This window comes from Mahella sp. (assembly GCF_020054945.1).
GTDB lineage: Bacteria > Bacillota > Clostridia > Mahellales > Mahellaceae > Mahella.
The window spans coordinates 1-40528 of sequence record NZ_JAIHAU010000040.1 but is presented as its reverse complement, the minus strand read 5'-3'; the positions used below and the strand labels follow the sequence as shown (position 1 = coordinate 40528).

General features: G+C 44.3%; 34 protein-coding genes, 1 tRNA gene, 1 rRNA gene, 3 pseudogenes and 1 other annotated feature. Of the genes and pseudogenes, 36 read left to right on the top strand and 3 right to left on the bottom strand.

Going from position 1 to position 40528, the window contains the following annotated elements; translation table 11 throughout:
- The 30 genes and pseudogenes from rrf to JG770_RS08140 form a co-directional block, all read left to right on the top strand.
- Positions 1–83 (top strand): 5S ribosomal RNA (gene rrf, locus JG770_RS08285); the annotation flags it as partial.
- 126 nt (positions 84–209) lie between these two features.
- On the top strand, positions 210–1904 hold the full coding sequence (gene argS / locus JG770_RS08280) for an arginine--tRNA ligase (protein WP_291957624.1): 1695 nt from the start codon (positions 210–212) through the stop codon (positions 1902–1904).
- A gap of 137 nt (positions 1905–2041) precedes the next feature.
- Positions 2042–3955: a threonine--tRNA ligase gene (gene thrS / locus JG770_RS08275; protein ID WP_363320979.1), complete on the top strand. Its 1914-nt coding sequence runs from the start codon at positions 2042–2044 to the stop codon at positions 3953–3955.
- A gap of 26 nt (positions 3956–3981) precedes the next feature.
- Positions 3982–4094, top strand: a sequence feature (ribosomal protein L20 leader region).
- 96 nt (positions 4095–4190) lie between these two features.
- Positions 4191–4694: a translation initiation factor IF-3 gene (infC, locus tag JG770_RS08270; RefSeq protein WP_363320980.1), complete on the top strand. Its 504-nt coding sequence runs from the start codon at positions 4191–4193 to the stop codon at positions 4692–4694.
- Positions 4695–4716: 22 nt separating this feature from the next.
- Complete coding sequence (gene rpmI / locus JG770_RS08265) at positions 4717–4914, top strand: 50S ribosomal protein L35 (RefSeq protein ID WP_291957620.1); 198 nt, start codon at positions 4717–4719, stop codon at positions 4912–4914.
- Between the two features lie 37 nt (positions 4915–4951).
- Entirely contained in the window at positions 4952–5311 is a 360-nt protein-coding gene (gene rplT / locus JG770_RS08260) for a 50S ribosomal protein L20 (protein WP_291957618.1), read from the top strand.
- Between the two features lie 88 nt (positions 5312–5399).
- Positions 5400–5474, top strand: a tRNA-Glu gene (locus JG770_RS08255).
- A 175-nt stretch (positions 5475–5649) separates the two neighbouring features.
- Positions 5650–8049, top strand: coding sequence for a stage II sporulation protein E (gene spoIIE, locus JG770_RS08250; protein WP_291957617.1), 2400 nt, complete (start codon positions 5650–5652; stop codon positions 8047–8049).
- A gap of 72 nt (positions 8050–8121) precedes the next feature.
- The gene (locus tag JG770_RS08245) at positions 8122–8805 is read left to right on the top strand and encodes a VWA domain-containing protein (protein WP_291957614.1); all 684 of its coding nucleotides are present in this window, start codon (positions 8122–8124) and stop codon (positions 8803–8805) included.
- 1 nt (position 8806) lies between these two features.
- Complete coding sequence (locus JG770_RS08240) at positions 8807–9682, top strand: hypothetical protein (protein ID WP_291957632.1); 876 nt, start codon at positions 8807–8809, stop codon at positions 9680–9682.
- 91 nt (positions 9683–9773) lie between these two features.
- Positions 9774–11147, top strand: a complete 1374-nt coding sequence (gene tilS / locus JG770_RS08235; RefSeq protein ID WP_291957610.1) for a tRNA lysidine(34) synthetase TilS — start codon at positions 9774–9776, stop codon at positions 11145–11147.
- A gap of 11 nt (positions 11148–11158) precedes the next feature.
- The gene (gene hpt / locus JG770_RS08230; protein ID WP_291957608.1) at positions 11159–11695 is read left to right on the top strand and encodes a hypoxanthine phosphoribosyltransferase; all 537 of its coding nucleotides are present in this window, start codon (positions 11159–11161) and stop codon (positions 11693–11695) included.
- Positions 11696–11762: 67 nt separating this feature from the next.
- Positions 11763–13571 (top strand): ATP-dependent zinc metalloprotease FtsH, encoded by a 1809-nt coding sequence (gene ftsH / locus JG770_RS08225; RefSeq protein ID WP_291957605.1) that lies wholly within the window; start codon positions 11763–11765, stop codon positions 13569–13571.
- A gap of 62 nt (positions 13572–13633) precedes the next feature.
- Entirely contained in the window at positions 13634–14077 is a 444-nt protein-coding gene (locus JG770_RS08220; RefSeq protein WP_363320978.1) for a thioesterase family protein, read from the top strand.
- 5 nt (positions 14078–14082) lie between these two features.
- Positions 14083–14475 (top strand): hypothetical protein, encoded by a 393-nt coding sequence (locus JG770_RS08215; RefSeq protein ID WP_291957600.1) that lies wholly within the window; start codon positions 14083–14085, stop codon positions 14473–14475.
- A complete protein-coding gene (locus tag JG770_RS08210; protein WP_363320977.1) occupies positions 14465–14824 on the top strand; it encodes a metalloregulator ArsR/SmtB family transcription factor in 360 nt (119 codons plus the stop codon). Before JG770_RS08215 ends, JG770_RS08210 begins: the two co-directional genes overlap by 11 nt.
- 59 nt (positions 14825–14883) lie before the next feature.
- Positions 14884–15561, top strand: coding sequence for a TVP38/TMEM64 family protein (locus tag JG770_RS08205; RefSeq protein WP_291957595.1), 678 nt, complete (start codon positions 14884–14886; stop codon positions 15559–15561).
- 5 nt (positions 15562–15566) lie between these two features.
- A complete protein-coding gene (locus tag JG770_RS08200) occupies positions 15567–16334 on the top strand; it encodes a TVP38/TMEM64 family protein (protein ID WP_291957592.1) in 768 nt (255 codons plus the stop codon).
- Positions 16335–16581: 247 nt separating this feature from the next.
- Positions 16582–16896 (top strand): hypothetical protein, encoded by a 315-nt coding sequence (locus tag JG770_RS08195; RefSeq protein ID WP_291957590.1) that lies wholly within the window; start codon positions 16582–16584, stop codon positions 16894–16896.
- 2 nt (positions 16897–16898) lie between these two features.
- Positions 16899–18881, top strand: coding sequence for a V-type ATP synthase subunit I (locus JG770_RS08190; RefSeq protein ID WP_291957587.1), 1983 nt, complete (start codon positions 16899–16901; stop codon positions 18879–18881).
- 4 nt (positions 18882–18885) lie between these two features.
- On the top strand, positions 18886–19359 hold the full coding sequence (locus JG770_RS08185; protein WP_291957582.1) for a V-type ATP synthase subunit K: 474 nt from the start codon (positions 18886–18888) through the stop codon (positions 19357–19359).
- A 5-nt stretch (positions 19360–19364) separates the two neighbouring features.
- Complete coding sequence (locus JG770_RS08180) at positions 19365–19973, top strand: V-type ATP synthase subunit E (protein WP_291957579.1); 609 nt, start codon at positions 19365–19367, stop codon at positions 19971–19973.
- A complete protein-coding gene (locus tag JG770_RS08175; protein ID WP_291957577.1) occupies positions 19974–20963 on the top strand; it encodes a V-type ATP synthase subunit C in 990 nt (329 codons plus the stop codon).
- 1 nt (position 20964) lies between these two features.
- Positions 20965–21288 carry a V-type ATP synthase subunit F gene (locus JG770_RS08170; RefSeq protein ID WP_013780265.1) on the top strand — a complete coding sequence of 108 codons (324 nt, stop codon included), beginning with the start codon at positions 20965–20967 and terminating at the stop codon, positions 21286–21288.
- 4 nt (positions 21289–21292) lie between these two features.
- A pseudogene (locus JG770_RS10660) lies at positions 21293–21851 on the top strand (V-type ATP synthase subunit A); the annotation flags it as partial.
- A 51-nt stretch (positions 21852–21902) separates the two neighbouring features.
- Positions 21903–24281: pseudogene (locus JG770_RS08160) on the top strand (V-type ATP synthase subunit A); the annotation flags it as partial.
- 51 nt (positions 24282–24332) lie between these two features.
- Positions 24333–25727, top strand: coding sequence for a V-type ATP synthase subunit B (locus tag JG770_RS08155; RefSeq protein ID WP_291957629.1), 1395 nt, complete (start codon positions 24333–24335; stop codon positions 25725–25727).
- A gap of 12 nt (positions 25728–25739) precedes the next feature.
- Positions 25740–26372 (top strand): V-type ATP synthase subunit D, encoded by a 633-nt coding sequence (locus tag JG770_RS08150; protein ID WP_291957628.1) that lies wholly within the window; start codon positions 25740–25742, stop codon positions 26370–26372.
- 87 nt (positions 26373–26459) lie between these two features.
- Complete coding sequence (locus JG770_RS08145; RefSeq protein ID WP_291957567.1) at positions 26460–29099, top strand: GH116 family glycosyl-hydrolase; 2640 nt, start codon at positions 26460–26462, stop codon at positions 29097–29099.
- A 52-nt stretch (positions 29100–29151) separates the two neighbouring features.
- Positions 29152–31332 carry a GH92 family glycosyl hydrolase gene (locus JG770_RS08140; RefSeq protein WP_363320976.1) on the top strand — a complete coding sequence of 727 codons (2181 nt, stop codon included), beginning with the start codon at positions 29152–29154 and terminating at the stop codon, positions 31330–31332.
- A gap of 51 nt (positions 31333–31383) precedes the next feature.
- Here JG770_RS08140 and JG770_RS08135 read toward each other — a convergent pair whose 3' ends face one another.
- On the bottom strand, positions 31384–32205 hold the full coding sequence (locus tag JG770_RS08135; protein ID WP_291957562.1) for a metallophosphoesterase: 822 nt from the start codon (positions 32203–32205) through the stop codon (positions 31384–31386).
- A 653-nt stretch (positions 32206–32858) separates the two neighbouring features.
- Here JG770_RS08135 and JG770_RS08130 point away from each other — a divergent pair.
- The 5 genes from JG770_RS08130 to JG770_RS08110 all read left to right on the top strand — a co-directional run bounded on the left by JG770_RS08130 (position 32859) and on the right by JG770_RS08110 (position 36581).
- Positions 32859–32990 (top strand): hypothetical protein, encoded by a 132-nt coding sequence (locus JG770_RS08130; RefSeq protein WP_291957559.1) that lies wholly within the window; start codon positions 32859–32861, stop codon positions 32988–32990.
- A 105-nt stretch (positions 32991–33095) separates the two neighbouring features.
- Entirely contained in the window at positions 33096–34211 is a 1116-nt protein-coding gene (locus JG770_RS08125; RefSeq protein ID WP_291957556.1) for an ABC transporter permease, read from the top strand.
- 16 nt (positions 34212–34227) lie between these two features.
- A complete protein-coding gene (locus tag JG770_RS08120; protein ID WP_291957554.1) occupies positions 34228–35499 on the top strand; it encodes an ABC transporter permease in 1272 nt (423 codons plus the stop codon).
- A gap of 1 nt (position 35500) precedes the next feature.
- Positions 35501–36178 carry an ABC transporter ATP-binding protein gene (locus JG770_RS08115; RefSeq protein WP_291957550.1) on the top strand — a complete coding sequence of 226 codons (678 nt, stop codon included), beginning with the start codon at positions 35501–35503 and terminating at the stop codon, positions 36176–36178.
- Positions 36171–36581, top strand: coding sequence for a hypothetical protein (locus tag JG770_RS08110; protein ID WP_291957547.1), 411 nt, complete (start codon positions 36171–36173; stop codon positions 36579–36581). The genes JG770_RS08115 and JG770_RS08110 overlap by 8 nt, the downstream gene beginning before the upstream one ends.
- 37 nt (positions 36582–36618) lie before the next feature.
- On the opposite strand, the gene JG770_RS08105 is transcribed toward JG770_RS08110, so the two are convergent.
- Positions 36619–37458, bottom strand: coding sequence for a 2-oxoacid:ferredoxin oxidoreductase subunit beta (locus JG770_RS08105; protein ID WP_291957544.1), 840 nt, complete (start codon positions 37456–37458; stop codon positions 36619–36621).
- Positions 37451–38985 (bottom strand): annotated as a pseudogene (locus JG770_RS08100) (2-oxoacid:acceptor oxidoreductase subunit alpha). Before JG770_RS08100 ends, JG770_RS08105 begins: the two are co-directional and overlap by 8 nt.
- Positions 38986–39142: 157 nt before the next feature.
- Here JG770_RS08100 and JG770_RS08090 point away from each other — a divergent pair.
- Positions 39143–40528, top strand: a 1386-nt coding sequence (locus JG770_RS08090; protein ID WP_291957535.1) for a glycoside hydrolase family 3 protein, incomplete at its 3' end; no start/stop codon positions are given.

Genomic DNA, 40528 nt, shown 5'->3' with positions numbered 1-40528 from the left:
CCATTCCGAACACAGAAGTTAAGCCCTTCAGCGCCGATGGTACTAAGCGGGAAACCGCTTGGGAGAGTAGGCCGTTGCCCGGTCTTTTTTTATTTTTCTATGACTGCATATGCTTGTCTATCGCGTAGGCAAATGTTATAATAAATCGGTGAGTACGACATATAGATATATGATGCTAGGAGGAGAGAGCCGTTTGACGGCGTAACATAATGATTTTTGATATACAACTGGCTGAAGAATTAAGCGCTATTACGCATTTACCTGCTCAAGAGATAAGCGATATGTTGGAGATACCGCCGGATAGGCAGTTGGGCGACCGAGCCTTTCCGTGCTTTAAATTAGCTAAAACCATGCGAAAGAATCCTCAGTTCATTGCACAGGAAATCGCTGATAATATAAAAAAACCGAATTTTATTGAACGGATAGAAACCAAGGGTGCTTATGTCAATTTCTTTTTTAACAGGGCTGTATTAGCCCAAACAGTATTAGAAGATATTTTAAATAAAGGTGAGCATTATGGTTCATCCGATAAGGGGAACGGAAGTGTCGTATGCATTGATTTTTCGGCTCCCAATATAGCCAAGCCCTTTCATATAGGTCATCTGCGTTCTACCGTTATAGGGAATTCGCTCTATAAAATATATGAATTTTTGGGCTATAAATGCATAGGCATAAACCATCTTGGGGATTGGGGCACTCAATTCGGCAAGCTTATAACAGCCTATAAACACTGGGGAATAAAAGATGATCTGGAGAAAGAGCCTATAAAAGCCTTATTAGATATATACGTAAGATTTCATGATGAAGCCGAAAAAGATCCCTCACTGGAAGACGAGGCGCGGCTGTGGTTCAAACGTATGGAGGACGGTGATGAGGAGGCTCTCAGCTTATGGCGCTGGTTTAAGGATTTGAGCTTGCGCGAATTCAATAAGATATATGACATGCTCGGCGTTAAATTTGATTATTATACCGGTGAAAGCTTTTATAACGATAAAATGGACAGGGTGGTGGAATTGCTCCAAGAGAAGGGCTTGTTGACAGAAAGCCAGGGAGCACTTGTTGTGGATTTAAGCCAATATGATATGCCGCCGTGCATGATAAAGAAAACCGATGGTACTACGCTTTATGCCACGAGGGATATAACAGCGGCCATATATCGCAAAGAGACATTTGACTTCGATAAATGCCTGTATGTGGTGGCCTATCAACAGGACCTGCATTTCAGGCAATGGTTTAAGGTTATAGAGCTTATGGGTTTTGATTGGTATGACAAGCTGTTTCACGTTCCTTTCGGGATGGTGAGCATGGAAGAAGGCACGCTCTCTACGCGCAAAGGACGCGTTGTTTTCCTCGAAGATGTGTTGCAAAAGGCTGTGGATAGAACACTTGATATAATAAAAGAGAAAAATCCGGGTTTGGAGAACAAAGAGGATGTAGCAAAACAGGTTGGCATCGGGGCGGTTGTATTCCATGACCTCATAAATAACCGTATAAAGGACATAGTATTCTCATGGGATCAAGTGCTCAATTTCGACGGAGAAACCGGTCCGTATGTGCAATATGCTCATGCGCGGGCTATGAGTATATTGGCAAAGGCGACGCAGACAATAAACGGTGAAGTAGTAGGCGATCTACTTACCGAAGATGAGGCGCTGGAGTTGATAGATCTGTTGGCTCGCTTTCCGGAAGCCATAGAAGCCGCATGTCAGGCTAATGAGCCGTCTATTGTGGCACGACATACGATAGATATAGCGCAGGCTTTCAATAAATTCTATAAAAACCATATGGTTATAGTAGACGATGATGAGCTGCAAAAGGCAAGGCTTACGCTGGTATATGCTACAGCTCAGGTTATACGCATTGGCTTGAGCCTGCTCGGCATACAAGCGCCGGCTAAAATGTGATTGACAGGCCGGCGTTAGGGCATAATGAGAGGATACATATGTATCCATAAGGGTGGAACCACGGGAATAAGCTCTCGTCCCTGCTTGAGGGATGAGGGCTTTTTTGATAAAGTTTTTGCATGTAGGGAGGAATTTGTTTGATAAAGATAAAGCTAAAAGATGGGTCGATTAAAGAATATAGCGAAGGTATTACGCCGGCTCAAATAGCGGCCGATATAAGCGCGGGGCTTGCGAGAGAGGCATTGGCCGCACTTGTGAACGGGCAGGTAATGGATTTGAACATGCCGATTTACGAAGATGCCGACTTGGCATTGTTGACCTTCGATGATGAAGGCGGTAAAAAAGCCTATTGGCATACTACATCCCATATAATGGCGCAGGCTGTATTGAGGCTTTTCCCTGAGGCAAAACTGGCGATAGGACCAGCCATAGACAACGGCTTTTATTATGATTTCGATATCGATAAGCCTTTTACACCTGAGGATTTAATCAGTATAGAAGAAGAAATGCGAAAGATAATAAAAGAGGATTTGTTGCTGGAGCGTTTTGAATTACCGCGGGACCAAGCTATAAAATTTATGCGGGAAAGAAACCAGCCATACAAGGTAGAACTTATAGAGGCTCTGCCCGAGAACGCCGTAATATCATTCTATAAGCAAGGGGAGTTTGTGGATCTCTGCGCTGGACCCCATATACCGTCTACCGGTAAAGTCAAGGCGGTGAAGCTGCTCAGCGTTGCAGGGGCATATTGGCGAGGAGATGAGCATAATAAGATGCTGCAGCGCATATATGGTATCTCATTTCCTAAGAAAAGCATGCTGGATGAATATCTGGCTCGCATAGAAGAAGCCAAGCAACGCGACCATAGAAAATTGGGGCAGGAACTGGATCTTTTCAGCCTTCATGAGGAAGGGCCGGGTTTTCCGTTTTTCCATCCAAAAGGCATGATCATACGCAATATGTTAGAAGATTTCTGGCGCAAAGAGCATAGGAAACACGGCTATGAGGAGATAAAAACGCCCATAATATTGAATAAAGAGCTGTGGGTACAGTCGGGCCATTGGGACCATTATAAAGATAATATGTATTTTACCAAAATAGACGACCAGGATTACGCCATAAAACCTATGAATTGTCCGGGCAGCATGATAATTTATAAGCGAACCATGCACAGCTATAAAGAGCTTCCCATACGCTTGTGCGAATTAGGCCTTGTGCATCGCCACGAAAAATCCGGTGTGCTGCATGGGCTTATGCGCGTGCGCTGCTTTACCCAGGATGACGCTCATATATTCATGTTGCCGTCGCAGGTAACCGATGAGATAATAGGTGTTATAGACCTGATAGATTATTTCTATAATCTGTTTGGTTTTAAGTATCATGTAGAGTTGTCTACGCGCCCGGAAGATTCCATGGGCACCGACGAACAATGGGAGATGGCCACTGAGGCGCTTAAAGTGGCGTTGGAAAAGAAGGGCTTGGATTATAAGGTGAATGAAGGCGATGGCGCGTTTTACGGGCCTAAGATAGATTTTCACCTGGAAGATAGTATAGGAAGAACATGGCAATGCGGTACTATACAGCTTGATTTCCAGATGCCTGAGCGCTTTGACTTGACATATATAGGTGAGGATAGCGAAAAGCACCGTCCGGTTATGCTGCACCGCGTTATATTTGGAAGCATAGAACGGTTCATTGCTATATTGACTGAACATTATGCCGGCGCTTTCCCAACATGGCTGGCACCCGTTCAGGTAAAAATTTTACCAATAACGGATCGTTCACTCGAATATGCACGCAGTTTACAAATGCGATTGGAAGAACTGGATATACGCACCGAGCTCGATAACCGCAATGAGAAAATAGGCTATAAGATAAGAGCGGCCCAGATAGAGAAAGTGCCATATATGCTGGTTATAGGCGATAAAGAGGTGGAAAACGCCGCGGTGTCGGTGCGCTCTCGCACCAAGGGCGATATGGGGAACATGAGCGTGGATGATTTCGAAAACCTCATAGAAGCTGAAATAAAATCGAAAAAAGCCATTGACTGATGTATGGTTTATATGATAAGATAATTGACGTAAAGAAGAAGCTATCCACTTCTCACCTTTCGGCTGGCGCTAAAAGGTTATTTATAGAATGTAAGCGTTATATAAAGTGGGTAGTATATACCCGCTTTTATTTTTGCTTATTATTAAGTAAGCGTATAGCGCCGGCATAGATGTATTGGGTAAGTAAGGGAGGCTCCTAAATTTTCGGAGGTGAAGCATTATTTTTAAAGATTTGATGGTAAATGAGGAGATACGGGAAAAAGAGGTCCGTGTAGTCGATGTGGACGGTAAACAGTTAGGCATTATGCCGCTTCGGCAGGCGCTGGAATTGGCGCAGAGAAAGCAGTTGGATCTCGTAAATGTGGCTCCTCAGGCTACTCCACCTGTATGCAGGATAATGGACTATGGTAAGTATAGGTATGAAGCCATCAAACAAGAAAAGGAAGCTAAGAGGAATCAAAGGATAATAGACATCAAGGAAATCAGGCTTTCCACTACTATAGAGGAACACGATATAGATGTGAAGATAAAGAATGCTATAAAGTTCCTTAAAAACGGCGATAAGGTAAAGGTGACAGTGAGGTTCAGAGGCAGGCAGATAACTCATCCGGCTATAGCCGCTGAAATATTGAAAAATTTTGCCGAGAAAGTAGCTGAAGTGGGGATAATAGAAAAAGCCCCGCAGATGGATGGAAGGAATATGCTGATGATACTGACGCCAAAAGCTGATGTGAAGTGATTTTTGAAAGGAGGATTTGTATATGCCTAAAATGAAGACGCACAGGGGCGCTGCCAAACGCTTTCGCGTTACGGCCAGCGGTAAGATCAAGAGGGGTAAGGCTTATAGAAGCCATATACTGACAAAAAAGACCACCAAGCGTAAAAGAAATCTACGCAAGACAGGCTATATGAGCGATGCTGATCAGAAGAATACGAAAGAGCTTTTGCCATATAAATAGAACGAATTTTAATCAGCGAAAGGAGGATACGTTATAAATGGCTAGAGTAAAATCGGGTGTAACCACCCACAGAAAGCATAAAAAAATATTAAAATTGGCTAAAGGTTACTGGGGCGGGAAAAGCAAGCAGTATAAAGCAGCTAATGAAGCTGTTATGAAAGCACTGGCATATGCTTATGTCGGCCGTAAACTGCGCAAGCGCGATTTCCGCAGGCTCTGGATAGCGCGTATAAATGCCGCATCTCGCATGAACGGCTTATCCTATAGTAAACTTATAAACGGCCTTAAGAAAGCCGGAGTAGAGATAAATAGAAAAATGCTGGCTGAAATGGCCGTAAACGACAGCAAGGCGTTTAGCCAATTAGTAGAAGTGGCCAAACAGCAAATGGGTGCATAAAAATTTTTTGGTTTAAACCTTGTATTTTTGTAGCCCATATTGTATAATATCCATTGTCGGCTCGGTGATGAAGAATGCCGACAATAATGGCCCCGTGGTCTAGCGGTTAGGACACCACCCTTTCACGGTGGTAACATGGGTTCGAGTCCCGTCGGGGTCACCATAAAGTACTGACAAAGCGGTCTTTGACCGCTATTTTTTTGTCCTTTCATATTCGATTAACGCATATTATGATAAAAACTTCTATTATTCAACGCCAAGTAATGACAAACAATACAGTCTATGATCTGTTATAATATCCTTTGTCTTGAAAATAGGTTATATGGATGGTGGTATTTATGATAGGCAAAGGACAAGCAGCTTTGTATAAACGCGATTTGTATAAAAGCCGTGATATAAGGAAAGCGACTTTTAATATATCATGGCATGAAACCATTATATTATTTGCGACGTTCTTTATAGGCAGGGTATCCATCATAGAATATTTAATGCCTTTTAGCATAGCCTTTCTGGCTGTAGTATTTGCGTTTTACAGGCGCGATGTTATATTTGGGATAGCTGCCGCCACCGGAATACTGACAGCCCGCTTTGACGTAGATTCTTTTAAGTACATATTGGCCATAGCTCTGTTGTATATGGCGTTCCATCTTTATGTCGAAAATGAGCGTTCAAAGTTGGACGAGCATTCGACCACATGGCGTACCGCCGTATCGGCTTTGATATGCGTGCTCATATCGCATATTGTATTCGATGTTTTTAAGGGCATCACATTATACAATATGTTTCTGGCGCTAAGCGATGCCCTTATAACCTTTATATTTATCTTCATATTTAAAAATGTGCAGAACGTACTCTTTATGCCTGCTCGCCGACGCATACTCTCATCTGAAGAGATAATAACTCTGGGAATTATTATAGCGTTAGTAGTAGAAGGTTTTTTCGATATAAGATTATGGGATATATCGCTGAAAAATGTGATAAGCCTGTTCACGGTCATGGCTTTGGGGTATATATGGGGTACAGGCGTAGGCTCTTCGTTGGGCATTACTGTCGGCATTATAATGTCGCTTTCGGGTTCTATACCGAGCTATGCCATAGCCGATCTGGGATTTTGCGGTATGTTGGCCGGCGTATTCAACCATCTGGGGCGGTGGGGTTCTATAGCTGGTTTTATAATAGGCAATGCCATATTGACCTATTATATGAACGGCTCTTCAGCTGTTATAATGCCGTTTGAAGATATCATCATAGCCGGTGTTATATTGATAGCACTTCCACGTAGGGCTATAGAGTTCTTGAAGGAATATACGGGTTTCTACAGGCTGGAGGCACAAAAGGATTATATAAGCAAGATAAAGGAGTTTTTAAACAGGCGGCTGATGGGTTTTGCCAAAATGTTCGATGAATTGGCTCGCACTTTTGACACAAACAAACAAGATATCGACGACTTGCGCCAGCAAAATGTATCAGATATACTAAATATGACGACCGGCAAAATATGTCGGTATTGCTCTTCCTATAAACAATGCTGGGAACAACAACCCTATGATACATATCAAAATATGCTCACATTGATGAAAATAGCCGAAGACAAAGGCAAAATAAAAAAGAGCAGCATATTAATGGATTTGCGCAGAAAATGTCCTCATGTAAGCGAAATAAAACGAGCAATGGAACAAATGTATGCCAACAACGGTTTTGATTATAAATGCCAGCAGGTTATGGAGCAAAGCCGAAAGCTGGTGTCAGAGCAACTGGCTGGCATGTCCGAGGTTATAGCCGAGCTGGCGTCTGATATAGATATTTATATGAACTTTGACAGCGCTATAGAGGATGCGATCATGGTAGCACTGGATCAAAAAGGTATAAGGGTGAGCAACGCGGTGGTTACGCAAAACAGGGACAGCAAACTTGAGATAGAGTTGACGTGCAGACAATGCGATGATAATCTTTCATGTGCACATCGTGTAAGCGGCATTGTATCTACAACGCTGAATAAAGATTTTATGGTCAGAAGCAGTACTTATATCGGTAGTGACCGGACTGAGTGCGTCATACGTCTGGTGGAAGCCGAACGCTTTAATATTGTCACCGGAGTGGCCCATAGAGTAAGACATGGGGCAGCGATATGCGGGGATAATTACACCTTTATGCCTTTCAAAAACGGCAAATATATCATGGCTGTAAGCGATGGCATGGGTACAGGACAAAAGGCGGCGGCTGAAAGCCTGACTGCTATATCCTTACTGGAACAGATGCTGGAGGTCGGATTTGAGAAAAATCTCATCATAAAGACCATAAATTCTGTATTAATGCTGCGCGATCCCGGCGAGATGTTTGCGACCATGGACATATGTTTGCTGGATATGATAGAGGGAGCAGCGGAGTTTATAAAGATAGGGGCATGTCCATCGTTTATAAAAAGCAACGATAAAGTAGAGATAGTTCGCTCTACGTCACTGCCCATAGGTATAGTGGCTGATGTGGAATTTGATAGCATAAAACGCAAATTCAGAAGCGGTGATTTTATAATAATGATTACCGACGGCGTATTGGATGCAAATAAAGAAGTAGAGGATAAGGAGAGATGGCTGGCCGACCTTATAGAAAATATTGTGACTCCCAATCCTCAAGAAATGGCAGAGCGCATATTATATAACGTGTTGGAAGAAGCGGAACAGGACTTTCCTGAGGACGATATGACAGTATTGGTTTCACGATTATGGGAAAGTAAATAATCTTTCATCTCGGTTGAATAGATATAGCATCTATGGTAAAAAATACTATATATGCTATTGGAGGTGAAAGATATGGAAATGAAGCAAATTCTGCTCATCACCGATGGGCGATCCAATGTCGGAGGGGACCCGGCCAGAGCGGCGGCCTATGCCGCTCAAAACGGTATAACCGTAAATGCCGTAGGTATTATAGATGGCGATAACGATGTGCTATCGAGCGACGAGATAAAAGCAATAGCTTTAGCGGGGAATGGCACATGGCAGATGGTACCGCTTGATATGCTGTCGGCCACCATGTGCACAGTAACTTACAGATCAATGCATAATACGCTGGAGAATATCGTGAACGCTCAAGTCAAAAAAATAGTGGGATCGGATATGTTGGATATAGAGCCGGCTATGAGACTGCCTTTGGTACGATATGTTGATACCCTTGCCGATGAAACGCTGTTAAGATGCGTTATACTGGTGGATTGCAGCAATAGTATGGCAGTCAAGCTCAAAACAGCTCGTGCTGCCATACTCGATTTACTGGCTTCGTTTAAGGCAAGAAGAGCCGGCAGCAATCTGGCGGTTATCGCATTTCCCGGGCAAAGTGGCAGCCATTATCAGATGATTTGTCCTTTTACTGACGATGTGGAATTGTTGAAGGGGTACTTAAATGAATTAAAGCACCGAGGAAACACGCCTACCGCTCATGCCATCAATGCAGCTATATCCTATATATTGAACGATGAGCAGCCGCTTTTTGTTTGAAATGGAAGATATACATTTAGGTTCTGATATATGTGGACGCTGGCACAATCGATGTTATGAGGTGCTCAAGCTATTGGGGCGCGGAGGTACGGGCAGCGTCTTTTTGGCGCGGCGCGTAGATGACGGCAAAAAAGTGGCTTTGAAAATCTCCTGCGAGGGAGAGGATTTGATATACGAATATCATTCGCTGACCGATATGGCATGCTTATCTATGGTACCTGAGGTGATAGAGTTGGATGAGTGGCATGGCTACACATTTCTTGTGCTCGAATATATAGAAGGATATGACCTAAGCCATTATATACGAGCAGGCAAATGCTCATATGCTGTAGCCGTGCACTTAGGGTGTATATTAGCTTTTTTGATGAGCAAGGTGTGGCAGAAAGGATACTGCCTGACCGATATAAAGCCGGAAAATGTGATGGTGGATACAGCTAACCGAAGGATTATATCGATAGATTGGAGCAGCCTCACCGAAGCCGGCGCCACTGTGAAAGAATTCACTCCGACTTATGATATAGCGAGTTGGGGCGTCGGCCAGCGTATGGCTGATCAAAGATATATGGTATTTGCAATATCGATGGTCATGATGGTGCTAATAATGGGTAAATCGTACAGCCCTGTAAATGTATCTATAGATGAGGTTTTAGCGGATATAAGACGTGCCAAATGTCCGATTGGAGTAAAAAATATCCTGATTGCGGGCTTAAAGGGGGGATACGATACATTGCAACAATTTTATAATGCAATGAATGCGCTCGATATGTATGATCAACCATCCGGAAATGACCGAATAGATGAAATAATAAATATTGCACTGGCAGCGGCCGCATTGTTCGCTTTTTTGTCTATTGCAAATTGGCTGACATTGATTTAAAATATCATTTGATATAATTAGTGAGGATTTTTATATATTGCAGGACAATGATGTTTTATCGTCGGTTCAAAATAGGGTGATGTCCTATATAATGAAATATAAAATGATACAGCCAGGCCAAAAAATAGTGGTGGGTGTATCGGGCGGTCCGGATTCGTCGGCCTTGCTGCATATATTGATGAGTCTGTCCGACAAACTAGATGCAGAGCTTATAGTGGCGCATGTGGAGCATGGCATGAGGGCTCGGCAATCGCTAGAAGACGCGCAATATGTCGTTTCGATGGCACAGCGCATGGGGTTGCCGGTATATGTAAAACATTGCGATGTACCGTCGTATGCAAAAGAGCATGGTTTATCGCAAGAGCAGGCAGGTCGTATCATAAGATATGACTTTTTCAGACAAATATGCAGGTATAGAGGCTGCAACAGCATAGCGGTTGCACATAATAAAGACGACAATGCCGAGACGATACTTTTGCATATATTGAGGGGTAGCGGCTTGGATGGTTTGGTAGGCATAAGGCCGGTGCGCGGTGATATAATCCGCCCCCTTCTGGATGTATCCCGGGCCGATATAGAGGCATATTGCGCCGCCGCAGGCATGATTCCTCGCCGCGATTATACAAATGACGATACGAGTTATATGCGCAATCGTATACGACTGAAACTCATACCGTTTTTAGGCCAAAATTTCAACCCCAATATAGTAGACTCTTTGGTGCGCATGTCTCATATATTAAGCGATGACAATGAATTTTTAAGTATGTGTGTCGATGAGTCCTTTAAAAGGTCGGTTCATATGGACGATGATATAGCTGTATTGCATATACATGATTTTGAAGCCCTCCATAAAGCTTTGCAGCGCCGATTGTTAAGATATATTATATCCAAGCTTAAAGGCGATGCTGACAGCATAGAATATCTGCATATAGAGCAACTCATGGCATATATCGAGCAGGGCTGCGTCGGTCAGAAACTGACCTTGCCCGCTGATATTATGGTCGAGCGCGGAAATGATAAGGTGTATATATACCTGAAATGCGCTGTTCGGGTTATGTCGGAACCTTTTTGCCATACTATATCGGTTCCCGGCGATACTTATGTAAAAAATGGTCAAGTTATTCTATCAAGTTCTATTATTGACAAAAGCGATATTACAGATTACAATTCTAATGTATCTGTTGCATATATGGATGCGGATAAAGTGCATTTTCCAATATATATACGTAATAGAAGACCGGGCGATCGCTTTATGCCTATAGGCGGCAATGGCCATAAGAAGCTCAAAGAATACTTTATCGATGAAAAGATACCGAGGATATACAGGGACAGCATCCCTCTTATAGCATCGGATCATGAGATATTGTGGGTTATAGGCCACAGATTAAGCGATACATGCAAGGTTAACGATTCCACACGGAGAATTTTGAGGCTGACATATAAAACTACAGGTGATAACGAATAGCGGAGGTATGCATGGAGGAGATATTAGAGCGTGTTTTGCTGGATGAAGAACAGATTAAAAAGCGCATCAGAGAATTGGGACGTGATATAACTGAGGACTACAAGAATAAGGACCTCTTGATGATAGGAGTATTAAAAGGAGCTATAGTGTTTTTCAGCGATCTTATAAGGGCTATAGACCTTCCTTTGACCACTGATTTCATAGCGGTATCGAGTTATGGAAGTTCGACGAAATCATCGGGCATAGTGAGAATATTAAAAGATTTGGACGAGTCTGTGGAGGGCAAGGATATTCTCATAGTAGAGGATATAATAGATACGGGGTTGACGCTCCATTATCTTGTGGATAATATAATCACTCGTAATCCTAGCAGTGTGAAAATATGCTGCTTGCTTGATAAACCGGATAAGCGGCTCACCGAGGTGGATGTAGATTATATTGGATTTACCATACCCGATGAATTCGTGGTAGGATATGGTTTGGACTACAATGAGCGCTATCGGAATTTACCGAATATAAGCGTGTTGCGATTGGAGCAGGGGTATTGATTTTAACCGGTATTGATGTTAAAATATTAAGATACAAAGATGTAAATCCGGGAAGGAGGATTTTATATTGCAACGTTTTTTAAGAGGACCTGGTATTTATATATTAATATTAGCTATTATAATTATAATGGCGCAATTATGGGGTATGCCAACCGAGGTCCCATTGGAAATAGAATATTCCACATTAGTGACTGATATAAATAGCGGTAAGATAACTAGCATTAACATTACCGGCAATGAAGTAACCGGCCGTTATGATACGACAGGCAGACAATTCAAGGCTTATATACCGCCGATGCTTATGACGGCATTCGGAGACTTTGTGGATTCAAAGGCACAGCAGGGGCTTATAAATCTTACTACAGCGCCTGAGCCGCAACCGTCCATATGGCTTAGTTTGTTGCCTTTTATCATCATGATAGTTATTATGCTGGTATTCTGGTTCATATTTGCCCAACAGGCTCAAGGCGGTGGCAATAGGGTTATGTCTTTCGGTAAAAGCAGGGCCAAAATGCAGACCGATGACAAAAAACGGGTGACTTTCAACGATGTTGCAGGCGCAGATGAAGAAAAGCAGGAATTGAAAGAAGTGGTCGAGTTCCTGAAAAATCCTAGAAAGTTCCTCGAATTGGGCGCCAGAATACCTAAGGGCGTATTGCTTATAGGACCGCCAGGAACGGGCAAAACTTTACTGGCAAAGGCGGTGGCCGGCGAAGCCGGCGTACCATTCTTCAGCATCAGCGGCTCAGATTTTGTCGAGATGTTTGTTGGCGTAGGTGCTTCAAGGGTGCGCGATTTATTCGAGCAAGCCAAAAAAAACTCGCCATGTATAGTGTTTATAGATGAGATAGATGCCGTAGGACGCCATAGGGGTGCAGGATTGGGCGGCGGCCACGATGAGAGGGAACAGACATTAAATCAGTTGCTTGTCGAAATGGATGGCTTCAGCGATAATGAGGGCGTAATAGTGATGGCGGCTACAAATCGCCCCGATATATTGGATCCGGCTCTTTTGCGTCCGGGCCGTTTTGACCGTCATATAGTAGTTGGCGCACCCGATGTAAAAGGCCGCGAGGAGATCATGAAGGTTCACTCAAAAGGCAAACCGCTGGCGCCTGATGTGGATTTGGCAGTATTGGCCAAACGTACGCCGGGTTTCACGGGAGCAGATATAGAGAATATGCTCAACGAAGCTGCTATATTAGCTGCTAGAAATGGTAAAAAAACTATAACAATGCAGGAATTAGAAGAAGCTATAACACGTGTTATAGCCGGGCCGGAAAAGCGCAGCCGCATAGTTAGCGAGAATGATAAAAAGCTGGTGGCCTATCATGAAGCAGGTCACGCCGTAGTAGCCAAACTGTTGCCTAATGCCGATCCGGTACATGAGGTTTCTATAATACCGCGCGGTGTGGCCGGAGGCTATACTATGACGCTTCCTAGTGAGGATCAGTATTATGTATCCAAGGAAAAACTGTTGGATAGTATAACTGAGTTGTTGGGCGGACGCGCTGCAGAGAGCCTGGTTATGAACGATATAAGTACAGGAGCTTCCAATGATATAGAAAAAGCCACGAGCTTGGCCAGAAAGATGATAACCGAATATGGCATGAGCGATGTCATAGGTCCCATAACGCTGGGCACCAAGGAAGAAGAGATATTCTTGGGAAGGGACTTGGGCAGCTATCGTAATTACAGTGAAAAGGTAGCGGCGCTCGTCGACGGGGAGATAAAGCATATAGTTGAGGAATCCTATAAAAAGGCCGAGAACCTGTTGCGCAACAATATCAATAAATTGCATAAAGTAGCGCAGGCTTTGATGGAAAAAGAAAAACTTGGAGAGCAAGAGTTCAACGAGGTTTTCGCCAGTGCATAATGCGGTATATGGATAGAGGGTGAAATAACCCTCTATTTTTTTTATCTTTTATGTTATAATATATGGAGTTAATATACAAATGGAGGACTTATGCTGAATTGGATCAAGAATTTCATCTTAAGATCGGTCTTTGCGCTGCGGTAGAGACCATCGTGGCGAAAAAGGATACCGCTATAAATTTTGGCAGCGGGGCCATAAGCGTTTTCGCCACGCCGAGCATGATAGCTCTTATGGAAAAAGCTGCTCTATCGGCAGTGGATCTTCATCTTCCGAAAGGATATGCCACGGTAGGGACGCGCATAGAGGTAGAACATATTGCTGCTACACCTGTGGGCATGAAGGTCAGAGCCGATGCCGAGTTAATAGAGATAAATGGGCGTGCCTTAACGTTTAAGGTACGCGCTTTTGACGAGAATGATATGATAGGCCAGGGTGTTCATCAAAGGTATATAGTAAATATAGAGCGTTTCCTTAACAAAGCGAATGCTAAACTTGAGAAAGAGTGATAAATATGGTTTCATTGACAAAGTCGATTGATTTGGCTCAAGCAAAGGAATTATTAAAAGGCGTAGGGGTTAAAAGCCCGTTGGCCATCGATATTATGGCTAAAAAAATGATTCACTTGATGATAACACTGAATGACGTCCCCCCTATAGCAGCCAATATAATAAAACAGGAAATGCTAGCGGTAGGAGGAGATGCAGCCGTTTCTCATGGTGCGCTCGACCTTTCGGTGGATAAGACCGACGTGCTTATAATGGGGACGTATGATCAAATATTAAAGGCGTTGCCTCAAATGAAACTTCAGCCATTTGGACTGAAGCATATATGTGTCGAGATAGAAAAAGCATTGGCGGCAGATGGCTTGCCCCCGAATAAGGAGGATGGTACAGTTGATAGATAATACGGGCGATTGTGAAGAAGTATGCGTGCACCATGATATAGTAGATCCGGTAAAAGCCAATATGCTTTCGGATGAGGAGGCAATCGGACTGGCCGAAATATTCAAGGCATTGGGCGATGTTACGCGCGTAAAGATACTCTATCTTTTGGCAAACGCCGAGCTTTGCGTTTGCGATATAGCCGATGCGCTTAATATGACGCAGTCGGCTATATCGCATCAGTTACGGGTTCTGCGGGATTTGCGTCTTGTTAAATTTCGCAAAGATGGAAAATCGGTATTCTATTCATTGGATGACGAACATATACTGCAGTTGTTTAGTCAGGGTCTGGAGCATATAGAACATCAATAAAGGATACAGTTCAAACATGTTGTTACATAAGTAACAAATAGAGTAAAGGGGGGTGCTTTATGCGCGCTATATGGAAAGATATAAAATTATATGTTTTAATAGCTGTCGTAGCGCTGGCAGCATTTATAATTTATAAATATTCTTTGTTAAGCTATTTGAGCGAAGAAAATATGGAGAGAATAGTCCAAGCAGCCGGACCGTGGGGGCCGTTGGTGTTTATAGGTATAAATGTATTAAGGCCGCTTTTGTTGCTGCCTGTGGGCTTGTTTTCGGTATTGGCCGGCGTTATGTTCGGTACCGTTTACGGCACCATATATACGTCGATAGGTGTGATTATAGGTTCTGTATTGGCTTTTTATATAGCTAAATATTTTGGACGTGATTTTATTGTGCGCCATTTCGGCGATAAATTGAATAATTTTGATCGGATAAGCAGCGATCATGGTTTTATTATAATTATGTTGCTTCGCATAACCCCTATTTTGCCTGTTGATGCTATAAGTTATGGAGCAGGTTTATCGAAAATAAGCGTTTGGGATTTTATATTGGGCACGGTCATAGGTATACTGCCGGGCACTTTTGTTTACGTATATATGGGAGCCGTCTTAAGGGCATTAAGTATTGAAAAAATAATAATTGCCATAATATTATTTGTAGCGGCTATGCTCATACCATTGATATGGAAGGATAAGATAAAGTATCTGATATCAGGCAATAGCGACAAGAAAGGCATGTAATATCTATGATGGAAAGACTGCTAAAGAAAGAAAATATAGGTATCATTGTACTGGCGGGGCTGATTTTGTCGGGCGTATACCTAGCTAACAAATATCATGTGAGCCAATACATAGATCCGAACAAACTCAGCGGCACGCTGCAAACCTTTGGCACATGGGGGCCGTTGGTTTTTATGGCTTTATGTGCGTTGAGGCCGTTATCGCTTTTGCCGGTCGGCTTATTTTCTTTTGCCGGCGGTTTTATATTCGGCTTTGTATATGGTACTATATATACTTATATAGGTATCATGGCAGGAACGTTTATAGCCTTTGGATTAGCTAGATATTTCGGTAGCGGTTTTGTCAATAAACTGCTGGAGCGTGCTCTAAAAGGCAAGGCTGCCGATGTTTTTGCGCAAGTGAGAGAGGAGAAGGCTTTCAGCACCGTTTTCCTGTTGAGGGTGGTGCCGATATTGCCCGTGGACGCTGTGAGTTATGGTTCGGGATTAACTAATATAAAGTTCAGGGATTATGCATTGGCCACAATGCTCAGTATGATTCATGGAACGGCAGCTTACGTATATATGGGCGATATGGCACGGCATATAACGGTAAACAGCGTGGCCATATCGATTTTGCTGTATATAATTGTGACTGTAGTACCTATCGTCTGTGAAGCTGGACCACTACGCAATCAAAGATTGCTGTGGTCCTACGCTTCAAAAGCCCGCTCAGCATATATGTCAAGCCTTATATCACGTAATGATTGTGTACTTACAATTCATTTCGCTTGAGCAAGCTAACGCCGGCAATTCGCGTCCATGCCCGACCTACGCTTGCTCTGGGCTACACTCATTGAGTACACCTACGCAATATTTCAAGGAGTTCTCCGGCTTTATATCATTTGCATCACTCTATATCACTCGTTTTAGTCCCAAAGCACGAATTGCAGTTTTACATATCGAGGGTTGACGGCAGCTTTGTTATAGTATAAACTAAGATATTGTAAGGAATTTATCATAAAAACGGGATGGTGATATAGTGGCGTTGCAGGTCATAGATGATATAAAACAGGCCGAGGCTGAGGCCGAGGCTATAGAGCAGGAGGCCACCGAGCATGCGCGCGATATAATAAGACAGGCCCGGCAGCAGGCTGATGCTTTAATAGATGAGTCAGAAAAAGAAAGCCACAGCCGAGCGCTTGAGATGCTAGAAAGGGCAAAAGCCGAGGCAGAGGCGGAAATACAACCCGAACTGCAAGCAAATGAGCAGCGTTGTAACCAGCTTAAGGAGCAGGCTTTAAGCCGTATGGATACAGCGGTGGAGCTGATATTGGACAGGCTCGGAGGTACATAATAATGGCTATCGTCAAGATGAAGAAGCTCGCTCTGGCAGGGTTGATAAGCGATGAGCAGGCCGTCGTGCAGACGCTGCATCGCATGTCGCTGGTGGAGATAACCGATGTAAAAGAACAGCTTTCGGATGAGCAGCAGAGCATTATAGATATGCAGCAAGTGCAGGATAAGCTGGAGCAATTGGATAACGATATATCCAGGATGAAATATACGTTGGATTTTTTGGAACGTTTCGTGCCCGATAAAAAGGGTATGTTTACCGGTAAGCCTCTGGTTAAAGCCGATGATTATAAAACAGCGGCACAAAAGCTAGATGAGCTCATCAAGATTTACGAAACATGCCGCGATTTCGATGAAGAATTAACTTCGATAAAGGGTCAACGCATGCGCATAAACAATGCTATAAGCCAAATGAGCCCATGGGTAGCATTGGATACACCTTTAAGCGAGGTAAGGGACACGCGTTTCGTGCGCCTTGTGTTGGGTACCATGCCCGTTGTGCTGTTGGACGGATTCAAGAAGGCTGTAGAAGAAGACGGCATAGGCTGTTATATACATAATATTTCTCAGGATCGTAATACAGCATACCTTTTCATGGCATTCCATAAAAATGACCAAGAGATTTTGGAGCCAATACTTAGACAATATGAATGGAATGATGCCGATTTGGCCGAATACTCACTGAAACCTGCGCAGCATATAGAACAATGTCAGCATGAGCTGGAGAAACTAGAACGCTCGGAAAATGAAATTATAAGACAGTCGGTGGAATTGACGAAGTATAGGCTGGATCTTAAATTGGCAAATGATTATCTTATGATACAAAAGCAGCGCGTCGAAGTGCTGTCTGACTTTGCTGCCACCAGACAAACGTTTATATTGACAGGCTGGGTACCTGCAGAGAGGACGGATGAGCTGCAAGGTAGGGTTTCGTCCATCACCGATGCTTATTGGCTGGATTTTGAAGACCCTGTCGAGGGAGAACCCTTTCCCGTAGCGTTTAAAAACAATAAACTGTTAAGGCCGTTTGAAATGCTCACTGAAATGTACAGTATGCCGGCACCCTATTCCATCGATCCCACACCGGCAGTGGCGCCCTTTTACTTCATTTTTTTCGGCATTATGGTTGGCGATGCCGCTTATGGCATATTGATATCTGTAGCCTTTTTTGCGGCCATGCACTTTATGCGCACCAAGGGCATGGGGCAAAAGCTCATAATGCTGTTGGCTTTATGTGGCATATCGACGGCATTTTGGGGAGCTATGTTCGGGAGCTGGTTCGGCGATCTCTTTCATATAAAGCCACTGTGGTTTAATCCTATGGAGCAACCCATGCTTATGATGGTAGTAAGCCTGATATTCGGTGTGGTCCATATATTGGTGGGCATAGGCTTAAAAGCCTATATGAGTGTAAAAGATGGTCATGTAGCCGATGCTATATTCGATCAGGTGTCATGGATGATGGTGCTGGGAGGGGCGTCGGTGTGGCTGGCGCCACTGTTGTCGAATATGCTGTTGTCGACGCCAGCACCGCAACTGGAAGGCGCGGCGCAGATCGGGCTTTATGTGGCTGTTGCGGGCGTGGTCATACTTTTGGTTACTCAGGGCAGATCTCAAAAAAATATCTTTATGAAGGTTTTTTCAGGTGTTGGCAGCCTTTATAATATAACAGGCTTCTTAAGCGATATATTATCATATTCGCGCTTATTCGCCCTGGGCTTGGCTTCGGGCATGATAGCAACGGTTATAAATATATTGGCCGGTTTGGTGGGCATGAGCGGTATAAACCTTATCATTTCAATACCAATCTTGATAATAGGCCATTTGTTTAATCTGGCCATAAACGGCTTGGGAGCATATGTTCATTCCAGCCGACTTCAATACATAGAGTTTTTTGGCAAGTTCTTTGAAAGCGGAGGTAAGGCCTTCAGGCCTTTCCATATAGAAACAAAATATACAGACATTGAGAACGAGGAGGCTGTTTAATCTTATGGAGTTAGGACAATTTTTTGCATTTGCTGGTATAGCGGTAGCCACGCTGTTGGCTGGCATAGGATCGGCTATGGGGACCAGCTTGGCTGGGCAGGCTGCAGCAGGCGTGGTTACTGAGGACCCGGATAAATTCGGTCAGACATTGGTACTGCAAGCGTTGCCGGGTACGCAGGGTATATATGGATTGATAATAGGTGTCATAATGATGTCCCAGCTAGGCGTATTCGGAGCCAATATACCGGATCTTACTGTGCAACAGGGGCTTATGTATTTGGCTGCGGGTTGCCCTGTCGGCATAGTGGGCTTGATATCTGGTATATACCAGGGAAGGGCCGCTGTGGCCAGCATAGGCATCATAGCCAAGCAACCGGGCCAGTTGGGCAAAGCCATAATATTTCCGGCTATAGTGGAAACCTATGCTATACTGTCGCTTATCGTTTCGTTACTGATGACGCTGGGTATAAGGGTCTGATAAAAATGGCCGGTATAGATAGTATAATTCGTCGCATAGAGGATGATGCCAGGGATAAGGCTGAACAAATACTCAATGATGCTCGCATCGAGGCCGATGATATAGCCGATGCAGCCCGTAAGAAGGCGCATGATATTGAGAGCAGCATATTGAGCAAAGCCGAGTCCGATGCCGCTGAAGTAAAACGGCGCATGCATATGGCCGCCCAGTTGCGCATGCGCAAAGACATACTGGCGGCCAAACAGGAAATGATAGATAAAGCCTTTGAGCAGGCGCTCCAGCGTATCGAAGCCATGGATGCCGAACATTACAACCAATACATAAAGCGTTGGATATTATCGTCAGATATAGACGGCGACGAAGAGATCATCATATCTGCTTCTGATAGAGGGCGTATAACACCTGAATTCATAGCCTTGATAAATGAGGAATTGAAGGCTGCCGGCAAAATCGGCTCTATGTTTTTATCGGAAGAGCATCGCGATATTCGAGGCGGTTTTGTATTGAGAAAGGGCGGCATAGAGATGAACAGTTCTGTAGAGGCCCTTGTGCGCATGGATCGCGATGAATTGGAGTCGGATATAGCGCGAACGCTATTCGGCGAGGTGGAATAGATGCCTGTAGATTTTACATATGCGGTAGGGCGCACGAGGGTATTGGAGACCAGGCTTTTGGATAAAGACCGTATAGAACGCATGATAGCAGCCGCTAATGCGGATGAGGTGCTGCGTGTCCTGGCCGAAACGGCATATGGCTCCGTAGCATCGCAGATAAACGCCGATGAATATGAGATTATGCTTAATGCCAGGCTTAAAGAGGCGTATGAACTCGTACGGCACATATCGCCAACGCCGGCAGTGGCCGATATATTGGCGTTGAAATATGACTTCCATAATTTAAAAGTGTTGCTCAAAGACAGATATCTTAGGCAACATGACGACGACATACTGATTGGATTGGGTAACGTGAATCCCGATGAGCTCAAAGCATATGTATTACAAGATGAACGCAGGGAGATACCTGATGTATTGAAGCTTGCTATAGGGCGCGCACAAAGCGCTTTTGAAATCAACCATGATCCTCAGGATATAGATATGACACTGGATAATGCGTATTATGAGGCTGCATATACCATAGCCGACGATATGCACAGCGATTTTGTAAAGGAGCTTTTCAGGCGACAGGCCGATATGATAAATATAAGGACTTTTGTACGAGTAAAAGCCATGGGAAAAGACAGCCGATTTTTGGCCAAAGCGCTTTTGCCGGGAGGGTACCTCGATGAGACCTTCTTTATAGAGCTTATGGACCAAACATTGGGTGCCCTTATAGACAGGCTGAGGTTTACGCATTACGATGGCCTTGTTGATGGTATTGCCGAGTTTGAACGTACCGGGCGGCTTACGGCTTATGAGAGGCTTATGGATGACGAATTGCTCTCTTATATACGCGACAACAGGTCGGATCCTTTCGGCCCGGCTGCCATCATAGGATATTTGTGGGCGCTAGAGAACGAAACGCGTATAGTGCGCATAATAATGGTAGGCAAAATAAACCATATGCCTTCCGATGCCATAAGGCAGAGGGTTAGGGAGGTGTATTGAATTGTATAAGGTAGGCGTGATAGGCGATAGAGATTCGGTGGTAGGTTTTCGATCGTTGGGTCTCGACGTATTTGCCGTATATAATTTTGATGAAGCTGCGGCATGCATAGATACTCTGGCTAAAGAGGATTACGCCGTATTGTTTGTAACCGAGAATATGGCTGAAGGAATAGAGAATGTTATAGCAAAATACAGGGACAGGGTGTTCCCTATTATAACGCTTATCCCCAGCAATCAAGGGGTGAAAGGCATAGGCATGCAGGACCTTAAGAGAAATGTGGAAAAGGCTGTAGGCGCCGATATTCTATTTGGGAAAGAAGGGTGATGGCTTGAGTCAAGGCAGCATAGTCAAGGTTTCCGGACCGCTAGTGGTGGCGCAGGGCATGGGCGATGCCGGAATTGGGGCCGGGCCTCATAGAGGCTATATACGATGGCATACAGCGGCCGCTTAACGCCATACGCGAGCAGGCGGGCGACCGTATAGCGAGGGGCGTAAGAGCTCCTTCTTTGGACAGGGATAAAAAATGGCATTTTACGCCAGCTATAGAAAAAGGGGCTCACGTAATGGCCGGCGATATAATAGGTGTGGTGCAGGAAACGCCTATAGTAGAGCATCGCATAATGGTGCCTTATGGGGTAGAGGGCACTATAGAAGAGATATATGAAGGGGATTTTACCGTAGAGGATACGGTGGCAAGGGTAGCCGTAAAAGGCGGTATAAAAGAGATTACAATGATGCAGCGCTGGCCTGTCCGTCGAGGGCGGCCTTATAAGCGCAAACTTCCGCCCGATAGACCGCTTATTACCGGCCAACGCGTCATAGATACCTTGTTTCCTGTGGCAAAGGGTGGTACAGCTTGCATACCAGGCCCCTTCGGAAGCGGGAAATGCGTATCAGGTGATACGCCGATTGTTTTGGCCGATGGCACATTGACTACCATGAGAGAGCTTTTTGAGGACGCTTTGTGCCATGGAAAGGTGCAAATGCAAGGCTGTGAAACATTGGTAGAGTTGGATCAGCCACTATCCGTTTTGACTATGGATAATGGCGTGGGTATTGGGGCGCAGGCACCGATTGTGTATAAGGGCAATAGCGATACATTGTTGTGCGTGCGCACACATAGTGGCCGTTCGGTTAAGGTCACACCCGTTCACAAGCTTTTCAGGATAGACGATAGCGGTCATATAGTAGAAACCCAAGCGCGCGATCTTAAACCGGGCGAGTTTATAGCGGCGCCGCGCCGGCTTAAAGCTGATGCCGACGATGCCGCGTTTGAGTTGGAGATATCGCCGAATGCACGCGTTATGGATGATGATGTGTGGCGCAATATATCGGTTATACTCCGCAATATGCGGGCTAACGGTACTTTGGATTCTGTAGTAGGGCTTAGCTGCGCATCGGCCGAGAGCATTATATACGGTAAGCTCACGGCATCGGTAGAAACAGTGGGCAATATATACGCCGCTGCCAAGTTGGAATCGCCGCGCTTTAATAATCTACGCGGCGCTCGTGCCGGCCATATAGTAAGGCTGCCGCAAAGGGTTACGCCTGAATTGGCCGAACTGGCGGGGCTTTTCATAGCCGAAGGTCATATACGCGATGAAGGAACGGTCATATTCACCAATTCCGAAGCGAGGCTGCGCCAAAGATTTAACGATCTGATTATGAAGGTGTTTGGCATATCATGCAGGGACGTATTGCAATCAGGGAAAACGCCATCGGTAGCGGCGTTCAGCACGACCTTGGTTTCTATATTTGAAGCTATGGGCATGTCGGGTAATTCGGAACATAAATCAGTGCCTCCTGTTATAATGCGCTCGAGCGACAAGGCATTAGCGGCATTTTTACGCGGATATTATCTGGGCGATGGCAGCTTTTCGGAAGGTGAGATAGAATTCAGTACAGCCAGTCCAAGATTGCAGATAGCTGTTTCTTATGCTCTGACGCGTCTGGGTATATTCCATACAATGGCCAACAGTGGGCGCAGGCATCGTATATTTGTACGCGGGCGCGATAATCTGCGTGCTTTTTATGAGTTCACGGCCGGCGAGTTTGCCGATCATTTAAAGTTCAGCGCTATTATGGAATATGTTGTTTCCAAAAGGACGACTTATACAGCCCACGATATAGTGCCGGTAAGCCATGAATTGATAGAAAGGGTATATGAGGCGGCAGGCCGTCCCTATATAAAGTTAAAAAAAGCCGGTATTGAGATAACGAATTATACGCGCAACGGTGAGAGGATGAGTGCTGATAAATTTAAGAAATTTGTTGAGATAACCGGGGATCCTACAGAAGAATTGAGCCAGCTTTGTTTATACCTCGATGACTTCTTCTGCGATGAGATAGTAGCGATAGATGAGATGGAAGGTCCGTTCGACGTGTATGATGTCACAGTGCCTGAAACCCATAATTTCATAGGGGGGACGGGTGCATTGGTGCTGCATAATACAGTGGTTCAGCATCAGCTGGCTAAGTGGGCTGATGCCGATATAATCGTATATGTCGGCTGCGGCGAGCGCGGCAACGAGATGACCGATGTTTTGATGGAATTCCCTGAGCTAAAGGATCCGAGAAGCGGCCAGCCTCTTATGAAGCGCACCGTCCTCATAGCCAATACGTCCGATATGCCGGTGGCCGCGCGTGAGGCTTCCATATATACCGGCATAACCATAGCGGAGTATTTCCGCGATATGGGGTACAGCGTGGCGCTAATGGCCGATTCCACATCGCGGTGGGCTGAGGCTCTGCGCGAGATGTCAGGCCGATTGGAGGAGATGCCGGGCGAAGAAGGCTACCCTGCTTACCTGTCCAGCCGTCTGGCCGAGTTCTATGAGAGGACCGGTTACGTAAAATGCATGGGCAGCCAGGAGAGAGAGGGAACGCTTACGGCGGTAGGTGCCGTTTCGCCGCCCGGCGGCGACATATCCGAGCCGGTGACCCAGGCGACGTTGCGCATAGTCAAGGTATTCTGGAGCTTGGATGCCCAGCTTGCGCGTGCCAGGCATTTCCCGGCTATAAATTGGTTGCTAAGCTATTCGCTTTATATAGATAATATACGGGATTGGATGAACGAGAACGTGGCTCCGGATTGGATGGATTTGAGAATGCAGGCCATGAGGCTGTTGCAGGAGGAGTCGTCGCTGGAAGAGATAGTGCGCTTGGTGGGTATAGATGCCATATCGATACGCGATCGCTGGGTACTGGAAGCGGCACGCTCAATACGCGAGGATTTCCTGCATCAGGTGGCATTCGATGAGGTCGATACTTATACCTCGATGAATAAGCAGTACCGCATGCTCAAAATTATCATGGATTACTATAAACGCGGCCAGCAGGCATTGGACGAGGGCGTGGAACTGGATGCTATGCTAAAGGAATACAGGACCATACGCGAGGCGGCCGGCCCTCTTGCGCTGGTCGAACAGGTAGAAGGTGCTAAATACAACGAGCTAGTGGAGATAGAAGAGGCCGATGGCAATATACGTCGCGGGAGGGTGCTGGAAGTGGACGGCGGTAAGGCTTTGGTGCAGCTCTTCGAAGGCTCTCAGGGCCTGAATATAGCCGGTAGCCGGGCCAGATTTCTTGGCAAAGGCATAGAGTTAGCGGTATCTCCGGATATATTAGGCCGCGTATTCGATGGACTGGGACGTCCCAATGACGATGGTCCTAAGATTATACCGGATAAAAGGATGGATATAAACGGAGAACCGATGAACCCAACTGCGCGCGATTACCCGTCCGAATTCATACAAACAGGCATATCGGCAATAGACGGTTTGAATACGCTGGTGCGCGGTCAGAAGCTGCCTATATTCTCAGGCTCCGGGCTGCCGCATGCGCAGCTTGCCGCGCAGATAGCCAGGCAAGCCAAGGTGCTGGAGGGTGAGAGCCGGTTTGCAGTGGTATTTGCGGCCATAGGCATCACCTTTGAAGAGGCGAATTTCTTTATATCGGATTTTCAGCGTACAGGTGCTATAGAGCGCGCCTGCGTATTTATAAACCTGGCCAATGACCCGGCTATAGAGCGCATATCGACGCCTAGGACGGCCCTTACGGCAGCTGAATATCTAGCATTTGATCTCGGCATGCATGTGCTGGTAATCATGACCGATATGACCAACTATGCCGAAGCGCTGCGCGAGGTGTCGGCGGCGCGCAAAGAGGTACCGGGCAGACGAGGGTATCCCGGCTATCTGTATACCGATTTGGCCAGCATGTATGAACGCGCAGGGCGCATAAAGGGCAAAGAGGGTTCTATAACCTTGATACCCATACTAACCATGCCGGAAGACGATATAACCCACCCTATACCAGACTTAACGGGCTACATAACCGAGGGACAGATTATATTGAGCCGTGAATTGAACAGGAAAGGCCTTACACCGCCTATAGATGTACTGCCGTCGCTGTCGCGCCTTAAGGATAAGGGCATAGGTCGCGGTAAGACGCGCGAGGACCATGCCGATACCATGAACCAGCTTTTTGCCGCTTATGCTCGTGGTAAGCAAGCCAAGGAGCTGTCAGTAATACTGGGTGAGGCGGCGCTTTCCGCTACTGATAAGATATATGCTAAATTTGCGGACAGATTCGAGGAGGAATACGTATCGCAGGGCTGGGATGCCAACCGCTCGATAGAGCAAACGCTGGATATTGGATGGAAACTATTGTCCATATTGCCACGTACAGAGCTTAGACGTATACGAGATGAATTCCTCGATAAATATCTGGGCGACACCCAGAAGGCAGACTCGGGGGTGTAGCCGTTGCCGCAGATGAACGTCAATCCAACGCGCATGGAGCTTACGCGTCTTAAATCCCAGCTTGCCACCGCTGTGCGCGGCCATGATCTCATGAAGGACAAACGCGATGAGCTTATGCGGCGGTTCATGGATCTTATAAGGAAAAATAAAGAATTACGCGAAAAGGTCGAGGCGGAATTGACCGAAGCGCTGCATAGCGTTTTGCTGGCACGCGCCGTTATGTCTAGGGAGATGTTGGAGGAAGCCGTGATGTACCCAACGCGCCGCATGGATATAAATATTGAGATGGTCAATCTTATGAGCGTTGAAGTACCTTCTATAAAATATAAAGAAGATGACTCTGCCGATGTATCGATGTACCCCTACGGATTCGCGAATACGTCCGGAGAATTGGACAGCGCTATAGCCAGGCTGCACGAAATATTGCCCGATATGCTGGAGCTGGCTCAGGTGGAGAAGACGTGCCAGAGGCTGGCCGATGAGATAGAGCGTACCAGGCGGCGCGTCAATGCGCTGGAATATATAATGATACCACAGCTGGAGGAAACCATACGATATATAACCATGAAACTAGATGAAAATGAGCGCAGCACATTGACCAGGCTCATGAAGGTGAAAGAGATGCTGCAGGAGAGGAATTTATAGCCTGTCCTGCAGCGTTTGCACATATCCTAAGATTATTCTCTATATAGCCCACGGCATATGCTTTAATAATGAAATGAGGTCTAATTTATGGATAATTCGTATTTTATTTATGAAAAAGAAAGGCTGAAAGAAATATCATTTCCGCTGGGAGGAATAGGTACAGGATGTATAGGATTGGCTGGAAACGGTCGGCTGATAGATTGGGAGATTCAAAACAGGCCAAACAAAGGCAGCTTTAACGGGTATTCTCATTTTGCTGTAAAAGTGGAAAAAGACGATGAAGTGATAGATGCCCGAATATTGAATGGTGATCTATACCCGCCTTATTCAGGCAATTATGCCGCTCCTCATTTTAACAGCTTCGGTTTTGGGCCTCCAAGAGCATATTTGTCGGGTGTGCCGCATTTTAAGGATGTGGGATTTAAAGGGGAGTTCCCGATTGCAGAGCTGTCCTTTATAGACAAAACATTTCCGGGCAATGTGAAGATGACGGCATTTAACCCATTTATCCCGCTTAATGATAAAGATTCAAGTTTACCAGCAGCGTTCTTTGAGATATCTATAACCAATACTACAAATGAAACCCTGCATTACACTGTTGTTTCCTGTATGGGGAATGTGAATGGCGGATATAATGAGTATGCCAAAAAAGGACCGGTCCAAGGGATCAAGATGACTTGTATAGGTCTTACTCCGGATGATGTACGCTACGGAGATCTCACTGTTGCTACTGATATGGATGATGTAAGCTATCAGGAATATTGGTATAGAGGAAGCTGGTTCGATGATCTGGAAATATACTGGAGCGATTTAAATAAGCCTGGTAGATTTATCAATAGGAGCTATAAAGATAAAGGATACAGCAACGGAACAGGCTCGGGTAATGCGGTGGATATGAGCACTTTAGCGAGGCATTTTTCATTGGATGCGGGGCAAACTAAAAACGTGAAGTTTATTTTGACATGGTATTATCCCAACTGTGCCAACTACTGGTCTCAAAACAGCGAACAGAGTTGTTGCGGGTGCCAAACATCACAAAAAGGGCAATGGAAGAACTATTATGCGAGCTTGTTTGAAGACTCGTTTGCTTGTGCACAATATTGCCTTGAAAATTGGGACCGATTGTATGAGCAAACTCTTTACTTTAAAAATGCATTATTTTCATCAACACTTCCATCGGCCATTATAGATGCCGTATCAGCAAACCTATCGATATTTAAAACCCCTACGTGTTTGCGCCTGGAAGACGGATCATTTTATGGCTTTGAAGGATGTCATTGCGATAGCGGCTGTTGTGAAGGATCATGTACGCATGTATGGAACTATGCATATGCGTTGCCGTTTTTATTCCCCAAGCTGGAACGTTCGATGCGTGAACTGGATTATAAATATAATATGCGAGAAGATGGAGGTATGTCTTTCAGACTTCAACTTCCGCTTGGAAGCCCGCGTTCATCTTTCAGGCCATGTGCCGATGGCCAGTTCGGAGGAGTGATAAAGACATACAGGGAATGGAAAATTTCAGGCGATGATGAATGGTTGAAATCGCTGTGGCCGCGAGTAAAAAAATCTATCGAATATGCATGGGCTGATACCAATGAAGATCGCTGGGATCCGGAACAGATGGGGGTATTGACAGGACGACAGCATCATACATTGGATATGGAACTCTTCGGGCCCAATTCATGGCTTACAGGTTTTTATCTTGCTGCCTTAAAAGCGGGAGCAGAGATGGCAAGTTATGTTGGTGATGAACAAGCCGCACAGAGATACACAGACATATTCCGTCGTGGTAAAGCATGGGCAGACTCCAACTTGTTTAACGGAGAATACTATTATCATCTGATTGATCTCCAGGATAAATCGATTCTGGAACGCTTCGATACTGATAAAACCGGTACTCTAATAGGGGATTCAACAATTAAAGCGTACTGGGATGAGGAAAGAGGACAGATCAAATATCAGGTAGGAGAAGGCTGCATTATCGACCAAGTACTGGCACAATGGCATGCCAATTTAATAGGGTTGGGAGAAATATTTGATCCGGGTAACACTAGAAAGGCTGTATATGCTGTCTATAAGAATAACTTTAAAAAGATGAGGGAAGTTTTCAATCCATGCAGAGTTTTCTCACTAAACGATGAAAGTGGCATGATAATATGCTCATATCCTGCAGGGCGGAAAAAACCAGCTATATCGGTGCCATATGCTCAGGAAACGATGAACGGTTTCGAATATCAAGCGGCGGAACATCTCATTCAGAAAGGATTTATAAAAGAAGGAGAAGAAGTGGTAAGGGCTATCCGCGAAAGATATGATGGCCAAAAGCGCAATCCATGGAATGAATTTGAATGTGGAAGCAATTATGCCAGGTCTATGGCAAGCTATGCATTACTCCTGAGCTATCCGGGATTTGTATTCGATATGACCAAGCGTCTTATAGGATTTAATCCGGTTATAGACGACACGCCGTTTCGGGTGTTCTGGTCCTTGGAATCTGGATGGGGAACTTTCGAAAGAACGGAAGATGGGGTTGAGTTAAAAGTTTTGTATGGATATTTGGATATAGCCACATTGCGTTTGCCTTTTATAAGAAACCGGCATATCGACTCGATTGCTTATGATGTGAATAAGGAAGCAAATTATCACAGGAATGAAGATGATATTGTATTTGACAGTACTGTAAAAATTGAAGCAGGTTCATCGTTGGCTATAAAGTTACAATAGTGAAGCCCCTATCGAAAGATCATTCTTTAATTCTGACTTCATTTATGATAACATGTTCATGTTGTTAGATATAGAAATACAAAGTTATGTAAGATGGAGGATGAATTTTATGACGGACTATGTGGATTACGTAAATCCGTATATAGGTGCTATCGGGCATTTGCTTACAGCTACAGCTCCCACGGTTATGCTTCCTCACAGCATGGCGCAGGTATCTCCTGTTTTTACCCCAGGAGTAACTGACAGATATCTGGCCGATAGAATATTCGGTTTTCCTGCAGGAGCTGTTACTATCATGCCTTTTTCCGGAGGAAGGGAATCTGGGCAAGTCGCCTCATCGTTTGATCATGACTTTGAGACTGCGACGCCATATTATTATTCTGTACTGCTTGAGGACTATGGTATCATAACCGAGTACAGTGTCACCGCTCACGCTATATATTATCGCTTTACTTTCCCGCGTTCTTCAAATTCTCGAATACTCGTAAAAGGACTGAAGTCTGGCGACCTTGAAGTCACGAATTCCAAAATAATCAGAGGACACGGAGAACTTAAAGGCGTAAAGCATTATGTATATATGGAGTTTTCAAGGACATTTACAAATAAATCAACCCATCCGAATTCTGATGGAGAAGGGACTGATCTTATTGTCGATTATGAGACAGAAGATAAAGAGTGTATCGAGGTTAAAATAGGTCTATCATATATAGATGTTGACCAGGCGTATCAAAATCTGATGCATGAAATACAGGACTGGAATTTTGAGCATGTAAAGAATAGCGCTAAAGAAGTATGGAATAAAGCGTTGAGCTCTATAGAGGTAAAGGGTGGCACTCAAAAGCAGCTCGCCATATTTTATACCTCGCTTTACAGAGCCATGACGCGTATGGTAAATGTAACGGAATATGGCAGGTATTGCAGCAATTATGATAAAAAGGTTCACGATAGCGAAGGCCATGATTTTTATGTGAATGATGGTTTATGGGATACGTATCGCTGTATGCACCCACTGCAGCTTATAATAGATTCGAAAAGGCAGATGGATATGATACGATCTTATTTGCACATATACGATAATACGGGCTATCTTCCGACATTTCCTGATCTAGACGAGGATCATCACGCCATGATCGGTAACCATGGGGCCGCTTTTATAACCGATACGTACATAAAAGGCTACGATGATTTCGACGTAGAAAAGGCCTATGAGGCGATGAGAAAGAATGCTTTGGAATGTACAAAACTGCCTTGGGGAAAAGGACCGCTTACCGAGCTGGATAAAATATATATGGAAAAGGGATTTTTCCCCGCACTCCGTAAAGGCGAGCAGGAAACGGTTAAAGAAGTACATCCGTTTGAAAGACGTCAGGCAGTATCCGTTACTTTGGAGCATTCTTATGATGACTGGTGCATAGCTCAGATGGCTAGAATATTAGGTAAAGAGCAAGACTATGAATATTTCTCGAAATCCAGTCGAAATTACAGGAATTTGTACGATGAGCGGATTGGGTTCATGGCGCCTAAGGATGCCGATGGTCGATGGGTAGAGGATTTCGATCCAAAATTCGGCGGAGGACTTGGCGGCAGAGATTATACGACCGAGTGCAATTCGTGGGTGTATACCTTTCATGTGCAACACGATGTAGAAGGTTTGATAGGCCTTATGGGAGGCAAAGAAAGATTTTCGGAGAGATTAGATTCGTTGTTCAATGAGCAATACAATGGGTCTAAGTACTGGTTTTTAGCTCAATTCCCGGATTCCACAGGGTTGATAGGGCAATATCCTCAAGGCAATGAGCCTTCTTTCCATATACCTTACTTGTACAATTATGCTGGCCAACCCTGGAAGACACAGCGTATTGTCCGACAGATAATGGATGTATGGTACGGTGATGGGCCGTTGGGCATATGCGGCGATGAGGACGGTGGGGCCATGTCCTCATGGTATGTATTTTCTGCTATAGGATTTTATCCGGTGTGTCCGGGCAAACCGGTTTATGATATAGGAAGTCCTATATTTGAGGAGATAAAGATACGTGTGGACGGGGATAAAATCTTTACGATAAAGGCTATGAATGCGTCTAACAAGAACAAGTACGTTCAGTCCGCCGAGTTGAATGGCCAACCGTTGAATACGCCGTGTTTTGAACATAAAGATATCGTTGCCGGAAGTACGTTGGTGCTGTATATGGGCGAGCGTCCGAATAAAACATGGGGTGTCTTAGTGAAATGAGGTCATAGAAGGCTGAACTTATACAATCCGCTACAGCGCAGATAGATAAGGCTAATCGGCCTTATCTATCTGCAACACTGTCAATTCCGGACGGTTAAATAGCCTAAGCGGTATGGGATAATTGCCAAGACCTGCATTTACGTACAGATATGTATTGCCTAGTTTGAATAAACCTTTATCATATATATCTTTGTCAGATTTCAACTTGGGGAACACAACACCTTGATATGTTATCGGTCCTATAAACGGAAGTCGCACCATTCCGCCGTGTGTATCTCCGGAAAGTATAAGGTCTGCACCCCAATTCGCAAAAACCTCTTTGTAAAAAATATGGCTCAGCAATATATTATATCTAAATTTATCCAGCATGCCGAGCTTTTTGAGGGTATCTGAGGCTGATGAGTAGTATCCGGAAGTAGGATAGCCATATATGCTGATATCTGTGTCGCCTACCTTTATATCTGCCTTTTTGTAATCTAAAACAAATATGCCGGCATCTACGAAGTCATCTAAGCTGCTTGTGTAAACACTGCCTTCGTGTTCGCCGCGCACGTAATACACGGGATATTTTTTTGACAGTGCTTTCAATAGCTTTAAAGCCCTTTTTCTGGCACCTTCATTGCCTTTGGTGAACATATCACCTGTTACCGCTATGACGTCCGGATGCTGCCTGTCAATCATTTTTAATAAATAGGAGTTGTTGATACCGAACATGTATCCATGGAGGTCTGAAATTTGTACTATAGTTATAGTATTATTTACTTTAGTGCTTTTAATGTGAGTGGTGGTGATATCAATTATAAAATTTTCAAAAAACCAGAAAACTATCAGTACAACAACTGCTATCAGTATTTTCTTTTTCTTGCGTTTCATATAATTTCCTTTCATCCCTGTTCTACGATAAATTGAAAAGCACGAGTATATTATAAATTAAGCGGTTTATTTTGTACAGATCTTAATTTGAGGGGCTATTCAAGTACTATGACGCATAGGCGACGGTAAGGATTAGCTTCAAGGCGATTTTGTTACGGCTCAGCATATATGTTAAGCCTTCTGTAAAAAGATGGCAGAAGCATCGGTATATGTCTGGAGCACACCTTAGAACGTTTCGCTGTACGCTCTGCAAGCGCAACGTTGAACAGGCGTGGTCGAAGGCATGGAGGCAGGAGGCATGAGCCGGAGGCTAATTAGTTACCAAGCCTATAATATACCTACTACGAAAATAGTTTATGCCATTTTCATTCGCGGTTGTGATCATAGGGTCATGAGGCGCTGAACAGTCACTATTTCGGAAATGTAAGGGACGAAATATAAATAGACTTGAAAATCTTATGCTAGAAGATTATCCTAAACAATCCAAACGGCATAAACAATATACGGTCAAATACATTTTTTATGTACAGCCTTATTATTTATTCCACTGTAATTCGGTGTTATAAAAATTATGAATTGAAGGATACTTATGAACCAAAATCCGTCTCTTTCGTCTTATATTTAGAAAAGACGAAATCGCAGGAGGATATTTGATGGAAATACATCTTGACGACGTGACCAAGGTATATCGCGGGGGTGCAAAGGCATTAGGCAGCGTGTCGCTGGATATACAAAGTGGCGTATTCCGCCTGCTCGGACCGGACGGCCCGGCAAGAGCGCCATGATGAAAAAGTAATACTGAAGCCATGGCCATTGGATGTATCTACTTCCGATAAATGCGTAGTTATTTTATTGAATAGCTTAAAGGGGATGAATGTGTGGTTGCTGTTTTGAAAAGAAGTTTTAAGCATTTATTTCGTTATCCGATTTCCACCATATATATCATTTTGGGTTTGCTCGTAGCTTTTATGGCATTGTTCGATGGGGTGAATATTTATAGTCAGGTATTGGGGAAAGCAAATGATGACGGGCAATATAACTATAAATATGCCATGTGTTTGCAGATAGATACAAATGAAGGCAGCAAGAACGATATAAAAGACTTGATAAGCGACAGGAAGGTCAACGTGAAAATCTGTAATTTTGCTGTATGGCCAGAAGGCAGTAAAGGCATGCCTTACATGGACATTATTTTGACAAACAATGAAAAGGAGAAGTATGTGCTTAAAGAAGGCAGACTGCCCGATGATGCGGAGATAAAAGCCCGCGAAAATGTTGTTTTGGTAGGAGATTCATATTTGTCAAAGCTCACGCGAGATAATAAGGGCAACAGGTTTATAACCATCAACGGCAGCCGATATAAAGTGGTGGGTATTATGGATAACAATATTTCTCCAGCTTTTAGTGCTAATCTTGTTACATTTTATGAGTGTTTGAGCGACGATATGAAGCAAAAAATATTGAATAGCCCTCACTTGGATTTGATGATTGAAAGCGATTCAGAGGATGTCTATCCTGTTTGCAAGCAGATCAAGGCCGATATTCTTAAAAGGGATCCTCAAGCCGTAATAGAAGGATATAAAGTGGATTATAAGGAGCAGCAAGCGGAAGCTGCGAAACTTCAACTGGCACAGTCACCGGTAAATATCTATTTTTTAATTTATTTTTTTGCAATTATTAACTGCATTATTGTCTCGGAATTTTGGATTGAGCAGAGGAAACGGGAAATTGCCATAAGGAAGGCGTTTGGCATGTCTAATTTACAGATAATTGGCATGCTGTTCAGGGAGATGTTGGGAATATCATGTTTTGCGGCAATATTATGCGTATTTTTGCAGATTATATTTTCCAAACTTATCGGCAATGTTTTCAATATATATATTGGAGCTTCATTTGGCGACGTTATTATAATGATTGCTATGATTGTGGCGACATCGCTGGCGGTCATTCTGGTACCGGTATACAAGATAATAAATATGTCCCCATCGCAGGCTGTTATTTCATAGGGAAAGGGTGACGATTATGAGATTTGCAAATGTGCTAAAATTTGTCATAAAGTTTTTGCTAAACCGCAAATTTATGACTTTATTAGTCCTGATAGTAAGCATAGTTTCTTTTATTTTGCTTGGACAGATGATAACGTACGCTTTTACAGGCCAGTATCATGCGAAAGAGATAGAGGATAAACTCAGTTATGGTATCGATAAGACTTGCCAGATCCAATTCCCCTATAAAGAAGAAACGAGCGAATTTAGAGACAAGGTGAATCAGCTCATAGCTTATGGCAATACGCTTGAGGGCGTCAAAGGCTGCGGGTATTATGATTTTTTCGGTGCCAGTTTTACAGAATTGGCGAATAATAAAAACTATATTGAAAAGAACGAGCTTCTTTATAAAAACACGCCGTATGGACGACATCCGGAAAGTTCGCAGGTGCTGTTCGTAATGGAGGGCATATCCGACCTGTGCAGGGTAAATGTAATAGAGGGCTCGGACGAATTTAAGCGCTGCGATGACGGTGCTTTGCCGCTGCTCGTGGGCTATGAGTACAAAGATATAGTTCCTATTGGCACCGAACTTACAAATGAAGATACGGGCACAAGATACAAGGTTACAGGGGTCATGGCAAAGGGCTCGAAATGGCTAGGTGATGTAGATTATCTGGGCACGGATACAGAGAAGTTGGATAATAAATTCGTCGCCATGTATGACCCAGAGTATATAGATGCCACTATGTCAGTATTGAGCTCACTGGACACGTGTTTTTGTATTGTTGAAGATGGAGCTGATATTAAAGGGATCAGCGATAAGATTTCGGCAAAGGCCAATGAGCTGAAACTGGGGGTTTTTTGTAAGCCTGTAAGGGCCGTATTGGCCGAATATGAGGCGCCATATAAGGCGGACATGGGATTAAAAGTATTATTAGCAGTGATGTTTACCTTTTTTTCAATTTTGTCTGTATCATCATCGGAGACAGTATCCATATTATTTAGGAGGCCGGAATACGGTATTATGTATGCTAATGGCATGAGCACAGCCGATATAATCAAGATGGTAGTGGCAGAGAACATTTTAGTGGTTGCCGCAGCATTTATTGTAGCTTATGGATGGGAGAGCTATAGCCTTCTAAAAGATACAAGTCCGTTTAGAACTATAAGGCTTAGTATTCATAGGGAACTGGTTTCCGTATATCTGCTTGCTGTGGCGGCAGTTATCGTGGCAATTTCATGCATTGTGCCCATTGCTATAATTAAAAGGCTGAAACCGGTGGAGCTTATTAAAGGGAGAGAATAGAATGATAAAGATAAAAAATTTAGTTAAGGTATACAAAGGAGAAACTTATGAGACAAGAGCACTCGACGGCATCGATTTGACCATTGAAGACGGCGAATTTGTAGCCGTCATGGGGCCATCAGGTTCAGGCAAATCTACTTTGTTAAATGTAATAGGCTGTATGGATACGTTGACGGAAGGAGAGTATTATCTGGATGATTATGAAATTCATAAATTGAAACTAAAGGAATTACATAAGGTGAGAAGGGAAAAAATAAGCTTTGTGTTCCAGCATTTCGCCTTGATGAGTAATTTTTCTGTGTATGAGAATGTAGAGGTGCCGTTGCTGGCTAAGAATGTAAATAAATCTCGTAGAAAGAAAATCGTTTATGAGAAATTAAAAATGCTTGGCATAGATAATCTTGCAGATAAATTGCCGACGCAGATATCTGGAGGACAACAGCAGAGGGCAGCTATAGCACGCGCGTTGACAAGCGATAATGATATTATATTGGCTGATGAACCCACAGGCGCTCTTGACAGGAAAACTGGCCAAGATTTAATGAATATGTTGACCGAAATAAATGCCTCGGGTAAAACAGTTATCATAGTAACACATGACGATAAAGTCGCGTCCGCTACAAAAAGAATTATAAATATAGTAGATGGGAGAATAACGGGAGATGAGGAGAATGCTTAATAAAAAGTTATTCTTATTGATATTGGTGTTCCTGATAGCGATGTTATCGGTAGCGTGCAAAGGTAATGATGACCCTGACGGGGAAGAGGTTCTAAATATGGAGCGAAATTTTGTTAAAAGTGAGTATGAAGAGCGGTACAAAACGTCGGTTGATGAGATAACGGTTAAAAAGAAACACGTGTATACTTTTGATTTTTCCGCTACTTTATCCAGTGGTAGCATTAATATTGCGGTCGTTGATGCCAATAATAATAAGCTGTGGAATAAAGAGATAAAAGGCAGCGATTACCAAGAAAAAGTATCATTAAGCGATATACCACCGGGTATTTGTAAAATAGTTATTGATATCAACGAAGATACAGAAGGCTATATAGCATATATAGTAAAGGAAAAGAAAAAATAAAGCTATAGGGAATGGCTTAAGCCATTCCCTATACACTCTATATGAAATCCTCCAGGAGCTGTTTAGCCTCCATTGGGTCCAAGGTGCGGTCTACCAAGGCGGGGCCATCTTTTAAGAAATCTACCTGATCTATATAAGTATCCCTAGGCACATTGTAAATTATACCAGTCGGAATTCTATCGCCCCATTCCATAGCGGTTTTAAGCGCATTGCTAAAATCGGTGGCGTCATAATCGTCGGGGAGGCGATACACGCGCTCTTTATACCATTGGAATGTATTTACCTTATTGAATGATACGCAAGGTTGCAGTATATCGATCATGGCGTATCCATTATAATTTATAGCGGCCTTCATAAGCTCGGTGAGCTGCGCGCGGTCGCCTGCAAAGCCCCTTGCCACAAACCCTGCGCCCATTGTAAGCGCTAAAAAGAGCGGTCGGACAGGTTCAGCTATTACGCCATTGAACTGCAGCGATGTTTTTTGCCCTTTTTCGGTTGTAGGCGATGCCTGGCCCTTGGTTAAGCCGTATATCTGGTTATCGTGTATGAAGTGCGCTATATTGACATTGCGGCGTATGCCATGTATGAAATGATTGCCGCCTTCGCCGTAGGTATCTCCATCGCCGCTTTCGGCTATCACGGTCAGGTTTTTATTAGACAGTTTTATAGCTGTTGCCGGCGGTACAGCTCGACCATGCAGTCCGTTGAAGGTATTTACGTTTATATAATGCGGCGTTTTGGCCGCTTGTCCTATGCCGGATGATATGACCACTTCGGATGGATCCAGGCCAAGTTGATTCAATGCGTCTTTTAGCGAGGCCAATATGGCAAAATTGCCGCATCCGGGACACCACGCCGTTTCATATGTTTCAAACATTGAGTACCTCTCCTTTCAATCTGTTATATATTTCTTCAGGGCTCCACATACGGCCATCGTATTTGAGCAGTTTCTTATCGCAGCTTATAAGGGCCTCCTGCCTTATTAAACCATCTAACTGAGCGGTTGCGTTTTGCTCTAGGTCGACTATGAGCCTTGCTTTGGAAGCCAAGGCTGTCAAGCGCTTTGTCGGGAAAGGCCAGATATCGCCGAATACCAGCGCGCCTATGGATATGCCTTCATTTACAAGCTTGCCTATGGTTTCCTTTAACGGGCCATGTAGCGATCCCCAGCTTACTATCAATATTTCAGGATTATCCTTACCTAAAAGCTCAGGTTCTATCAGTTCTTGACGCAGCAGATCTTCCTTTTTAAGGCGTTTATTCACCATATTCGTCCTTATCTCGGCCGATTCGGTTATATGGCCATATTCGTCGTGCTCATCGCTGTCGACGTATATTACCTGGCCTTTTACGCTGCCGGGTATGAGGCGGGGTGATATGCCGCTATCCGTTAACTTATACCTTTTGTATTTTTCATCTTCGGCTATAGAACTGCCATCATCCAGATATCTATCTATAGAAATGCGCGAGAAGTCAAATGGCTTTATCGTTTGTGCATAGTCGGCCAGATACTGATCGCTCACCAATATAACTGGTATCTGATATTTTTCAGCTATGTTGAAAGCTCTTGCGGTTTGGTAAAATGCGTCTTCGGGGTTGCGCACGGCTATGACCATTTTGGGAAATTCGCCGTGGCCGGCATGTATTATAAAGCGCAGATCAGACTGCTCGGTGCGGGTTGGAAAGCCGGTGGCAGGCCCAGGACGCTGGATCTCTGCTATTACTATGGGCGTTTCGGTTATGCCGGCGAGACTGACGCCTTCTACCATGAGGGCAAAGCCGCCGCCTGATGAACCGGTCATAGCTCTTACGCCGGCGTAAGATGCACCAAGCGCCATATTTATGGCAGCTATTTCATCTTCGACCTGTTCCACCACTATGCCCATCTGGTTTGATTTTTGAGCCATGTATGTCATTAAACTGGTCGACGGCGTCATGGGATAACCGCAACAGCGCCGGAGAATTCGCTGCTCAGCAACCTTTCGGCTTGAAGCATCGGTATACCGAAAAGCTTTAATAATGCGCCGGTTGCAACGGTATTTATAACGCGAGGATTACCTATATCAGCGGCTATTTTGGCCAATGGCAAGGCAATGATATTATCGGTTGACGGGCTTACTTTTTCATCGCATATAATCTTACCACCGCTTACCAACCGATTTTCATGCAGTTGTATGGTTTGCGAATCCAATGCTATTATGACATCCAGCTTGCTGGAATGGGAATAGATGGGTGTCGTGCTGAAGCGTATTTGGGTGAAATTATGTCCTCCTCTTACACGGGACATATAGTCTTTGTTAGAGAATACATAAAACCCGCTGCGCTTGAGCGTTTTTTCCAAAATGGTGGCTACCGTATCCATACCCTGACCGGCAGCTCCTCCTACCAATATATTGTGCTCCAATTGAGTACCTCCTTTGGTGAATAAATATTTCTTAATATATATTATCACAAAACAAACTATATTGCAGCAACTTAATGGATTTTTGTTTTTTGGCTTGTCGCTGACGGTAATTAAGAGGTATAATAGCGGTATCATATACAAACAGGAGGTTGGGATCGTGGATAGAGATATCGAAGGCATAGTGTCACAGATGATGCTGGAAGAAAAGGCTAGTCTGTGCTCGGGATTGGATTTTTGGCATACTAAGCCTGTAGAGAGGCTTGGCATTCCGTCTATTACGATGACCGATGGGCCGCATGGTCTTAGGAAACAGGCCGAAGAATCAGATCATTTAGGTATAAATCAAAGCATACCTGCAACGTGTTTTCCATCAGGAGCGGGGCTTGCATGTTCATGGGACAGAGAGCTCATAAAAAAGGTCGGCGAAGCGTTAGCTGAAGAATGCCTGGCCGAGGGCGTTTCTATAATACTGGGTCCTGCTGCTAACATAAAACGCTCGCCCTTATGCGGCAGAAATTTCGAATACCTTTCGGAAGACCCTTATCTCTCTTCTCAAATGGCGGCCAACCATATCAAAGGCGTGCAGAGTAAAGGCGTGGGTACCTCGCTAAAGCACTTTGCTGCCAATAATCAGGAACACAGGAGAATGTCGGTCGATGCCATAATAGATGAGCGTACGCTCAGAGAGATATACTTTGCCAGCTTTGAAACCGCTGTCAAGGAAGCTAAGCCATGGACCGTAATGTGTGCTTATAATAAAATCAACGGTACATACTGCTCGCAGAATGAGTATTTGCTTACAGAGGTGTTGAGGAAAGACTGGGGTTTTGAAGGCTCTGTGGTGTCTGACTGGGGTGCGGTTGATGAACGGGTCAAAGGATTGGTAGCGGGCTTAGATCTCGAGATGCCATCTAGCAACGGTATAAACGATAAAAAGATAGTAGAAGCAGTAAAAAGCGGCAAAATATCGGAGGAAGTGCTCGACAAAGCTGTTAGAAGACTTCTTAATGTGATATTTGAGGCTGTTGATAACAAGAAAGAAAATACAACTTATGATAAAAAAGTGCATCACGAGCTTGCCAAAAAAGTGGCCGAACAATGCATGGTCCTACTAAAGAACGAAGATGACATACTGCCGTTAAAACAAAAAGGGACCATAGCCGTTATAGGCGCATTTGCTAAAAACCCGAGATATCAGGGCGGGGGCAGCTCTCATGTAAATCCAACTGAAATCGATATACCTTATGAAAAGATAAAACAACTGGCTGGAGATGCCGAAGTGATATATGCTGACGGCTATAAGCTGGACAGCGATGAAATGGACGAAGCGTTGCTAAACGAAGTGAAAGAAACTGCTGCAAGAGCCGATGTGGCGATTGTATTTGCAGGATTGCCGGAACGCTATGAATCGGAGGGTTACGACCGACCGCATATGCATATGCCTGATAACCACAATAAACTTATAGAGATCGTATCGGAGGTGCAGGCCAATACCATTGTTGTATTGAGCAACGGTGCACCTGTGGAGATGCCGTGGTTAAGC

What these genes read in the sequence shown, in the direction of transcription:
- argS (WP_291957624.1), top strand. Translation starts at nt 210, where the DNA reads ATGATTTTTGATATACAACTGGCTGAAGAATTAAGCGCTATTACGCAT.
- infC (WP_363320980.1), top strand. Translation starts at nt 4,191, where the DNA reads ATGGTAAATGAGGAGATACGGGAAAAAGAGGTCCGTGTAGTCGATGTG.
- rpmI (WP_291957620.1), top strand. Translation starts at nt 4,717, where the DNA reads ATGCCTAAAATGAAGACGCACAGGGGCGCTGCCAAACGCTTTCGCGTT.
- rplT (WP_291957618.1), top strand. Translation starts at nt 4,952, where the DNA reads ATGGCTAGAGTAAAATCGGGTGTAACCACCCACAGAAAGCATAAAAAA.
- spoIIE (WP_291957617.1), top strand. Translation starts at nt 5,650, where the DNA reads ATGATAGGCAAAGGACAAGCAGCTTTGTATAAACGCGATTTGTATAAA.
- JG770_RS08245 (WP_291957614.1), top strand. Translation starts at nt 8,122, where the DNA reads ATGGAAATGAAGCAAATTCTGCTCATCACCGATGGGCGATCCAATGTC.
- JG770_RS08240 (WP_291957632.1), top strand. Translation starts at nt 8,807, where the DNA reads ATGGAAGATATACATTTAGGTTCTGATATATGTGGACGCTGGCACAAT.
- tilS (WP_291957610.1), top strand. Translation starts at nt 9,774, where the DNA reads ATGAAATATAAAATGATACAGCCAGGCCAAAAAATAGTGGTGGGTGTA.
- hpt (WP_291957608.1), top strand. Translation starts at nt 11,159, where the DNA reads ATGGAGGAGATATTAGAGCGTGTTTTGCTGGATGAAGAACAGATTAAA.
- JG770_RS08220 (WP_363320978.1), top strand. Translation starts at nt 13,634, where the DNA reads ATGGAGTTAATATACAAATGGAGGACTTATGCTGAATTGGATCAAGAA.
- JG770_RS08215 (WP_291957600.1), top strand. Translation starts at nt 14,083, where the DNA reads ATGGTTTCATTGACAAAGTCGATTGATTTGGCTCAAGCAAAGGAATTA.
- JG770_RS08205 (WP_291957595.1), top strand. Translation starts at nt 14,884, where the DNA reads ATGCGCGCTATATGGAAAGATATAAAATTATATGTTTTAATAGCTGTC.
- JG770_RS08200 (WP_291957592.1), top strand. Translation starts at nt 15,567, where the DNA reads ATGATGGAAAGACTGCTAAAGAAAGAAAATATAGGTATCATTGTACTG.
- JG770_RS08190 (WP_291957587.1), top strand. Translation starts at nt 16,899, where the DNA reads ATGGCTATCGTCAAGATGAAGAAGCTCGCTCTGGCAGGGTTGATAAGC.
- JG770_RS08185 (WP_291957582.1), top strand. Translation starts at nt 18,886, where the DNA reads ATGGAGTTAGGACAATTTTTTGCATTTGCTGGTATAGCGGTAGCCACG.
- JG770_RS08180 (WP_291957579.1), top strand. Translation starts at nt 19,365, where the DNA reads ATGGCCGGTATAGATAGTATAATTCGTCGCATAGAGGATGATGCCAGG.
- JG770_RS08175 (WP_291957577.1), top strand. Translation starts at nt 19,974, where the DNA reads ATGCCTGTAGATTTTACATATGCGGTAGGGCGCACGAGGGTATTGGAG.
- JG770_RS08155 (WP_291957629.1), top strand. Translation starts at nt 24,333, where the DNA reads ATGCTAAAGGAATACAGGACCATACGCGAGGCGGCCGGCCCTCTTGCG.
- JG770_RS08150 (WP_291957628.1), top strand. Translation starts at nt 25,740, where the DNA reads ATGAACGTCAATCCAACGCGCATGGAGCTTACGCGTCTTAAATCCCAG.
- JG770_RS08145 (WP_291957567.1), top strand. Translation starts at nt 26,460, where the DNA reads ATGGATAATTCGTATTTTATTTATGAAAAAGAAAGGCTGAAAGAAATA.
- JG770_RS08140 (WP_363320976.1), top strand. Translation starts at nt 29,152, where the DNA reads ATGTTCATGTTGTTAGATATAGAAATACAAAGTTATGTAAGATGGAGG.
- JG770_RS08135 (WP_291957562.1), bottom strand. Translation starts at nt 32,205, where the DNA reads ATGAAACGCAAGAAAAAGAAAATACTGATAGCAGTTGTTGTACTGATA.
- JG770_RS08130 (WP_291957559.1), top strand. Translation starts at nt 32,859, where the DNA reads ATGGAAATACATCTTGACGACGTGACCAAGGTATATCGCGGGGGTGCA.
- JG770_RS08120 (WP_291957554.1), top strand. Translation starts at nt 34,228, where the DNA reads ATGAGATTTGCAAATGTGCTAAAATTTGTCATAAAGTTTTTGCTAAAC.
- JG770_RS08115 (WP_291957550.1), top strand. Translation starts at nt 35,501, where the DNA reads ATGATAAAGATAAAAAATTTAGTTAAGGTATACAAAGGAGAAACTTAT.
- JG770_RS08110 (WP_291957547.1), top strand. Translation starts at nt 36,171, where the DNA reads ATGCTTAATAAAAAGTTATTCTTATTGATATTGGTGTTCCTGATAGCG.
- JG770_RS08105 (WP_291957544.1), bottom strand. Translation starts at nt 37,458, where the DNA reads ATGTTTGAAACATATGAAACGGCGTGGTGTCCCGGATGCGGCAATTTT.